This window comes from Komagataeibacter ossonobensis, from assembly GCF_057359305.1.
This window is the reverse complement of sequence record NZ_JBXAYQ010000002.1, coordinates 113227-170897: the sequence shown is the minus strand read 5'-3', so window position 1 is coordinate 170897 and position 57671 is coordinate 113227. Positions and strand designations below refer to the sequence as shown.

The 57671-nt window shown below is 64.2% G+C and carries 47 protein-coding genes (2 of these 47 only partly in view); 25 read left to right on the top strand and 22 right to left on the bottom strand.

Translation table 11 applies throughout. From position 1 onward, the window contains the following. Positions 1 to 1410: the 5' portion of a leucyl aminopeptidase gene (locus tag AC1RQ9_RS03075; protein WP_485985611.1), read on the bottom strand. The gene continues 57 nt to the left of window position 1, outside the view; only the first 1410 of its 1467 coding nucleotides appear in the window; the start codon lies at positions 1408 to 1410; its stop codon lies off the left edge, out of view. A gap of 151 nt (positions 1411 to 1561) precedes the next feature. On the opposite strand from AC1RQ9_RS03075, the gene cysQ reads away from it, so the two are divergent. The 9 genes from cysQ (at position 1562) to rsmA (ending at position 12483) form a co-directional block, all read left to right on the top strand. Continuing rightward, a complete protein-coding gene (gene cysQ / locus AC1RQ9_RS03070) occupies positions 1562 to 2347 on the top strand; it encodes a 3'(2'),5'-bisphosphate nucleotidase CysQ (protein ID WP_485985503.1) in 786 nt (261 codons plus the stop codon). A gap of 9 nt (positions 2348 to 2356) precedes the next feature. Next, the gene (locus tag AC1RQ9_RS03065; protein ID WP_485985502.1) at positions 2357 to 3331 is read left to right on the top strand and encodes an L-threonylcarbamoyladenylate synthase; all 975 of its coding nucleotides are present in this window, start codon (positions 2357 to 2359) and stop codon (positions 3329 to 3331) included. Positions 3332 to 3369: 38 nt separating this feature from the next. Next, positions 3370 to 3990 carry a hypothetical protein gene (locus AC1RQ9_RS03060; protein ID WP_485985501.1) on the top strand — a complete coding sequence of 207 codons (621 nt, stop codon included), beginning with the start codon at positions 3370 to 3372 and terminating at the stop codon, positions 3988 to 3990. After that, the gene (locus AC1RQ9_RS03055) at positions 3987 to 5444 is read left to right on the top strand and encodes an FAD-binding oxidoreductase (RefSeq protein WP_485985500.1); all 1458 of its coding nucleotides are present in this window, start codon (positions 3987 to 3989) and stop codon (positions 5442 to 5444) included. Before AC1RQ9_RS03060 ends, AC1RQ9_RS03055 begins: the two co-directional genes overlap by 4 nt. Before the next feature lie 100 nt (positions 5445 to 5544). Further along, positions 5545 to 6711 (top strand): LPS export ABC transporter permease LptF, encoded by a 1167-nt coding sequence (gene lptF / locus AC1RQ9_RS03050; RefSeq protein WP_193732454.1) that lies wholly within the window; start codon positions 5545 to 5547, stop codon positions 6709 to 6711. Further along, complete coding sequence (gene lptG / locus AC1RQ9_RS03045) at positions 6708 to 7823, top strand: LPS export ABC transporter permease LptG (protein ID WP_193732455.1); 1116 nt, start codon at positions 6708 to 6710, stop codon at positions 7821 to 7823. The genes lptF and lptG overlap by 4 nt, the downstream gene beginning before the upstream one ends. Before the next feature lie 20 nt (positions 7824 to 7843). Continuing rightward, the gene (locus tag AC1RQ9_RS03040; RefSeq protein ID WP_485985610.1) at positions 7844 to 10222 is read left to right on the top strand and encodes an LPS-assembly protein LptD; all 2379 of its coding nucleotides are present in this window, start codon (positions 7844 to 7846) and stop codon (positions 10220 to 10222) included. After that, a complete protein-coding gene (locus AC1RQ9_RS03035) occupies positions 10215 to 11624 on the top strand; it encodes a peptidylprolyl isomerase (RefSeq protein ID WP_485985499.1) in 1410 nt (469 codons plus the stop codon). Before AC1RQ9_RS03040 ends, AC1RQ9_RS03035 begins: the two co-directional genes overlap by 8 nt. A gap of 7 nt (positions 11625 to 11631) precedes the next feature. Next, entirely contained in the window at positions 11632 to 12483 is an 852-nt protein-coding gene (rsmA, locus tag AC1RQ9_RS03030; protein WP_485985498.1) for a 16S rRNA (adenine(1518)-N(6)/adenine(1519)-N(6))-dimethyltransferase RsmA, read from the top strand. Here rsmA and AC1RQ9_RS03025 read toward each other — a convergent pair. From AC1RQ9_RS03025 to AC1RQ9_RS02985, 9 genes are all read right to left on the bottom strand, one after another. Next, positions 12453 to 13703 carry a class I SAM-dependent methyltransferase gene (locus tag AC1RQ9_RS03025; protein ID WP_485985497.1) on the bottom strand — a complete coding sequence of 417 codons (1251 nt, stop codon included), beginning with the start codon at positions 13701 to 13703 and terminating at the stop codon, positions 12453 to 12455. The two genes, rsmA and AC1RQ9_RS03025, sit on opposite strands and share 31 nt — an antisense overlap. A gap of 139 nt (positions 13704 to 13842) precedes the next feature. Next, complete coding sequence (rplI, locus tag AC1RQ9_RS03020) at positions 13843 to 14433, bottom strand: 50S ribosomal protein L9 (protein ID WP_485985496.1); 591 nt, start codon at positions 14431 to 14433, stop codon at positions 13843 to 13845. A gap of 13 nt (positions 14434 to 14446) precedes the next feature. Beyond that, positions 14447 to 14722 carry a 30S ribosomal protein S18 gene (gene rpsR, locus AC1RQ9_RS03015; protein ID WP_007399693.1) on the bottom strand — a complete coding sequence of 92 codons (276 nt, stop codon included), beginning with the start codon at positions 14720 to 14722 and terminating at the stop codon, positions 14447 to 14449. A 6-nt stretch (positions 14723 to 14728) separates the two neighbouring features. Beyond that, entirely contained in the window at positions 14729 to 15214 is a 486-nt protein-coding gene (gene rpsF, locus AC1RQ9_RS03010; RefSeq protein WP_193732460.1) for a 30S ribosomal protein S6, read from the bottom strand. A gap of 153 nt (positions 15215 to 15367) precedes the next feature. After that, positions 15368 to 15910: a hypothetical protein gene (locus AC1RQ9_RS03005; protein WP_485985495.1), complete on the bottom strand. Its 543-nt coding sequence runs from the start codon at positions 15908 to 15910 to the stop codon at positions 15368 to 15370. A gap of 111 nt (positions 15911 to 16021) precedes the next feature. After that, a complete protein-coding gene (locus tag AC1RQ9_RS03000; protein ID WP_193732462.1) occupies positions 16022 to 16624 on the bottom strand; it encodes a GNAT family N-acetyltransferase in 603 nt (200 codons plus the stop codon). Beyond that, entirely contained in the window at positions 16614 to 18593 is a 1980-nt protein-coding gene (gene rpoD, locus AC1RQ9_RS02995) for an RNA polymerase sigma factor RpoD (protein ID WP_193732463.1), read from the bottom strand. Before rpoD ends, AC1RQ9_RS03000 begins: the two co-directional genes overlap by 11 nt. Positions 18594 to 18811: 218 nt before the next feature. Continuing rightward, on the bottom strand, positions 18812 to 20611 hold the full coding sequence (dnaG, locus tag AC1RQ9_RS02990) for a DNA primase (RefSeq protein ID WP_485985494.1): 1800 nt from the start codon (positions 20609 to 20611) through the stop codon (positions 18812 to 18814). A 20-nt stretch (positions 20612 to 20631) separates the two neighbouring features. After that, on the bottom strand, positions 20632 to 21090 hold the full coding sequence (locus AC1RQ9_RS02985) for a GatB/YqeY domain-containing protein (RefSeq protein WP_193732465.1): 459 nt from the start codon (positions 21088 to 21090) through the stop codon (positions 20632 to 20634). Positions 21091 to 21243: 153 nt separating this feature from the next. Between AC1RQ9_RS02985 and carA the strand changes: the two genes are divergently transcribed. The 4 genes from carA to AC1RQ9_RS02965 all read left to right on the top strand — a co-directional run bounded on the left by carA (position 21244) and on the right by AC1RQ9_RS02965 (position 27720). Continuing rightward, positions 21244 to 22641 (top strand): glutamine-hydrolyzing carbamoyl-phosphate synthase small subunit, encoded by a 1398-nt coding sequence (carA, locus tag AC1RQ9_RS02980; protein WP_485985493.1) that lies wholly within the window; start codon positions 21244 to 21246, stop codon positions 22639 to 22641. Positions 22642 to 22651: 10 nt separating this feature from the next. Next, on the top strand, positions 22652 to 25906 hold the full coding sequence (gene carB / locus AC1RQ9_RS02975; protein ID WP_485985492.1) for a carbamoyl-phosphate synthase large subunit: 3255 nt from the start codon (positions 22652 to 22654) through the stop codon (positions 25904 to 25906). 132 nt (positions 25907 to 26038) lie between these two features. Further along, on the top strand, positions 26039 to 26512 hold the full coding sequence (greA, locus tag AC1RQ9_RS02970; protein WP_019084525.1) for a transcription elongation factor GreA: 474 nt from the start codon (positions 26039 to 26041) through the stop codon (positions 26510 to 26512). Between the two features lie 11 nt (positions 26513 to 26523). Continuing rightward, a complete protein-coding gene (locus AC1RQ9_RS02965; RefSeq protein ID WP_485985491.1) occupies positions 26524 to 27720 on the top strand; it encodes a threonine ammonia-lyase in 1197 nt (398 codons plus the stop codon). Between the two features lie 157 nt (positions 27721 to 27877). On the opposite strand, the gene upp is transcribed toward AC1RQ9_RS02965, so the two are convergent. Together upp and msrB are read right to left on the bottom strand one after the other, a co-directional pair. After that, positions 27878 to 28537 carry a uracil phosphoribosyltransferase gene (upp, locus tag AC1RQ9_RS02960; RefSeq protein ID WP_485985490.1) on the bottom strand — a complete coding sequence of 220 codons (660 nt, stop codon included), beginning with the start codon at positions 28535 to 28537 and terminating at the stop codon, positions 27878 to 27880. A 23-nt stretch (positions 28538 to 28560) separates the two neighbouring features. Then, positions 28561 to 28962 (bottom strand): peptide-methionine (R)-S-oxide reductase MsrB, encoded by a 402-nt coding sequence (msrB, locus tag AC1RQ9_RS02955; RefSeq protein ID WP_485985489.1) that lies wholly within the window; start codon positions 28960 to 28962, stop codon positions 28561 to 28563. 90 nt (positions 28963 to 29052) lie between these two features. On the opposite strand from msrB, the gene gpmI reads away from it, so the two are divergent. The 4 genes from gpmI (at position 29053) to AC1RQ9_RS02935 (ending at position 34215) form a co-directional block, all read left to right on the top strand. Continuing rightward, complete coding sequence (gene gpmI, locus AC1RQ9_RS02950) at positions 29053 to 30606, top strand: 2,3-bisphosphoglycerate-independent phosphoglycerate mutase (protein ID WP_485985488.1); 1554 nt, start codon at positions 29053 to 29055, stop codon at positions 30604 to 30606. 38 nt (positions 30607 to 30644) lie between these two features. Beyond that, entirely contained in the window at positions 30645 to 31958 is a 1314-nt protein-coding gene (locus tag AC1RQ9_RS02945; protein WP_485985487.1) for a murein hydrolase activator EnvC family protein, read from the top strand. 148 nt (positions 31959 to 32106) lie between these two features. Continuing rightward, on the top strand, positions 32107 to 33699 hold the full coding sequence (locus tag AC1RQ9_RS02940) for a S41 family peptidase (RefSeq protein WP_485985486.1): 1593 nt from the start codon (positions 32107 to 32109) through the stop codon (positions 33697 to 33699). 21 nt (positions 33700 to 33720) lie between these two features. After that, a complete protein-coding gene (locus tag AC1RQ9_RS02935; RefSeq protein ID WP_485985485.1) occupies positions 33721 to 34215 on the top strand; it encodes an RNA pyrophosphohydrolase in 495 nt (164 codons plus the stop codon). On the opposite strand, the gene AC1RQ9_RS02930 is transcribed toward AC1RQ9_RS02935, so the two are convergent. The 6 genes from AC1RQ9_RS02930 to AC1RQ9_RS02905 form a co-directional block, all read right to left on the bottom strand. Continuing rightward, entirely contained in the window at positions 34197 to 34616 is a 420-nt protein-coding gene (locus AC1RQ9_RS02930) for an NUDIX hydrolase (RefSeq protein WP_485985484.1), read from the bottom strand. The two genes, AC1RQ9_RS02935 and AC1RQ9_RS02930, sit on opposite strands and share 19 nt — an antisense overlap. A 115-nt stretch (positions 34617 to 34731) precedes the next feature. After that, complete coding sequence (locus tag AC1RQ9_RS02925) at positions 34732 to 36306, bottom strand: DHA2 family efflux MFS transporter permease subunit (RefSeq protein ID WP_485985483.1); 1575 nt, start codon at positions 36304 to 36306, stop codon at positions 34732 to 34734. Further along, on the bottom strand, positions 36303 to 37430 hold the full coding sequence (locus AC1RQ9_RS02920) for an HlyD family secretion protein (protein WP_193732478.1): 1128 nt from the start codon (positions 37428 to 37430) through the stop codon (positions 36303 to 36305). The genes AC1RQ9_RS02925 and AC1RQ9_RS02920 overlap by 4 nt, the downstream gene beginning before the upstream one ends. 139 nt (positions 37431 to 37569) lie before the next feature. Further along, positions 37570 to 39354, bottom strand: a complete 1785-nt coding sequence (locus AC1RQ9_RS02915; RefSeq protein ID WP_485985482.1) for an ABC transporter ATP-binding protein — start codon at positions 39352 to 39354, stop codon at positions 37570 to 37572. Between the two features lie 59 nt (positions 39355 to 39413). Next, positions 39414 to 40640, bottom strand: coding sequence for a CCA tRNA nucleotidyltransferase (locus AC1RQ9_RS02910; RefSeq protein WP_485985481.1), 1227 nt, complete (start codon positions 40638 to 40640; stop codon positions 39414 to 39416). A gap of 2 nt (positions 40641 to 40642) precedes the next feature. Further along, positions 40643 to 41212 carry a DUF1285 domain-containing protein gene (locus tag AC1RQ9_RS02905; RefSeq protein WP_485985480.1) on the bottom strand — a complete coding sequence of 190 codons (570 nt, stop codon included), beginning with the start codon at positions 41210 to 41212 and terminating at the stop codon, positions 40643 to 40645. A 94-nt stretch (positions 41213 to 41306) separates the two neighbouring features. On the opposite strand from AC1RQ9_RS02905, the gene AC1RQ9_RS02900 reads away from it, so the two are divergent. The 5 genes from AC1RQ9_RS02900 to AC1RQ9_RS02880 all read left to right on the top strand — a co-directional run bounded on the left by AC1RQ9_RS02900 (position 41307) and on the right by AC1RQ9_RS02880 (position 48948). After that, positions 41307 to 42359 carry an AAA family ATPase gene (locus AC1RQ9_RS02900; RefSeq protein ID WP_485985479.1) on the top strand — a complete coding sequence of 351 codons (1053 nt, stop codon included), beginning with the start codon at positions 41307 to 41309 and terminating at the stop codon, positions 42357 to 42359. Positions 42360 to 42361: 2 nt separating this feature from the next. Further along, the gene (locus AC1RQ9_RS02895; protein WP_485985478.1) at positions 42362 to 43366 is read left to right on the top strand and encodes a DUF58 domain-containing protein; all 1005 of its coding nucleotides are present in this window, start codon (positions 42362 to 42364) and stop codon (positions 43364 to 43366) included. Further along, on the top strand, positions 43363 to 46092 hold the full coding sequence (locus AC1RQ9_RS02890) for a DUF4159 domain-containing protein (RefSeq protein WP_485985477.1): 2730 nt from the start codon (positions 43363 to 43365) through the stop codon (positions 46090 to 46092). Before AC1RQ9_RS02895 ends, AC1RQ9_RS02890 begins: the two co-directional genes overlap by 4 nt. After that, complete coding sequence (locus tag AC1RQ9_RS02885; RefSeq protein ID WP_485985476.1) at positions 46089 to 48233, top strand: VWA domain-containing protein; 2145 nt, start codon at positions 46089 to 46091, stop codon at positions 48231 to 48233. Before AC1RQ9_RS02890 ends, AC1RQ9_RS02885 begins: the two co-directional genes overlap by 4 nt. A 118-nt stretch (positions 48234 to 48351) precedes the next feature. Next, entirely contained in the window at positions 48352 to 48948 is a 597-nt protein-coding gene (locus tag AC1RQ9_RS02880; protein ID WP_485985475.1) for an ankyrin repeat domain-containing protein, read from the top strand. Positions 48949 to 48979: 31 nt separating this feature from the next. Here AC1RQ9_RS02880 and AC1RQ9_RS02875 read toward each other — a convergent pair whose 3' ends face one another. The 4 genes from AC1RQ9_RS02875 to AC1RQ9_RS02860 all read right to left on the bottom strand — a co-directional run bounded on the left by AC1RQ9_RS02875 (position 48980) and on the right by AC1RQ9_RS02860 (position 52529). Continuing rightward, positions 48980 to 50260 carry a DNA adenine methylase gene (locus tag AC1RQ9_RS02875; protein WP_485985474.1) on the bottom strand — a complete coding sequence of 427 codons (1281 nt, stop codon included), beginning with the start codon at positions 50258 to 50260 and terminating at the stop codon, positions 48980 to 48982. 44 nt (positions 50261 to 50304) lie between these two features. After that, complete coding sequence (locus AC1RQ9_RS02870; protein WP_026018378.1) at positions 50305 to 51408, bottom strand: site-specific DNA-methyltransferase; 1104 nt, start codon at positions 51406 to 51408, stop codon at positions 50305 to 50307. A 7-nt stretch (positions 51409 to 51415) separates the two neighbouring features. Continuing rightward, complete coding sequence (locus AC1RQ9_RS02865; protein WP_193732488.1) at positions 51416 to 52069, bottom strand: ribonuclease HII; 654 nt, start codon at positions 52067 to 52069, stop codon at positions 51416 to 51418. A gap of 157 nt (positions 52070 to 52226) precedes the next feature. Then, positions 52227 to 52529, bottom strand: coding sequence for a CsbD family protein (locus AC1RQ9_RS02860; RefSeq protein ID WP_193732489.1), 303 nt, complete (start codon positions 52527 to 52529; stop codon positions 52227 to 52229). A 178-nt stretch (positions 52530 to 52707) separates the two neighbouring features. On the opposite strand from AC1RQ9_RS02860, the gene AC1RQ9_RS02855 reads away from it, so the two are divergent. The 3 genes from AC1RQ9_RS02855 to AC1RQ9_RS02845 all read left to right on the top strand — a co-directional run. After that, positions 52708 to 54096, top strand: a complete 1389-nt coding sequence (locus tag AC1RQ9_RS02855; RefSeq protein WP_485985609.1) for an MFS transporter — start codon at positions 52708 to 52710, stop codon at positions 54094 to 54096. 176 nt (positions 54097 to 54272) lie between these two features. Further along, positions 54273 to 55493: an efflux RND transporter periplasmic adaptor subunit gene (locus AC1RQ9_RS02850; protein ID WP_485985473.1), complete on the top strand. Its 1221-nt coding sequence runs from the start codon at positions 54273 to 54275 to the stop codon at positions 55491 to 55493. Between the two features lie 66 nt (positions 55494 to 55559). Then, positions 55560 to 57671, top strand: partial view of an efflux RND transporter permease subunit gene (locus AC1RQ9_RS02845; RefSeq protein WP_485985472.1) — the 5' portion only. The gene runs 1065 nt beyond the window's last position; the window shows 2112 of its 3177 coding nt (coding positions 1-2112); the start codon lies at positions 55560 to 55562; its stop codon lies off the right edge, out of view.

Sequence of the window (57671 nt, the reverse complement as noted above, 5' to 3'; positions counted from 1 at the left end):
CGCCCCCTTGGGCGCGTGCGATGTCGGCTTGGATGTAAACGCCGTCCCCGCGATGTCCAGATGCGCCCACGGCACGTCATTCACGAAGCATTCAAGGAACTTGGCCGCCGTGATCGACCCGCCGGGACGCCCACCGATGTTCTTGAGATCGGCGATATCCGAACGCAGCAGTTCAAGGTAGGCAGCATCCATGGGCATGCGCCACAGCTTCTCGCCTGTCTTTTCACCCGTGGCCGAAAGGTGGCCCGCCAGTGCATCACTGTTGGAGAACAGGCCCGCGCGCTCGATCCCAAGGCTGACCACGATCGCCCCGGTCAGGGTGGCGAGGTTGACCATGAAGCGCGGCTTGAAGCGGTCCTGCGTGTACCACAGCACATCAGCCAGCACGAGGCGGCCTTCGGCATCGGTGTTCAGCACCTCGACCGTCTGGCCCGCCGCCGTGCGCACCACGTCACCCGGACGCTGCGCATTGCCCGACAGCATGTTTTCCACCAGCCCCACGACACCGACGGCGTTCACCTTCGCCTTGCGGCCGGCAAGGGCCGCCATGGTGCCGACCACGGCGGCGGCGCCGGCCATGTCGGTCTTCATTTCGTCCATGCCGGCGGCGGGCTTGATCGAGATGCCGCCCGAATCAAAGGTCACGCCCTTGCCGACGAAGGCCACCGGGGCATCGTCCTGCGCACCGCCATTCCAGCGCATGATGACCGTGCGCGGCGGCGCGTCACTGCCCTGCGCCACACCCAGCAGCGCGCCAAAACCCAGCTTGTGCATGGCGTCGCGGTCCAGTACCTCGACCTCCACCCCAAGGTCACGCAGGGCAAGGATGCGCTGTTCGAATTCGGGCGGCCGCAGCATGTTCGCGGGTTCGGATACAAGGTCACGGCACAGGCATACCCCGCGCGCCACCGCCGAAAGCGGCTGCCATGCCTGACTGGCGTGCGCCGGGTCGGCACAGGCCACGGTCACGTCCGTCAGCGGTCCCGCATCGCCCTTGCGCGGCTGGGTGCGGTACGAATCGAAACGGTAGCTGCCCAGCACGATACCCAGCGCCACATGGGCGGCAAGGTCCGGGGCAACCGTATCCGCCACCACCACGCCGGCCGTTCCCGCATCGGACAGGCCGCGCGCGGCCGCGACACCGGCCTGTTCGGCCACGGTGGCGTCCAGCGCATCCACCTTGCCCAGCCCCACCAGGACCACGCGGTCATAACCCGCGCCGGGGGCAAGCACGACACAGGTTTTTGCAGCATCGAAGCCGAATTTCGCGGCCTTTGCCGCGCGGGTCAGCGCGCCACCCACCGCCGCGTCCAGCGCAGCGAAAGCCCCTGCGGGCGCGCCGGGGGCGGCAAGGATGGCAAGGGTGCCGCTGGTGGGCAGGCTTGCATCGGAAAAGGCGATATCGAGCATATGGATCACGGTGCTCCGCTACGAAGGTGTTGGGCCAACAGGATAAATTCCCGCGCCAGCCTATCACGTCCCGGACCGATACACCCCGTCCGGGGCCATCGGCACCGATAAGGGCATGACGGCGCGCCGTGAGTAAGCTAATGCGAACAGCATGAATACGCCATCCATGCCAGCATATGAGGACGGATTCCTTCTGGATCTGGCCCTGCGTCTTGCCGATGAGGCCGCCGACCTGATCCGCGCCATCCGCGCACGCGGGTTCGCGACCAAGGTCAAGACCGACAGCTCCCCCGTGACCGAAGCCGACCACGCGGCGGAAAAACATATCCTTGCGGGCCTGCGCGCCCATGCCCCCGCCATTCCCGTAGTGGCGGAAGAAGAAGTCGCCGCGGGCATCATGACCGATACCGGGCATGAGTTCTGGCTGGTGGACCCGCTGGATGGCACGCGGGAATTCGCCGCCGGGCGCGACGACTTCACCGTCAATATCGGCCTTGTGCGCGATGGCCGCCCGGTGCTGGGTGCGGTGGCGCTGCCCGCCTATCACCAGCTTTATGGCGCGGGTGCCGGACGTGGGGCGTTTCGCATCGACGCAAATGGCACGCAGGCCATCCATGTCCGCAAGCCACCGGCGGAGGGGCTGACCGTGCTGGCGTCGCGCCATTACGCCGATGACCCGCGCCTGAAGGAATTCCTGGGCGGGCATACCATAGCCCATCTGGGCAATATCGGCTCGGCAGCGAAGTTCATCCGCGTGGCCGAAGGACTGGCCGACCTCTATCCCCGCCTTGGCACCACCATGGAATGGGACACCGCCGCCCCGCAGGCCGTTGTCGAGGCCGCCGGCGGGTCCATCACCACGCCGGATGGCAAGGTGCTGGGCTATGGCAAGACAGGCTTTCGCAATCCGCATTTCCTGTGTCGCGGCGCGGCCTGACGCAGGCCCATGCATACACGCCTGCTGCATAATGACCCGCAGGGGATCGCCACCGCCGCAGCGATACTGCGCGCGGGCGGCCTGGTCGCCTTCGGGACGGAAACGGTTTACGGCCTTGGGGCGGATGCGGGCAATGATATCGCCGTCGCCGCCATTTACACCGCCAAGGGACGACCGGGCATCAACCCGCTGATCAGCCATTTCGCCAGTGCGGAAGCGGCCTTTTCACAGGTGGTGGCCACACCGCTGGCCCGTCGGCTGGCCGAACGGTTCTGGCCCGGTCCCCTGACCATGGTGCTGCCGCGTGCTGCGCATTGCGGCATTTCCCCCATCGCCACCGCGGGCCTGCCCACCGCCGCCGTACGGGTCCCGGCAGGGGACACCACGCAGGCGCTGCTGGCGGCATGCGGGTTTCCGGTCGTGGCCCCTTCGGCCAACCCGTCGGGCCGGGTCAGCCCGTCCGACGCGCAGCATGTACTGGCGGGACTGGAGGGCCGTATCGACGCGGTCCTTGACTGCGGGCCATGCCGCGTGGGTGTGGAAAGCACGATCATCGACCTCGGTGGCGACACCCCTGTCCTGCTGCGCCCCGGCGGCATTACGCTGGAGGCGCTGGAGGAAGCATGCGGCATGAAGCTGGCCCAGCCCGCGCGCAGCGATGATGCCCGCCCCAGCGCCCCCGGCCAGCTTTCATCGCATTACGCGCCCGGCCTGCCGGTACGGCTGGAGGCAACGGCGGTCGAGCCTGATGAGGCCCTGCTGGCATTCGGTCCCCCGCTGCCCGGTAGCGGGCTGGTATGGAACCTGAGTGAAGCGGGTGATTTGCATGAAGCGGCAGCGCGCCTCTTCGCGGGGCTGCGGTTTCTTGATATGGAGGGTCACCGCCGGGGACTGGTCAGGATTGCGGTGCAGCATGTGCCCGGACATGGGCTGGGCCGTGCGATCCGTGACCGCCTGATCCGTGCGGCCAGCCCGCGAGTATAATAGTTTCAACCGCATGATCCGATCCCGGTGCCCCTGAAATGAGCGACACAATCGACCCCAAGGAACTGAAAATCCTTTCGGATATCCTTGCACTCGTACTGGAAGACCATGCAGGCCAGTCGGAAAACGCACTGGCTGCAATCCGCACGCGGGCGAAAAAGAATCAGGTGACGGGCGGCGCACTGAAAAACCTGTTTGCCGCCATCGCCCCCAATCCCCCCAAAAAGGCGGCGCCAAAACCGCGCGCCCCCCGCGCCACGAAGGCCAGTGCGGCGGCGGCAAAAGAGATTCAGGAGTCGCACCAGCGGATTTCCCAGCTGACGGAAAGCATTCGCCGGCTGGACACGGAAATCCGTGACCTGAAGGTGAATAATGGTGCGCTGATGGCGGAACTGAACCAGACGCGGCAGGCCCGTGCCGAAACGCAAGCCGCGCTGTCGTCCGCCGTGCAGTACCGCCCCGCCCCGCGCCGTTCGGGCCTGCTGGTGGCGGCGGCGGTGGGTGCGCTGACCGGCTTCGCCCTGACCGAAACGTGGCACCTGTTTATGTCCGGCAGCCCCGCGCAGGCCAGCGCCACCTACCCACCCGTCCATCATCATGGGCAGGCCTGGCTCATGCCGCCCGCCCATCCCCTTCTTGCAGGAAACATGCCGTCATGACCGTCTCCCCCCCCACCACACCGGCACGGCAGGACCTGATTGCCCGTTTTACCGACATGCTGGGACCGGTGGGCGTGATTACGGGTGAAACCGATACCGCATCCTACTGCACCGACTGGCGCAACCTGTATCATGGCCGCGCACTGGCGGTGCTGCGTCCCGCCAGCACGGAAGAACTGTCACGGCTTGTGCAGTTATGTAACGAACATGACGTGCCCATGGTGCCGCAGGGCGGCAATACCAGCATGGTGGGCGGCGCCACGCCTGATGGCAGCGGGCGTGAAGTCATCATCTGCCTGTCGCGCATGAACCGTATCCGCAACATCGACCCCAATGACCTGACCATGGAAATCGAGGCGGGCGTAACACTGAAGGCGGCGCAGGATGCGGCAAGGGAAGCCGGGTTCATGCTGCCGCTGTCCATCTCGTCCGAAGGGTCGGCGCAGATCGGCGGCGTGCTGGCCACGAACGCGGGCGGCAACAACACCCTGCGTTACGGCAATGCGCGTGAACTGGTGCTGGGGCTGGAAGCGGTCATGCCCGATGGCGGGGTGTTCCATGGCCTGCGCCGCCTGCGCAAGGACAATACGGGTTACGCCCTGCGCCAGCTTCTGATCGGGTCCGAAGGCACGCTGGGATTCATCACCACGGCCATCCTGCAGCTTCACCCGCAGCCGCGCGCGATCGAGGCCGCCCTGTGTGCGGTGGATGACGCCGAAGCCGCGCTGAAGCTGCTGGGGCTTTTGCGCGCGCGCGATCCCGCATTGCTGCAGGCGTTCGAGTTCATGTCCGGCATCGGCATGGACATGGTGATCGACCTGATCCCCGGCACGACCCTGCCGCTGGGGGAACGGGCCCCTGCCTATGTGCTGCTGGAACTGGCCACCCCCCGCCCCGATGCCGACCTGCGCGAATATGCCGAGGACGTGCTGGGCGATGCGCTGGAAGAAGGCATCATCACCGATGCCGTCATTGCCGAAAGCGAGGGCCAGCGCACCGGGCTTTGGAAACTGCGTGAAGAACATGCCGAAGCCCAGCGCCGCGCGGGCGCCAGCGTCAAGAATGACGTATCGGTGCCCGTGACCCACGTGCCCGAACTGATCGGGCGCGCCACCGTGGCGTGTGAGAAACTGATACCGGGCATCCGCCCCGCCCCGTTCGGCCACATGGGCGATGGCAACATCCATTTCAACCTGGTCCAGCCCGAAGGCATGGCGCCCGACGCGTTCCTGGCCCGCAGCCATGACATCATGGATACGGTGGCGGCGATCGTGAAGGAACTGGATGGTTCGTTCTCGGCCGAACACGGGGTGGGGCAGCTCAAGCCCTACATGATGCCGTCATGGCGTGGTGGCGCGGAACTGGCGGCCATGCGCCATATCAAGGCTGCCCTTGATCCGAAAAACCTCATGAACCCCGGCAAGGTCCTGCCCCCCGTCACACCGGGGACATGAGGCCGCCAGCCTGCGCACGGCGGGCCGAAGGCCGGATCCAACCCCAATGCATGAAGGGATCACCCCTTTTGCACCGGCGGGAACAGGGTTAGACAGGGGCATGCCTGCCGTCCGCCCCGTTCCTGACCGCCTTGCGCCGCGCCTGTCGATTCTGGACAGCTACATACTGCGCCAGCTTCTGCTGGCGCTGGTGGCGACGACGGGTGCGCTTGTAACGCTGATCTGGCTGACGCAGTCCCTGCACTTCGTGTCGCTGGTGGTGGGGCGCGGGCTGTCGCTGCGGGTCTTTCTGGAACTGACCAGCCTGCTGATCCCGTCCTTCATCGCGGTCATCCTGCCCATTACCACATTCGTGGTGGTGCAGTTCATCTACCAGCGCCTTGGCACCGACCGGGAACTGACGGTCATGCAGGCAGCCGGGCTGTCACCCGCCATGATGGCGCGTCCCGGACTGGCCTGCGCCGCCATTGCGACAGCGGCGTGCCTGGTGCTGAATGTCTGGATCGTGCCGGTTTCGTATCATGCCTTCCGCCAGTATGAATTCCAGATCCGCAACCGCATGGCCGCCTTCCTGGTGCAGGACGGGGTGTTCACGCAGGTATCGGACAACATGACCGTGTATATCCGCGCGCGCGACAAGGACGGCACGCTGCACGGCATCATGGTGGAAGATGACCGCACCCCCGGCGCCGAGGCCACCATACTGGCGGAAGAAGGCAATCTGGTCATCATCAATGACCAGCCGCGCGTGGTGCTGTTCAACGGGTCGCGGCAGGAAATCGACAGCCATACCGGACGGCTGAACGTACTGACCTTCACCCGCAACACGATCGACCTGTCCAGCCCGCATACCGCGCATACGCGCCTGCCCGATGCCAATGAACTGCCGATCTCGCAACTGCTGCACCCGGACATGCGGCTGTATTCACGCCGGGATGAAAGCAAGATGTTCATTGAGGCATGGCGCAGGCTGAGCACCCCTTTCTGCGCCTTTTCCTTTGCCATGATCGGGTTGGTGGGGGCGATGGGCGGCAGCTATTCCCGGCAGGCCAGCATCATGCGCCCGGTGCTGGCCATACTGGCCGTGGTCGCGGTGCAGGCGCTGACGCTGCTGGTGCAGAACCTGGCATCGCGCAATCTGCAGCTCATGCCGCTCATGTGGGTGTGTACGATCGGGCCGGGGGTGATCTGCGCGGGCATCCTGTTCTGGCCTGAACTGCGCGCCGACCGTGAAGCCCGGGCGGTCGCGGGCGGCACGCGTCCATGAAGCTTGCCTTCACGCTGTCGCTGTACATCGCCCGGCAGTTCACTTACGCCACGGTGTCGGTGATCGCCTTCCTGACCGGGCTGATCACCATGTTCGACTTCATCGACCTGCTGCGCCGGGTTTCCACCCGTCCCAACGTGCCGACCTCGCTGGTCAGCGAGATCGCCTTCCTGCACATTCCCTTCGCCTGTCTTGAAATCCTGCCCTTTGGCATCCTGCTGGGCGGGATCATATGTTTCTGGCGGCTGGCGCGGTCATCGGAACTGGTGGTGGCGCGGGCGGCGGGCATTTCGGCATGGCAGTTCCTGGCGGGGCCGGTCACGTGCGCCGTGCTGATCGGGACGCTGGCCACCACCTGCATCTCCCCCCTTTCGTCGGTCATGTACCGGCGGGCGGAAATGCTGGACCGCCAGTTCCTGCGGGACAACAATGGCAAGTCGCTTAACCTGAGCGGGGGCACGCTGTGGCTGCGACAGGGGGATAACGGGCTGGTGGACCATGGGGTGGACATCATTCACGCACGCCATGTCAGGCTGACGGGCAGCGTGCTGCATATCAGCGGCATCACCATTTTCCGGCTTGGCCCCGATGACAACCTGCTGACCCGCATCGAAGCCGACCGTGGCTATCTGGGCAAGGAGCGCTGGGTACTGGAAGGGACGCGACAGCTGCGTCCCGATGAACTGCCCATTGATATGGGCGAGATGATGCTTCATGCCGACCTGACGCTGGCGGGGGTGGAAGAAAGTTTCGCCTCCCCCGACACGTTGTCGGTCTGGGCGCTGCCAGGCTTCATCCGGCAGCTGAAACGCGCGGGCTTTTCCACCATCCGCCACCGGCTGCATTTCCAGACCCTGCTGACGCTGCCGGTGCTGTCAGGCACCATGGCACTGGTTGCGGCCGGGTTTTCCATGCGGCCCGCGCGGCGTGGCGGGGTCATACGCATGATCAGCTTCGGGGTTGCGGCCGGTTTCGCGCTGTTTGCGCTGTCCAAGATCGCCGCCCAGTTTGGTGAAACGGGCACATTGCCGCCCCTTCTTGCCGCATGGGCCCCCACCGGGGCCGGGCTTTGTCTTGCAGTCACGCTACTTCTTCATCTAGAGGACGGTTAATGGACCGTCCTGCCCCCCTCATGCGCGCGCCGTCATCGCCACGGCTTGCTGCCGTTCTGCGGCAGTTCCCGCGCGGGTTTCTGCTTTCGGCCACCATGCTGGGGGGGATGATGTGCGCGCTGGTCCCCTCGACCGCCCAGGCGGATACGCCACCCGATGGCCCCAGGCGCAGCAGGCCCATCCATGCCCCCAAAAGCCAGCCACAGGCACCCGTCACCTTTTCAGGCACGGTTTCCAATACCGACCCGATGACGTTCCAGGCCGACCATGTCGCCTATGACAGCCGCAACGGCATCGCGACATGGAGCGGGAACGTACAGCTGTGGCAGAACGACCAGATCATGCGCGCCGACAAGGTGGTGTATGACCGCAATACCGGCATAGCCTCCGCCCGTGGCAACGTGGCCATGGTGGAACCGGACGGCACGGTGCTGTTTACCGAATATGCCGAACTGAGCAACGGCATGCGTGACGGGATCATGACGCGCCTGTATGTCCGCATGCAGGACAATGCACGCATGGCCGCGAACGGCATGCGCCGCACCGGCGCCAAGGTCAACGACCTGACGCGCGTGGTCTATACGGCGTGCGAGATATGCGCCCGCCACCCCGAACGCGCGCCGTTCTGGCAGTTGCGCGCCTATGACGCCACGCATGACATGCAGCACAAGCGGCTGGAATTCCGTGACGCGTTCGTGGACTTTTTCGGGGTGCCGATTTTCTACCTGCCCGCCTTCTCCATGACCGATCCGTCGGTCCGGCGGCAGAGCGGCTTCCTGACCCCCGGCTTCACCCCGCATGACCGTTACCTGGGCACGTATGTCACCATTCCCTATTACTGGGTCATTGACCGGCAGTCGGATGTCACGCTGCAGGGCCTGTTTTCCACCCGCACCGGGCCGGAGCTTACGGCAAACTACCGTCGCTATTTCAGCAATGCGCGCCTGAACCTGACCGGTGGCATCGCGTACGATACCCATCATGACACCGATTACGTCAACACCTTCGGGCAGGAGGTGGACAGTTCGGGAAACCACGGCGTACAGGGCTATATCTTCGCCAATGGCCAGATCTCGATAAACAAGACATGGCGGGCCGGGGCGAACATACGCTGGGCCAGTTCGCCCAACTACATGCGTGACTACCGTGTCAGCGGGTACGGGCAGGATACGCTCAATTCCAACGTCTACCTGGAAGGGTTCGGCACGGGATCGTATTCACGCCTTGATGCCGAAGGCTACCAGGGCATGAACCAGGGCGTCATCCATAACCAGGACCTGCCGTGGGTACTGCCGCGCTACACCTACAGCTATTTTGGCCAGCCGGATTCGCTGGGTGGCCGGTTCAGCCTCGATACGACGGATTTCTATGTCTATCGTGAAAACGGGACATCAGACCAGCGCGGGCAGCTTTCGCTCAATTGGGACCGGCCGTTCCACAACTCGCTGGGGCAGATATGGAACCTGACCCTGCATGTTGAATCGGCCATCCACCGCGCGACCGAACTGAACCAGCAGCCCAACTACGCCCGCACCACCCGCGCACAGGTGGAGGGGCAGGTGCTGCCCACCGTCGGCCTGAAGATGAACTGGCCCTTCCTGCGCAGCTTCAACCACAATACCGGCACCCAGATCCTTGAACCCATCGTGCAGTTCCTTGCCGCGCCCAATACGGGCAACAGCACGTCGCGCAACATCCCCAACGAAGACAGCCTGTCATATGAATTCACGGATTCCACGCTGTTCTCGCTCAACCGCTATGCCGGCACGGACCGGCTGGATGGCGGCCTGCGCGCCAATGTCGGGCTGCATAACAACTGGACATGGAACGGCCACCAGATCGACGTGCTGATCGGTGAAAGTTTCCAGGAACATATCGACCACAACCGCCTGCCCTATTCCGGCCTGAACCACCACCTGTCGGATGTGGTGATGGGCACGCATATCGTACCCAACCAGTTCTTTGATTTCGACGGCAAGATGCGGCTTGACCCCTATGGTGGCAAGGTTGACTTCGCCGATGCGCTGGGCAGCGCGGGCTTCAGCCATTTCCGTGTCACGGGCGGCTATCTGTTCGAACCGGTCACGCCCTATTATTATTATGCCCAGCGTCCCTACACCTCGGCGGCGCCCGACGTCTATTACAAGCCCGTCAGTGAACTGACGGTGGGGGCGGCCTCCAATTGGGACAACTGGCACATTGCCGCCTATCTGCGCCGCAGCCTGTCACGCAAGGAAAGCGTCGCGGTGGGTGGCGATGCAGGGTACCAGAATGACTGTTTCGGGCTGGATGTCATGTATCTCAAGCAGTACACCACGATTGGTGGCCAACAGAGCAATTCAACCGTAATGTTCTCCCTTACGTTCAAAACCATCGGTACATTTGGTATCAATGGCTGACCTGATGCGCGAAAGACCGAGCTGGATGTCCTTCTTCCCCACCTCCCGTGGCGCTGTCGCCTCCCCTGCATCGCGGCGGGGCCGCATGGGCCGCACCCTTGCGGCAACCCTGCTGGCGTGCGTGGCGCTGGTGGGTCATGAACAGGCGGCCAGCGCCCGCACGGCCCGCGCCATTGCCCAGCAGGCGCAGGCGGCGGAAGACCAGGACGCCATCATCGCCACCGTGAACGGCGCGGTCCTGACCAAGCGCGATGTCGATACGCGCGGGCGGCTGTTTGCCCTGTCATCGGGGCTGGATGTCAGCGATGACGTGATGCAGCGGCTGCGCCCGCAGATCGTGCGGCAGCTGATTGATGAAAAACTGCGCATGCAGGAAATGCTCGACCGCCACATCAACGTGCCGATCCAGCAGATCGGGGACGCCATTGCCGGCATCGAACAGCGTAACGGCATGCCCCAGAACGCCCTGCGCAACAAGCTGGCGGAAGATGGCGTATCGCTGACCACGCTGATTGACCAGATCCGCGTGCAGATCGGCTGGTCGCAGGTGCTGCGTCAGGAAACGGCCGAACATGGCCGCATTACCGCATCCGAGATCGAGCAGCGCATGGCCGCGCTGAAGCGTGAGGATGGCAAGCCGGAATACATGATCAGCGAGATTTTCGTGCCGGTGGACGATCCGCGCCATACGGAAAACGAACTGAAATTCACCGAAACCATCATTCAGGAACTGCGTGAGGGCGCGCCCTTTCCCATTGTCGCCGCACAGTTCTCGCAGGGGCAGAGCGCGCTGGATGGCGGCATGATGGGCTGGACACAGGAAGACGGTCTGGATCCGCAGGTGGTGGACGTGGCGCGCAAGATGCCGGATGGCGCCATTTCCAACCCCATCCGCGTCGCGGGTGGCTATGTCATCGCCACCATTGCCGAACGGCGGACGGTCGGCCACCAGATGGCCACCATCCTGACCATCCGGCAGGTTTTCTTCCCCTTCGACACGCCACTGGACCCGGAAAACCCGACCGACCAGCAGAAAGCAACGCTGGACACCGCCACGGCGTTCACCAACGAAGCCAAGAGCTGTGACCAGATGGAAGCCGAGAACAAGAAACTGGGGGAAAAGCACCCCAGCGACCCCGGCGAACTCATGCTGAACCACCTCAACCCCCAGATGCGCGAAATCCTTGAGCCACTGGCCCCGGGCAAGACCAGCAAGCCGCTGGTTTCGGGCGAAGGCATACTGGTGCTGATGGTCTGCACCCGTGAGGAGCGCAACATCGCCATCCAGACCCCCAGCCAGATTGCCGACCACCTGATGAACGAACGCGTGGAACAGACATCGCGCCAGCTGAACCGTGACCTGCAGCGCCGCGCGATCATCGACATGCGTTCCAAGATCTGATCGGCCCATGACCATGACCGAACGCCCCCGGGGGCTGGAACCCCTGCGCGAGACCATTGCGCGGCACGGGCTGGACGCGCGCAAGGCGCTGGGACAGCACTTCCTGCTGGATCCGGCCATTACGGCGCGTATCGCGGCGCTGGCTGGGGATCTGGCGGGGCAGCACGTGGTGGAAGTCGGTCCCGGCCCCGGCGGCCTGACCCGCGCACTGCTGGATACCGATGCCGCCAGCATTGTCGCGGTGGAGGTGGACACACGGGCGGTTGCCGTCATTACGGAACTGGCCGCCCTGGCCCCCGATCGCCTGCGGATTATCGAAGCCGACGCCATGCGGTGCGACCTGACCACGCTGTGTCCCGCCCCGCGCCAGATCATCGCCAACCTGCCCTATAATGTCGGCACGCCGCTGCTGGTGGGCTGGCTGCGGCAGGCGGCGGCGTGGTCACGGCTGACATTGATGTTCCAGCAGGAAGTGGCCGAACGTATCTGCGCCGCCCCCGGTTCGGCGCATTACGGCAGGCTGGGCGTGCTGGCGCAGTGGACGTGCCGCTGCGGTGTGCAGATGCATATTCCCCCCGGCGCGTTTTCCCCGCCGCCCAAGGTCCATTCTGCCGTGGTCGGGCTGATCCCCCATGCGCAGCAGCCCGATGCCCACGTTTTCCGTGCCATGGAACAGGTTACGGCGGCAGCGTTCGGCCAGCGGCGCAAGATGCTGCGCGGCGCGCTGAAATCCATTGGTGGTGAAGCCCTGCTGGCCGAAGCGGGCATTGACGGCAGCCGCCGGGCCGAGACACTGGACATTGCGGAATTCGACCGTCTGGCCCGCCTTCATGCCCGCAGGGCCGCGACCCCGGCCTGACCATCCTGCATGGTCCCCGGCTGCGGGACGTACATGTAATCGCGCACCAGGGGTACGGCATCGATTTCACGCACCAGCTGCAACTGGAAATTCAGGTGCCCCTGCACGCGGAAGGCAAGTTCGGACACCACAAGATAGAATTCGAACATGCGGCAGAAGCGTTCATCATACAGCCGCGCGACCTGCTGCCGCCGTGCCGCGAAACGGCTGCGCCAGTGGGCGATGGTACGCGCGTAATGCAAGCGCCAGATCTCGCAATCCGTCAGCCATAACCCGGCGCGTTCCACGGCGCTGACGGCTTCACTGACCGCCGGGGAATAGCCACCGGGAAAGATGTAGCGGTCGATCCATGGATTGGTCACGCCCGGCCCTTCCCTGCGGCCGATGGAATGCAGCACCATGACCCCATCGGGGCGCAGGGCTGCGCGCATGGTGTCAAAAAACGCCGGGTAATGGGCCACGCCCACATGTTCGAACATACCGATGGAAATGATCCGGTCGTACTGCCTGCTGACGGCACGGTAATCCAGCAGTTCAAAGCGCACGCGCCCGTCCAGTCCCGCAGCACGCGCCCGCTGGCGGGCGATGTGCAACTGTTCCACCGACAGGGTAATGCCCGTGACCTGCGCGCCGTAATCGCGCGCCAGCGTCAGGGCCATGCCGCCCCAGCCACACCCCACGTCCAGAACGCGCATGCCGGGGCGTGACAGGTGCAGCTTGGCCGCCAGGTGATGTTTCTTGGCCGCCTGCGCCTGTGCCAGCGTTTCGTTGCCCGTAGGGAAATAACCGCACGAATACTGCATGTCCCCATCAAGGAAATGCCGGTACAGCCGACTGTCCAGATCATAATGATGCGCCACGTTACGCCGGGCACGCCGCAGGGTGTTATCCTGCAGCCATGTCCGCGCGATATAACGCAGGGAACCAAAGATCCGTTCCCCCGCGGGGCTGCGCCGCATGACATTGAGCATGAGCACATGCAGCAGGTCATACAACGTGCACCCCACTGGGCGCAGCGTGCCCGCCATGTAGGCTTCCCCCACCTTCAGCGCGGGATCAAGCAGCAGGGCACGCACCGTTTCCCCATCCGCGATCCACAGGCCGGCCTGCGGCCCGGGGCTACCGACATACACGCGCCTGTCCCCGCCGGGGTAATGGACATCCAGCCGCCCTAGGGTAATGAAATGTGCAAAGGCCCGGTCCAGCAATACAGATGCCATCACTCGTCCCCTTCACACATGCCTGCCCGGCGACAGGCGGATGCACCCGCCCCGGAAACGACAAAAGCCCGGAAGAGTTTCCTCTTCCGGGCTTTCGCAACCGGTCAGGCACCCCGTATGGAGTACCAGATCAGGTCAGTCAGACAGCCGGGGTTTCCTCGACGGCGGTTTCTTCCGAAACCTCGCCTTCGGTTACCGCGCCTTCTTCGGCCAGAATCTGATCGTCGTCCTGATCGACGCCGATTTCCTCACCACGCGCCTGACGTTCCGCTTCTTCTTCAGAACGGGCAACGTTGACGGTGACCTGCATGGTCACTTCCGGGTGCAGGGCGACGCTGACTTCATACAGGCCAAGCTGCTTGATCGGTTCGGGCAGGATGACCTGGTTGCGGCCGATGGTCAGGCCGGCCTTGGTCGCTGCTTCCGCGATGTCACGGGTCGTGACGGAGCCATACAGGCTGCCGCTGTCGCCAGCCTGACGGATCAGGATGACGGACAGACCGTGCATCCGCTCGGACAGGCGCTCGGCCTCCTCGCGGTTCTTGAGGTTCTGGGCCTCAAGCTGCGCACGTTCACGTTCGAAACGCTCACGGTTGTGTGCGTTGGCGCGGATCGCCTTGCCCTGGGGCAGCAGGAAGTTACGGGCATAACCCGGCTTCACCGTGACGATCTCGCCCATCTGGCCCAGCTTCTCGACGCGCTGGAGCAGGATGAGTTCTACTGCGGACATGGTTCTGCCTCCCTCAGCTTACAATGTAGGGCAGCAAGGCCAGGAAACGCGCGCGCTTGATGGCCTGGGCCAGTTCACGCTGCTTCTTGGCGGACACTGCCGTGATGCGGCTGGGAACGATCTTGCCACGTTCGGACAGGAAGCGGCTCAGCAGGCGCACGTCCTTGTAGTCGATCTTCGGCGCGTTGGGACCGGAGAACGGGCAGGACTTGCGACGACGGTAGAACGGGCGGCGCGCGCCAACCGCAACGCGGCGGGCGGCGGGATTGATCTCGGTTGATTCGGACATCAGCTCTTACTCCGCTTCGGCGCTGGCAGTGGCGTTGGCGCGCTGCTGTTCTTCACGCTCGTTACGGGCGCGGAACTCCTCGCGGTCATCGAAATTACGGCGCGTGCCGCGACCGCTTTCAAAACGGCCGGTGGGCTTGGGCCCACGGAAGCCACGCTCACGCTCGTCACCCTTGCGCGACAGGATGACCGACGGTGCTTCGTCAATCTCATCCACACGCAGGGTCAGCACGCGCAGAACGTCTTCGTTCAGGCTGAGCTGACGCTCGATTTCCTTGATGGCGGTGGAAGAACCATCCAGGCCCAGAAGCATGTAATGCCCCTTGCGGTTCTTCTTGATACGGTAAGCCAGCGTGCGCAGGCCCCAGTATTCACGCTTCTTGACGGAACCGGATTCCGCTTCAAGCTGGGCGGCGATGCCATCGGCGATGGCTTCGACCTGCTGCTGCGACACGTCATTACGTGCGATCAGCACGGTTTCATACAATGGCATTGGGACTCCCTTCGGATCACTTCAACCCCCGCATGGACGGACACGGTCCGCCATGTTGCCACCAGGGCACGGGTATAGCCGGGGGCGATGCCACGCACCCGGCAGGGAAGAGGCGGTTTGAAGCACAAACCCGGCCAATAGACAAGGAAAAAGTCAGGTCAGCGCCGTTTCAATCGGTGCCAGCCACGTAAAGACCGGCATGGGCCTGACATCCTGCTGGCGGTCATGGCGGAAACCGGTCACGGCCCTGACCAGTTCCAGCGGCACATCAAGCATGCTGCCCGGACCACGCGGGTCAGCCAGTCCCCGCTCCACCGCGGCAAAGGCCTTTTTGTGCAGGTCGGGCAGCGCGTCCGGCGCGTTCCCTTTTATATCCAGATCCAGATAGTCGCTGTTCCGCCCATCATGCTGGACGGTCCAGATTTCTTCGCCATCTGCATAGCCTGCGGCCTGGCTGACCGGGTCAACCGACGCCACGTCGCACGTGACCAGCCTGCCCTCACGGCACAGGGTCCTGCGGTCATAGCTGGAAATCAGGCCGCTATCGTTATTGGTGCGGATGACAAACCAGCCATTGGGAAGGTTCGCAATGGCGTATGGCGCTTCATCATTCGGGTCGGGTTCACCAGTATCGCGCAGGCCGAGGGCTTCCAGCAGCGCCGCGCGATCGACACCGTGGAACTTATAATACGACATATCAAAATCCATGCTCTCCACTCCTCATTGACCTGAAGGGAGAGATGGTCACGTCATATTGTTATAACAAGAACCGGGATCACGATTTCGTGCCCCGGTGCCGTCCTTCATTCAGTCCAGACGCAGGTGCTGCGGCACCTTCAGCCCCAGCGTGTCGGGAATGGTCCAGATTTCATGAATCGTCCGCACCTTGCGAAAACCGGCCCGCTGGTAATTGGGCAGCGCGCGCGGGTGGTCAGCCGAACAGGTATTAACCCGCAGCACCGCCGGATTCATCGCCCATGCCCGCGCCACCATCTGGTGCAGGAAGACCTGCCCAACCCCACGGCCGATCCATGCGGGCAACAGGCCGAAATAGGCGATATTGATATCGGGGGCATACCGGCTGTCGAGTTCACAGAACCCCGCAGGCACGTCCCCATCATACAGCACATGCACGCCAATGCCGGGACTGGACAGCAGGGCCGCAAGGTCACTGTCGGGCATGACGCGGCGCAGCCACCAGCAGTAATCAGCCCCCACGGCGTCATACAGGTCACGATACCACGCAACACCGGGGCGAAAGACCTGCCGGATACTGTAGCCATGCGGCAGGACAGGCGGAATGCCGGGGGGCGCACGATCCATGCACAAGAACGTCACGTCCACCCCGACCCGTGTTCCATCACCGCCCGGTTCATCACGGGCGGGCGGGCATGGAACCTCAGTTATCATCAAGGAAGGAACGCAGCTTACGGCTCCGGCTGGGATGCTTGAGCTTGCGCAGGGCCTTGGCCTCGATCTGGCGGATACGTTCACGCGTCACGTTGAACTGCTGGCCCACTTCTTCCAGCGTGTGATCGGTGTTCATGCCGATGCCAAAGCGCATGCGCAGCACACGTTCCTCACGCGGGGTGAGCGAGGACAGCACGCGCGTCGTGGCTTCACGCAGGTTGGTCTGGATCGCGGCATCCAGCGGGATGACGGCGGCCTTGTCCTCGATGAAGTCGCCAAGATGGCTGTCCTCCTCGTCCCCGATCGGGGTTTCGAGCGAGATCGGCTCCTTGGCGATCTTGAGCACCTTGCGCACCTTCTCCAGCGGCATGCCCAGCTTTTCGGCCAGTTCCTCCGGCGCGGGTTCGCGCCCGATCTCATGCAGCATCTGGCGTGACGTGCGGACCAGCTTGTTGATCGTCTCGATCATGTGGACCGGGATACGGATGGTCCGCGCCTGATCGGCGATGGAACGCGTGATGGCCTGACGGATCCACCACGTGGCGTAGGTCGAGAACTTGTAGCCACGGCGGTATTCGAATTTGTCCACCGCCTTCATCAGGCCGATATTGCCTTCCTGAATCAGGTCAAGGAACTGCAGGCCACGATTGGTGTATTTCTTGGCAATCGAGATCACGAGACGCAGGTTCGCCTCGATCATTTCCTTCTTGGCGCGCGCCGAATCCCGTTCACCCCGCGACACGGTGGCGTAGACACGGCGGAATTCACCCACCGGCAGGCCGGTTTCCTGTGTCAGGTCAGCCACCTGGTTACGCAGGCGGATCACCGTCTCGCCATGCTTGGCAAGGAAGTTCTTCCACGACTTGGCCGGCAGGGTGGCGACCATGTCCATCCAGCCGGGATCGAGTTCGCGGCCACGATATTTCAGCAGGAAGTCATCACGCGACACGCGGGTGCTTTCCGCCAGTCGCAGCATGCGCCCCTCCAGCCCGTTCAGGCGCTGGAAGATTTCCTTCAGGTGTTCGACCAGTACCTCGATACGCGCATTGTGCAGGTGAACCTGCTGGACCTTGCCCACCAGTTCCATGCGCAGCTGTTCGTAACGGCTTTCCTCATCGGCGGAAATTTCCTGACCCGCCGTGAATTTTTCCAGCCGTTCGGCCTGCACCCTATGCAGGGCGTCGTACAGCGCCTCGACTTCCTCGAACTGTTCAAGGATTTCGGGCTTCAGCTTTTCCTCAAGTGCGGACAGCGACAGGCCGGCCCCTTCGCCTTCACCCTCACCTTCGCCCTCGGTTTCCTCGGCTTCCTCGTTCTCGGTGCCTTCGTTTTCGCCAAAGGCTTCCTCGCCTTCCGCGGCCTCGACGGGATCATTGCCGCCAGACTGCATGGCCTCGAGGTCCACGATGTCACGCAGCAGCATTTCACCGGCCTTGAGCCGGTCATGCCACGAAATGATGGCGCGGAAGGTCAGCGGGCTTTCGCACAGACCGCCGATCATCTCGTCCCGGCCGGCCTCGATGCGCTTGGCGATCGCGATTTCGCCCTCACGCGACAGCAGTTCGACCGACCCCATTTCGCGCAGGTACATGCGCACCGGGTCATCGGTGCGGCCCAGGCTTTCGGTATCGACGTTACCGGCGGCGGGTTCCTCGCTCTCGCTTTCTTCCTCGGCCGTGTCGTCGCTCTTGGTTTCAGCGGGGGCCGGGGTTTCGGTTTCGTCGTTGTCCTCGTTCTCGACAACCTGCATGCCCATTTCCGACAGGGCCGCCATCACGTCCTCGATCTGCTCGGAGGACATCTGGTCCTGCGGCAGGACGGCATTGAGTTCGTCGAAAGTGATGTAACCGCGTTCCTTGCCGCGGGCGATCAGTTTCTTGACGGCGCCGGACCGGGTGTCCAGCAGGGTCGTATCGTTATCCTGATCCCCCGAAGCCGTGTCCGTACCCGTGGCTGTCTTTGTCGCCATGCCCGATCAATCCCTACCCAGCAAATCCGTTTACGCAAGCGCGCACACCCTGCCCGCGCACAGTGGCCGTTCCCTTTTCCGTCCGCCGGTATGTAGCGGGACAGGATACGGCCAATCATACCGTTTTCATCTGCTTTTGTCTGGTGCAGGTGGTCGATAACATGGCCGAAGTCAAGGGTTGCTCCGGTTCATTTCATGCATTCGGTCAATTTTCCGCCTTATTCATCAAGGTCGGTACCGCCCCGGCGCAGGGTATCAAGCGCCAGCAGGCGGGTGCGCAGGCTGGCCCATGCGGCCTCATCCAGATCACCCGTGCACATCCGTTCGGTATCAGCGCGAATTTCGGCGGCAAAGCGTTCAACATTCAACAAAGCGTAAAAATGCCACCACTCGTGCCGCGGGTCGGTACCGAACAGATCGTCATCCCCATGCCCGCCCTTGCGCCGCCCGCGCACCGCCCGCACGCGCAGGCATACATCATCCAGCCCCGCGGTGGACAGGCAGGCCGCTAGTTCATCAGGGGGCGGCAGTTCGCCACGAACGTCATACAGGTCCAGCAGGTCCTCACGCAGGGCGGCAAGGTCGGCGGGCAGTTCAAGGCGGCAGTAGGCGTCCTGCACTTCATCCAGCACGCCGGGCTGTTCCAGGATGATGGCGCTAAGGATGCACTGGCGCTGCAGGTCCGCATCCATGACGGCGACGGGGGATGTGGCGATTCCGGCCTTTTTCACGCTGCCGCGCGCACCGTTGCGGCGGAAGGTCTGGAAAAAACTGTCCAGCAGGGTGGAACGGTATTCGGATGCCAGCGCCTTGTCGGGAATCAGGCCCGCGACCTCCACCAGCCTGCGGCGCAGGGCTGCGCGCTGTTCCGGGCCGGGGTTGCGCACGCCCTCGCTCAGCAGGCCGAACAGCACGTCCCCCATCGGGCGCGCGCCCGTGACCAGGGCCGCCATGGCGGCGGGGCCGTCACGGCGCACCAGGCTGTCGGGGTCGTCATTTTCCGGCAGGACGCAGAACCGCAGGCTACGGTCCACGTTCAGCAGCGGCAGCGCGGTTTCCGCCGCCTTCACCGCCGCACGCTGCCCCGCCGCATCGCCATCGAAACACAGCACCGGGGCCGGGGCGACCTGCCACAGCGCTTCAAGCTGTTCGGATGTCAGCGCCGTGCCCAGCGGGGCCACGGCACCGCGAAAGCCCGCCTGGTGCAGGGCGATCACGTCCATGTAGCCTTCCACCACCAGCAGGTCGGCTTCCGGCCCCGTGCCCCGCACGGCTTCGCGTGCGCGATCAAGGCCGAACAGCACCCGACGCTTGGAAAAAATGGCGGTTTCCGGTCCGTTCAGGTATTTGGGCTGGCCATCGCCCAGTATGCGCCCGCCAAAGGACACCAGCCGCCCGCGCCGGTCACGGATGGGAAAGGTCACACGGTTGAAGAACAGTTCGCGCGATGGCGTGCCGTCCTCATCCGCGCGCATGACACCCGCGTCGCGCAGCATGGCGGGGGTTATGTCCAGCGCCGCCATTTCGGCAACCAGTCCCCCACGCCCTTCCCCCGACCAGCCAAGGCCGAAGGCGGTTATGGTTTCATCCGTCAGGCCACGGCCCTGCAGGTAGGCCAGCCCTTCGCGTCCTTCCGGCTGGTACAGCCTGCGCTGCCATGACGCCTGCACCGCGTCGAGCACCTCACCCAGCGTGCGGGCACGTTCGGCCTGTTCGCGCTGGTTGCGGTCGGGCCTTGGCATTTCCATGCCGGCGGCGGTGGCCAGTTCCTCCACCGCTTCGGGGAAGGAGCGGCCCTCGCTCTGCATCACGAAGGTGATGACATCGCCATGGGCCTGACAGCCAAAGCAGTGGTAATGGTCATCATACACATAGAATGATGGCGTCCTTTCCCCATGGAAGGGGCAGCATGCCTTCCAGTTCTTTCCCGAACGCACCAGTTTCGTCCGCCGCCCGATAATGGGGGCAATGGGCGTGCGGGCACGCAGTTCGTCAAGGAATGCGGGATCAAGCGCCATCGTGTCGTGTGTCCCTGCCCTCAGGCGGCAAGGCGCGCGCGCACCACGGCGGAGGCGCGTGCGGGATCAAGGGCCGCGCCAAACTGCTGCTTCAGCGCCGCCATGACCTTGCCCATGTCCTTCATGGATGTGGCGTCGGTGCGTTCGATGGCCTCGCGCACGGCGGCCTCGATGGTGGCGTCATCCAGATCGGGCGGCAGGTAGGCGCGGATGATCGCGATTTCGGCGTTTTCCTTTTCCGCCAGTTCGGGGCGGCCGCCCTTTTCATACATGGACGCTGATTCCGTGCGGGACTTGATCATGCCGCGCAGCATGGAAATCACGGCTTCATCGCTCACCTGGTCCTCACCCTTGGCGCGACCGGCGATATCGACATCCTTCAGCTTTGCGGTGATCATGCGGATGGTGCCGACCTTTTCACTCTGGCCTGCCTTCATGGCTGCTTTCAGGTCATCCATGAAACGTGCGCGCAAGGACATGACTGTCAACTCCTCTGCCCGGCGGGCGGGGCGGGATGCCCCGTTCGTGCCGGGAATAATTTTCCCATCATCTCATTTCGCAGGTACGTGGGAATTTTCTTCCCAATTACCAGAGACGCTGTTAGGCAATACTCCCGGAAGGGACATCATCCAATGCCGATGACGATAGAAAGTATTATCGAACGCCTCGGCGGCGCCGAACAGGCCGCCCGCCTGACAGGTGTCAGCACCGAGGCCATTCGCAAATGGCGGCAGGCCCGCGCCATTCCGCCCAAGCACTGGACAACCGTGCTGCGGGCGACCGGCCTGTCACTGTCCGACCTGCAACCCGACACAGAATCCGACCGACCGGAGCCCATGATGAGCACGTCAAACCCGATCGCACCGGCCGACAGGCCCAAAGCCGCGACAGCCGCCCTGATCCTGGCGGATGGCACCGTTATGTGGGGCCGCGGATTCGGCGCGCACAGCACGGAGCGCGCACTGGGTGAAATCTGTTTTTCCACCGGCATGACCGGGTACCAGGAAACGCTGACCGACCCGTCCTTTGCTGGACAGATCATCACCTTCACCTTCCCCCATATCGGCAATACCGGCACCACGCCGGAGGATGATGAGGCAACCCGCATCCATGCCCGCGCGCTGGTGGTCAAGGAAGACCTGACGGCGCCGGCCAACTGGCGTTCGACCGAATCGCTGGACGCGTGGCTGAAGGCGCAGGGCATTCCGGGCATCTGTGGCATCGACACCCGCGCGATTACGCGCCGCATCCGCGAAGGCGGCCCGCAGACAGCCATCGTGGCCTATCCCGCCGATGGGAAATTCGACATCCCCGCCCTGCTGGCACAGGCGCGCGCATGGCCGGGGCTGGAGGGCATGGACCTTGCAGGCGAAGTGACCTGCGCCAAGGCCTATACATGGGCCGAAGGCGTGTGGCAGTGGCCGCACGGCACCGCTCCCCTCCCCGCGCAGCGCCGCAGGGTGGTTGCGGTCGATTACGGGGCCAAGCGCAACATCCTGCGCTGCCTTGCCACGGCGGGCTGTGACGTGACCGTGGTGCCCGCGACCGCAACGGCGGAGGACATCCTCGCCCTCGATCCCGCTGGCGTGTTCCTGTCCAACGGGCCGGGCGACCCGGCGGCGACGGCGAAATATGCGGTCCCGGCCATCCGGGGCGTGCTGGAAGCAGGCAAGCCGGTGTTCGGCATCTGCCTTGGCCACCAGCTTCTGGCCCTGGCGCTGGGGGCCAAGACCTACAAGCTGGCGCGCGGCCACCGTGGCGCCAACCAGCCGGTGAAGGACCTGGCGACAGGCAAGGTGGAAATCACCAGCCAGAACCACGGTTTCGCGGTGGATGACAAATCCCTGCCCAATGACGTGCGCGCCACCCATACCAGCCTGTTTGACGGATCGAACGAAGGCATTGCCACCAGCCGTTACCCGGCATTTTCGGTGCAGTACCACCCTGAAGCCAGCCCCGGCCCGTCCGACAGCCACTACCTGTTCCGCCGTTTTGTCGACCTGATCGACACCACAACCAAGACCGCGTGAAAGCCGACCCATGCCAAAACGGACAGACATCAGCTCCATCCTGATTATCGGCGCCGGCCCGATCGTTATCGGCCAGGCGTGCGAATTCGACTATTCCGGCGCGCAGGCCTGCAAGGCCCTGAAGGAAGAGGGCTACCGCGTTATTCTGGTCAATTCCAACCCCGCCACGATCATGACCGATCCGGGGCTGGCGGATGCGACCTATATCGAGCCGATCACCCCGGAATTCGTCGAACGCATCATCGAGCGTGAAAAGCCCGACGCCGTGCTGCCCACCATGGGTGGCCAGACCGCACTGAACACGGCGATGGCGCTGGACAAGTCGGGCTTCCTGAAAAAGCACAATGTCGAACTGATCGGTGCCAATGCCGAAGTGATCGACCGTGCCGAGGACCGGCAGAAATTCCGCGAAGCGATGGACGAAATCGGGATCGAAAGCCCGCGCAGCCTGATCGCCCATACGCTGGAGGAAGCGCGCGGCGCGCTGGCCACCGTCGGGCTGCCCGCGGTCATCCGCCCGTCCTTCACCATGGGCGGTTCGGGCGGCGGCATTGCCTATAACAAGGAGGAGTTCGACCGCATCGTCTCCTCCGGGCTTGATGCCTCCCCCACCACGGAAGTCCTGATCGAGGAATCCGTGCTGGGCTGGAAGGAGTATGAGATGGAGGTCGTGCGCGACACGGCGGACAACTGCATCATCATCTGCTCCATCGAAAACATCGACCCGATGGGCGTGCATACCGGCGATTCCATTACCGTCGCCCCCGCGCTTACGCTGACCGACAAGGAATACCAGCGCCTGCGTGACATGTCGCTGGCCTGCCTGCGCAAGATTGGCGTGGAAACCGGCGGGTCAAACGTGCAGTTCGGCATCAACCCCGTTGATGGCCGCGTGGTGGTGATCGAGATGAACCCGCGCGTGTCACGCTCCTCGGCACTGGCATCGAAGGCGACGGGCTTCCCGATCGCCAAGGTCGCGGCCAAGCTTGCGGTCGGCTATACGCTGGATGAACTGACCAACGACATCACCGGCAGCACGCCGGCGTCGTTCGAGCCGACGATTGACTACGTCGTGGTCAAGATCCCGCGCTTTACGTTCGAGAAGTTCCCCGGCACGCCTGCCCTGCTGTCCACTAGCATGAAATCGGTTGGGGAGGCGATGGCCATTGGCCGCTCCTTCCCCGAAGCACTGCAGAAGGGCCTGCGTTCGATGGAAATCGGGCTGGCGGGTCTTGATCCGGTGGAAGCACCGGGGGATGGCGGCACCGATGCCTTCCGCGCCGCCCTGTCGCAGCCGCGCCCCGAGCGTATCCTGATGGCGGCACAGGCCCTACGCGCGGGGCTGAGTGTCGAGGACATCCACGATGCCTGCCGGTTCGAGCCGTGGTTCCTGCGCGAACTGGCCAAGATTGTAGCAGCCGAACACGTGGTGGTGCGTGACGGCCTGCCGGAAGATGCGGACAGCCTGCGCACGCTGAAGGCCATGGGCTTTTCCGACATCCAGCTGGCCCGCCTGTCCGGCACCAATGCGGATGAAATCGCGAAGCTGCGCGAAAGCCGGGGCGTGCTGCCGGTCTACAAGCGTATCGATACCTGTGCCGGTGAGTTCGCGTCCCCCACGCCGTATATGTATTCGTCCTATGAAGGTGGGTACGGGGTGCCGGAATGCGAAAGCAGGCCGACTGACCGTAGGAAGATCGTCATTCTTGGCGGTGGGCCGAACCGGATTGGTCAGGGGATCGAGTTCGACTACTGCTGCGTCCATGCCGCCTATGCCCTGCGTGAGGCCGGGTTCGAGACGATCATGGTCAACTGCAACCCCGAAACCGTTTCCACCGACTACGACACGTCCGACCGCCTGTATTTCGAGCCACTGACGGCGGAAGACGTGATCGCCCTGATCCGGCGCGAACAGGAAAACGGCACGGTTCTGGGCTGTATTGTCCAGTATGGCGGCCAGACGCCGCTGAAGCTGTCGCACGCGCTGGAAGCTGCCGGCATTCCCCTGCTGGGCACGCCGGCCGATGCGATCGACCGGGCCGAGGATCGTGAACGCTTCCAGGCCATGCTGCACAGGCTGGGGCTGCGCCAGCCCGCCAACGGCATCGCCCGCAGCCCGGCAGAAGCCGAGGCGGTGGCCGAGAAGATCGGCTACCCCGTGGTGGTCCGTCCGTCCTATGTGCTGGGTGGGCGCGCGATGGAAATCGTGCATGACCGCGCCAGCCTGCAGCGTTACATGCGCGTGGCGCTACAGCTTGCAGGGGCGGAAGTGGCCAACGGCCCCGTGCTGATCGATCATTACCTGAACGATGCGATCGAGGCGGATGTGGACTGCATCGCCGATGGCAACGAGGTATATGTCGCCGGTGTCATGGAGCACATCGAGGAAGCAGGCATCCATTCCGGGGACAGCGCGTGTTCGCTGCCACCCTACACCCTGTCGCCCGCCATCGTGACCGAACTGAAAAGCCAGACGGAAGCCATGGCCCGCGAACTGGGCATTGTCGGCCTGATGAACGTTCAGTACGCGATCAAGGGGCAGGAAATCTTCGTGCTGGAGGTCAACCCGCGTGCCTCGCGCACCGTGCCGTTCGTGGCCAAGGCCACGGGTGTCCCGGTCGCCAAGATCGGCGCGCGCGTCATGGCGGGTGCGAAGCTGGGTGAATTCCGCCTTGATGACCGCGCCGTCGCCCCGCATGTGGCGGTGAAGGAAGCGGTCTTCCCCTTCAACCGCTTCCCCGACGTGGACACGATCCTTGGCCCTGAAATGCGCTCCACGGGTGAAGTGATGGGCCTTGATGCCTCATTCGAACGCGCATTCGCCAAGTCACAGCTTGCCGCTGGCGTGAAGCTGCCCCTGTCGGGGGCCGTGTTCCTGTCGGTACGCGACAGTGACAAGCCTGCGGTGAAATCCATTGGCCGCCTGCTGTCGGACATGGGCTTCCGTATCGTTGCCACGCGCGGCACGGCCAAATGCCTGCGTGAGGCGGGCGTGAGCGTGGACGTGGTCAACAAGGTGCTGGAAGGCCGGCCGAACTGTGTTGACGCCATCCGCTCGGGCGATGTCCAGATGGTCATCAACACCGCACAGGGCGCGCAGGCCGTCAGCGACAGTTTCGACATCCGCCGTTCGGCGCTGACGCATGGCATTCCCCACTACACCACCATCGCGGGCGCACGCGCCGCAACGCATGCCATTTCGGCCATGCGCGAGGGGGTTCTTGAAGTCGCGCCCCTTCAATCCTATTTTAAGGGATCATTCTGAGCGTATCGTATCAAAACGGGTGGCCTGCCGGTCCGAAAACCGGCGGCCACCCGCGTTGCATTGACGCGATAGGCCCGGACACGGCAACCAACAGTCAGTTGTGGAAACTGACCTTCACCTCGGGGACAAACCTTGCAGAAATTTCCGATGACAGGCCCCGGCCTGGAACGGCTTGAAGACGAACTGCGCAAGCTCAAGAGTGAAGAACGCCCCGCGATCATTCGTGCGATCGCCGAAGCGCGGAGCCATGGCGATCTTTCGGAAAACGCGGAATACCACGCGGCCCGCGAACGCCAGTCCTTTACCGAAGGCCGTATTCAGGAACTGGAGGAAATCGTCTCCTCCGCCGAAGTCATCGACCCTGCTTCCCTGTCGGGCGACCAGGTGAAATTCGGCGCGCGCGTCAAGCTGGTGGATGAGGAAACCGACAAGGAAGCCACCTACCAGATCGTTGGCGTGTACGAAGCCGACATCAAGCAGGGGCTTCTGTCCATTTCCTCGCCGCTTGCCAAATCCCTGATCGGCAAGAGCATTGGTGACAGCGTATCCGTGCCCGCCCCCGGCGGTGACCGGACGTATGAAATCCTGGAAGTCACCTACGGCTAGGCGCACCCACCGTGATCACGCTTGAAGACATCACCGCCGCCGCACAGCGGATAAAGGGGCGCGTGCTGCACACGCCCACCATACCCTGCCAGACACTGTCGCGCACGACCGGCGCGGATATCGTGCTCAAGCTCGATAACCTACAGGCCGTGGGTTCATTCAAGGAACGCGGGGCGGCCAACAAGCTGGCCCTGCTGACCCCGCGTGAACGCGAACGCGGCGTCATTACCGTCTCGGCCGGCAACCATGCACAGGGCGTTGCCCGCCATGCCTCCCTGCTGGGTATCGACGCGGTCATTGTCATGCCGCGCTTCACCCCCGCCGCCAAGGTCACGCGCACCGCCGCGTGGGGGGCGACCGTGGTGCTGGAGGGCGACAACTTCGCCGAGGCCACCGCGCACGCCAACATGCTGTGCCAGCGCGAGGGCCGGGTATTCGTCCACCCCTATGACGATCCCGAAGTCATGGCAGGACAGGGTACCTTCGCCCTTGAACTGTTCGAGGACGCGGGGCCGCTGGATACCTTCGTCTGCCCCATCGGCGGTGGCGGCCTGCTGTCGGGCTGCGCGGTTGCGGGGCAGGCGCTGCAGCCGGATATGGATATCATTGGCGTGCAGGTGGAAAATTTCTCCTCCCTCGCCGGTTTCCCCGGTGATGAGGTGCTGCCACCGGGTGGCCCCACCATTGCCGAGGGCATCGCGGTGCTGCAGATCGGCCGCCAGCCACTGGAAGTGATCCGTGAACTGGTGTCGCGCGTTCTGGTCGTGCCCGAAAGCGCGATCGAAACCGCGATCACCATGCTGGCGGAAGGGGCCAAGCAGGTCAGCGAGGGTGCGGGGGCAACCGCCCTTGCCGCCGTGCTGACCTATCCGGAACTGTTCCGGGGCAAGCGGGTGGCGCTGCCGGTGACCGGCGGCAATATCGACAGCCGCATCCTGGCCAACACGCTGCTGCGTTCGCTGCTGCGTGACGGGCGGCTTCTGTGCCTGAAAATGGAAATACCCGACCGCCCCGGCGTTCTGGCCGACATTTCACGCAAGATCAGTGATGAAGGCGGCAATATCATCGAGGTCTCGCACCAGCGCCTGTTCACCACGCCCAGCGTACAGGCTGCCGAGCTGGAGGTCATGGTCGAAGCCCGCGATCCCGACCACGCCCGCGCGCTGGAAGCGGAGCTGGCCAAGACCTATATCGTGCGCCGCGCCTGAACCCTTGCCGTAACACGACATAAAAAACCTGCGGAGGAATACGCCCCGCAGGTTTTTTTGAATTTGATAAACAATAAAAGTTTCCGGGTGCCGCCTTTTTTCAAGAAGGCAGCGTTCTTCGAAGCTTTTGGAAAAAAGCTTCACCAAAAAACTTTCCTTATTTGGTACCGAACAGACGGTCGCCCGCATCCCCAAGGCCGGGACGGATATAGCCATGTTCGTCCAGCCCCCGGTCAATGGCGCAGGTGACGATGCGCACATCCGGATGCGCCCTGCGCAGGCAGGCGATCCCTTCAGGGGATGCCAGCAGGCAGACAAAGACCATGCGTCCGCACCCCGCCTGCTTCAGCCGGTCAATGGCGGCCACCGCGCTGTGCCCCGTCGCCAGCATGGGATCGACGACCAGACAGATGCGGTTACCGACATCATCAGGCAGCTTCAGGTAGTATTCGACCGGTTCCAGCGTTTCGGGATCACGGTACAGCCCGACATGACCAACCCGCGCCGAGGGCACAAGGTCCAGCAACCCGTCCAGAATCCCGTTCCCCGCCCGCAGGATGGAAATCAGGCACAGCTTCTTGCCCGCCAGCCGCCATGCCTGCATGCGTTCCATGGGGGTATCGATTTCCACCGGTTCCAGCGGCAGATCCCGCATGGCTTCATAACCGATCAACAGGCTGAGTTCACGCGCGAGGCGGCGGAACTCGCCCGTTGACGTATGACGTTCACGCATGAGTGTCAGCTTGTGCTGCACCAGCGGGTGGCTGACGACAACAACACCTTCATCATGCGTGGCGGCGGGCTGGGTCATATCCATTCCTTCAATCGGGTTCGTTCTGATCAGGTAGCGCCATCACGCGGGACGAAAGTCAATGCCAGTCCGTTCATGCAGTAGCGCAGGCCGGTCGGCGGTGGCCCATCAGGAAAGACATGGCCCAGATGCCCATTGCAATGGGCACAGTGCACTTCCGTGCGGGTCATGCCATGGCGGGTGTCGGTCGTGGTGCCGACAGCCCCTGGAATCGCATCGAAAAATGACGGCCACCCGCTGCCGCTTTCATATTTCGTGCCGGAGCGGAACAGCGGCGTCCCGCAGCCCGCGCAACGATATTCCCCGGCACGCTTTTCATTGTTCAGCGGGCTGGAACCGGGGCGTTCGGTCCCGTGTTCGCGCAGGATGCGCAACTGTTCGGGGGTCAGGCAGCCACACTGTGCCCCACTAGTTCTGGCGGTATCGGTCATGACGATTTCCTTCCTCCTGCACACGGGCATTTCACGCCCGCTTCTTTTAGGGCATCATGCCACCCAAAATAAAACAGGGAGACAATACCCATGAACGACCAGGCTCACGTAAACAAGGCACCCCGTCCCGTCATGCTGGCCATCCTTGATGGCTTTGGCTGGCGCGAGGACCCGGCGGACAACGCCGTGCGGTCCGCCCACACCCCGGCATTTGACCGGCTGTGGCAGGCGGGACCGCATGCCTTCCTCAAGACGTGTGGGGAGGATGTGGGCCTGCCGCAAGGGCAGATGGGCAATTCGGAGGTCGGTCACCTGAATATCGGCGCAGGCCGGGTGGTGATGCAGGAACTGCCGCGTATTTCCACCGGACTGTCCGACGGGTCGGTGGCGCGCAGCGCGGTCATGCGCGATTTCATTGACGCGCTAAAAAAAAGCGGCGGCACCTGCCACCTCATGGGCCTTGTCTCCCCCGGTGGCGTCCATGCCCATCAGGACCATGCCGTGGCCCTTGCGCGGATCGTGCGTGACGCAGGCGTGCCCGTGACCGTCCATATCTTTACCGACGGGCGTGACACCGCGCCGCAGTCCGGCCATGGCTATGTCAGCCAGATGCTGTCCACGCTACCCGATGGCGTGCGGATCGGCACCGTGTCGGGGCGTTATTACGCCATGGACCGCGACCGGCGCTGGGACCGGGTGGAAAAGGCCTATAACGCCATTGTCGCAGGCGATGGCCCCCACGCGGGCGACACGCTGGAGGTACTGGACCGCGCGTATGAAGCGGGCACCACAGATGAATTCGTCCCCCCTACCGTGATCGGGGAATATGGCGGCATGCGTGATGGTGACGGCGTGCTGAGCTTCAATTTCCGCGCCGACCGCATCCGCCAGTTGCTCGATGCGCTGCTGGAGCCGAATTTTGATGGCTTCAAACGTGCAAGGCTGGTCAACCTTGCCGCCGTGACCGGCATGACCCGCTACAGCGACCGGCTGGCGGAACTGATTACCGTGCTGTTCCCGCCGCAGGAACTGCATGACCTGCTGGGTGACGTGGTATCAGCGGCGGGTCTGAAGCAGGTCCGCATGGCCGAAACCGAAAAATATCCCCACGTCACCTATTTCCTCAATGGCGGGCGCGAAGGCGAACTGCCGGGCGAGGACCGGGTCATGGTGCCCTCGCCCAAGGTCGCGACCTATGACCTGCAACCCGAAATGTCAGCCCCGGAACTGACGGACCGCGCGGTGGAAGCCATCAACAGCGGCAAATATGACCTGATCGTGCTGAACTTCGCCAATGCCGACATGGTGGGCCATACCGGTGTGCTGTCGGCCGCGATCAGGGCGGTCGAGGCCGTGGATCAGGGGCTGGGCCGCATTGCGGATGCGATCCACCATGCCGGTGGCGCGCTGCTGGTCACGGCTGACCATGGCAATGCCGAAACCATGTTCGACCCCGAAACCAATGGCCCGCACACGGCCCATACGCTCAATGTCGTACCGGTCGTGCTGGCGGGGGTGAAGGAGGCGAAACTGCATGACGGGCGTCTGGCCGACCTTGCGCCCACGCTGCTGCAGCTTATGGGCCTGCCGCAGCCCGCGGCCATGACCGGCCATTCCCTGCTGGATGGGGCAACGCCATCCTGACACCCGGCCTGACCCTGACTGCCCGCTGGCGTGGCTGCATGGCCAGCGGAATCGTCCTTGCCTTCTGCATGGCGGTGCCGGCATGGGGGGCGCCTGTCGCCCACCATGCCGCAACCGGGACCGGTGCCCATAACGCCACCCATGCGTCCACTGCGCGCGAACAGCGCATCCGCCAGCAGCTTGAAGCCGCACGCAGCGCGCGTGAAAACCTCCTCGCGCGCCAGCAGCAGCAGGCGCATGACCTGGAAGAACGCCGCAAGGTGGAACTCGAAGCGCGCGAACAGGCCCGCCAGGACGCGCAGAAGGCCGCCAGCCTGTCCGCCGCCACGGTCGATGCCACGGCCCGCCTGCAGCATACCGAACAGCTGGCCGCCGATCTAGACAGCCGCATTACCGGCCTGCACACCGAACAGGCCGCCCTGCGCCAGCAGCTTGCGCGCGAGGTCGCGCGCCTGTCCCCGCTTCTGCCGCTGGCCGAACGCCTGTCGCTTTACCCGGCGGATACGCTTCTGGCCGTGCCCCTTCCGGCCGACCGCGCGGTCACCGGCCTGCTGGTGGTGCATGGCATGATGGGCGATATTGCCAACCAGACCCGCGCCATTCATGACCGCCGTACCCGTCTGGCCCAGCTGGATGGTGAACTGGCCCAGCAGCAGCAGCAGATGCGGCAGGTGGTCAGTGAACGTGAAAGCCAGCGCGATACGGTCAATCGCGCCGCCCACGCCGCGCTGGAGGCGCAGCAGCGGTCCAACGCCGCCGCCGCCAGTGCCACGCAGGCGGTAGAAGAGGCCGCCCGCCGCGCATCCAGCGTGCAGGACGCCATCGCCCGGATCGAGGCGACGGAAGAACAGGCGGAAAAAAATCTGGAAGAAGCCGCCCGCGCCGCCGAACGCGCCCACAACATGCAGGCCGCCGCCGCCGCCCGCAGGCAGGCGCATGAAATGGCCACCGGTGCGGGCCCCGGCATTACCCCCGCCACCAGCGCCAGCGCGGGCGCGCCGGTGGCGGGCACGGTGCTGACCGCATGGGGCCACCCGACCGAAAGCGGCCCGGCCACGGGCATTACCTATGCCCCGCCGTCACGCGCGACCGTGCGCGCGCCATGCACGGGACGTATTGATTTCGCGGGCACGTTCCGCACCTATGGGCAGATGATGATTGTTGATTGCGGCAAGCATTACCGTTTCGTGCTGGCGGGGCTGGGTGAAATCGCGGTGGCGGCAGGCCAGCAGGTCAGCCATGGCGCTGCAGTAGGACAGATGCCACAATGGAATGGCGGCGGCAGCAGGCCCACGCTGTTCGTGCAGTTGCGCCACGGAGGTGGCACCGTCAATCCGGCCCCCTATCTGTGATATGGGCACGAGACGGTTTTATCCGCATGCAGGTTCGGTATATGCTGCGCCCCCGTGACGGATGGGCAAGACCACGTTACAACGCAACGCGAAGAGTACATGCAGGCCAGCCAGATCATGATGGCAGGCATCCAGGAGACAACGACGCATGAAGTTCCGTAATGGCTTGCTGATCGGTTGCGCCTTTCTTGCAGGGATCGCGGCAGCCCCGCAGGTTGCACATTATACAGTCGGCCGGTGGGGCGATATCGCCCCCATGGCCCATGCTGCGGACACTGTCTCCAAGGATGACAATTCCCCACACGAGATCGAACAGCTTATGTTCCTGTTCGGTTACGTGCTGGAAAAGGTGAAGGCCAATTATGTCGAGCCCGTCTCGACACGTGACCTGATCACCAATTCGCTCAACGGCATGCTCAGCGGTCTTGACCCGCACAGTTCCTACATGACGGAAAAGCAGTTCTCCGACCTGCAGGTGCAGACCAAGGGATCATTTGGCGGTCTGGGGCTGGAAGTACAGGGTGAGGATGGGCATGTGCGCGTCGTCTCTCCCATTGACGACACGCCTGCCGCCCGCGCGGGCATCAAGCCCGGTGACTTCATTGTCGCGATCGATGGCAAGAACATTGACGGGCAGCCGCTGGATCAGGTCGTGACCCAGATGCGCGGCAAGCCCGATACCCGCATCACGCTGACGCTGATCCGGGAAAAGGCGCCCAAGCCCATCATTGTCACCCTGACCCGCGCCATCATCCCGCTGCAGGTCATCAAGTCCGCGCTGTATGACAATATCGGCTACATCCGAATCGCGCAGTTCAATGAAGAAACGCAGTCCGGCCTGCTGGCCGCCTACAAAAAGCTGCAGGCCCAGACCCATAACAAGATGGCGGGGCTGGTCATTGACCTGCGTTCCGATCCGGGCGGATTGCTGACACAGGCGATCGACGTGGGATCCGACTTCATCCGCAGTGGTGAAATCGTCTCCACCCGCGCCCGCCACCCGCAGGACAGCCAGCGCTGGGACGCGCACAATACCGACATTACAGGCGGCCTGCCGATTGTCGTGCTGATCAATGGCGGTTCGGCCTCGGCCAGTGAAATCGTGGCCGGCGCGCTGCAGGACCACCAACGCGCCGTGCTGCTGGGTGAAAAGACATTCGGCAAGGGATCGGTGCAGACCATCCTGCCCATCCCGGGCGAAGGCGCGATCCGCCTGACCACGGCGCGGTACTACACGCCGTCGGGCCGTTCCATCCAGGGGCTGGGCATCGTGCCCGACATCCCCGTGCGTGAAGCCCATGATGATGCGGGCTACAGCATCCACGAAGCGGATCTGGCGCATATCATCAAGAACCGGGGCGGCAATACCGCGCAGCCACCGTCGCGCACCGACCTGCCCGCAATCGCCAAGTCCATTCCCGCCCAGCCGCCCGCGAACTGGCCCACATTCGACCCGACCAAGCCCACGACCGACTTCCAGCTACAGGAAGGGCTGAGGGTCGTCCGTTCCATGGCGGGACTGCCGGTTGCGGCTGAACCACCGATCCATGATGACAGGGCGAAGGCCACTCCGGTGCCGTCCGCCTCTGTCCCGCCCAAGGCTGCGGCCCCTGCCGCACCGACAGGCACACCCGCGACGCCGGCCACGCCCGCCACCCCATCCGCCCCGGCGGAAAAGGAAGGCCCCACGGCGCCCTCCGCCCCTCCGGCGACGGCGCCTGCAACGCCTGCCCACCCCTGATCCAGCCGGGAAGCCACCGCCATGACCGACCTGCCCTACCGCCCCAATGTGGGGGCGCTGCTGTTCAACCGACAGGGCATGGTACTTGTCGCGCGCCGCACCGACATGGAGGGCGCGGGCGGTCCACCGGATCAGGGCGTATGGCAGTGCCCGCAGGGGGGCATTGATGCAGGGGAAGACCCGCAGACCGCCGTCCTGCGCGAACTGCATGAGGAAATCGGCACCAATGCCGCTGAAATCATTGGCGCCTATCCCGAATGGCTCAGCTACGACCTGCCTGCGCACCTGATTGGCAAGGCGCTGGGGGGACGTTACCGGGGGCAGACACAGCAATGGTTTGCCCTGCGCTTTATGGGGCAGGATTCCGATATCAGGCTGGATACGCACCTGCCTGCCGAATTCGATCTGTGGAAATGGGTCAGGCTGGAACAGTTGCCGCACCTGAATGTCGGCATCAAGAAAGATATCTACACAAGGCTTGCGGCGTATTTCGCCCGCTACGCCGTGGCGGCCTGAGGCATAAGTCCCGCCCGGACAAGGGCGGCCATCGTCCTGCCCCGCAACAGGGGTGCGAGGTCCAGACCCGCCATATCCCCTGTTCCGATCCAGCGCAGTTCCGCGATTTCGGCGGCAGCGTCCGGCGTGCCATGCAACTGCCCGGTCCAGATGCGCGCGTGAACGCTAAAGCCGGGTTCATTGGCCGCAACATCGGTGAAATTTCCCGTCAGTTCCGTGCCCGGCGTCAGGCCGCAACCCAGTTCCTCGCGGATTTCACGCATCAATGCCTGTTCGGGCTGCTCGCCTGCATCGGGCTTGCCACCGGGCAGCATGAAGGCGGTCGTGCCACGCTTGCGCACGACCAGCAGACGTTCGCGCACGATCACCGCCGCACAGACAACCCTGATGATACCCGGCATGTACCCAATCCCTTGCAGCCTTGAGAAAAATACAAAAGTCTCTGGTTAAGCTTTTTCAAAACACTTCGAAGAACGTCGCCTTTATTACAAAAAAGGCGACACCCAAAAACTTCTACTATTTATCCCCGCCCTTGAGCGGCGACATGAGGAAACAGAAAGGTACGACAAGCATGCAGCCAATACCAAGGATCATGAAGACCTCATTATAGGCAAGGATGGCCACCTGCCGCTGGAATTCCTTGTATAACCGCCCCATGGCCACGTTATTGACTACCCCCTGCGCATAACCGCGCGCGACCGCAACCGCACGGCTGTGGGCCAGGTATTCGTTAAATGGCTGGTGATACGGCGTCATCCAGTGGACCATCTGGTTCTGGTGCGCCTGACGCAGTTCGGTCACCAGTGCCGTGGCCCCTGAAATACTCAGTGATCCCAGAACGTTACGCGCCATGCTGAACAGGGCGGACCCGTCGGCGTTCAGTTCGCGTGGCAGGGTGGCATAGGTAATGGTCGAAATCGGCACGAACAGGAAGGCCATGGTGCCGGTCTGGCTCATGCGGAACAGGACCAGATGCCGGAAATCCAGATCGGGCACCAGTTGCGCCGACCACAGCATGGACACACCCATCAGGAAGAAGCCGAATGCGATGATATAGCGCAGCTGGATGTACTTCATCCCGATACCCACCAGCGGGATCAGCACGATCACCACCATACCACCAGGCGACAGGATCAGGCCGGACAGGGTGGCGGTATAGCCCATGATCTGCTGTGAAAACTGCGGCACGATAATGGCCGAGGAATAGAGCAGCGCGCCCACTGCCCCCATAAGCCCCGTGCCCACCGCGAAATTACGGTCCTTGAATACCCGCAGATCCACCGCCGGGTTTTTCGCCCGCAACAGCCAGATTACCGCCCCCCCGATGCCAAGGACGGCAAGGATGGCCATGATGATGATCATGTGCGAACCGAACCAGTCTTCGTCCTCACCCCGGTCAACCGCCACTTCCAGACAGCCGAAGCCAATGGTGATCAGCCCGATGCCTACGAAATCCAGCGGCGCCTTCTGCTTGCGCGCCCATGGGGGGTCCTCGACCATGATCGACACCGCGATCGTGGCCAGAATACCCACCGGCACGTTGATGAAGAACACCCAGCGCCATGAATAGTTGTCGGTAATCCACCCGCCCAGTGACGGGCCAAGCACCGGGGCGACCACGGTGGCGATGGCGGTCAGGCCGAATGCTGCCGCGCGTTTGTCGGGCGGGAAGGTATCAAGGATGATCGACTGCTGGTTGGGCTGCAACCCGCCGCCAAAGAATCCCTGCATCAGCCGGAACATGATCAGTTCGGGCAGGCTGGTGGAAATGCCGCACAGAAAGGACGACAGCGAAAACATGGAAATGCAGATCAGGAAGTAGTGCCTGCGCCCGAACAGCTTGCCCAACCAGCCCGAGATCGTCAGCACGATGCCGTTGGCCACAAGGTAGGATGTCAGCGTCCATGTCGCGTCATCATACGTGGATGACAGGTTGCCCGCGATATGCGGCAGCGCCACGTTGACGATGGTGGTATCGAGAATTTCCATGAAGGCGGCCACCGTCACAACCACGGCGATCAGCCATGGATTGTGTTTCGGTTTCCAGTTCGTGCCATCCGCCGCCCCGGTGGACGCTGCCTGCGCACTCATTCCGTGTGGACCGTCGGCTCAACCGACAGACCGATCGACAGCGGCAGGTCCTGTCGCAGCCCCTCGTCAATCAGGATCTTGACCGGTACGCGCTGCACGATCTTCACATAGTTGCCCGTGGCGTTTTCTGGCGGGAAGGCGCTGAAGGTCGCCCCCGTGCCCAGCTGCAGCGAATCAATATGCCCCTTCAGCTTCAGGAACGGATAGGCATCAATCGCAATGTCCACCTTCTGGCCCGGGCGCATGTGGGTCAACTGCGTTTCCTTGTAGTTTGCCACGACCCATATTTCGGGTTCGACAATGGACACCACGGTCTGGCCTGCCGTGACATAGGTGCCGCGTTCAATGTTACGCTGGGAAATCCAGCCATCATGCGGGGCGCGGATCTGGGTCCATTCCACGTTCAGCTCCGCCTCGCGCAGCTTGGCTTCGGCCTGCGCAAGCTGGGCCTGCTGTTCGGTCACGCGGGCTTCGGTGCTGGAAATGTTGGGAATGACCGGCAGGGCGGTTTCAAGGTTGCCCTGTGCCTCAAGCACCTGCGCCTTGGCCGCATTCAGCGCCGCGGTGGCGTAATCGATGTTCTGCTGCGATGTGGCTTCACGCGTTACGCCATGCTGGCGGCGGTAATCGGTTTCCGCCTTGAATTCCTGTGCCTGCGCTTCCGCCAGCTGTCCCTGCGCCACCATCAGGTGACCCGGAAAATTCTTTTTCGCCACTTCGGCCAGCAGGCTGTAGTTGCGGACCTGCGCGCGCGCGATATCCACCGCCGCCGCCGCCTGGTCACGCTGGGCGCGCCAGTTGCGGTCATCAATGCGGGCAATGACGTCACCCTGATGGACGAACTGGTTATCGTTAACCAGCAGTTCGGTCACGTAGCCGGATACGTGGGGTGCGACCGCCACCGCACGACCGGCGGTAAAGGCATCATCCGTTTCGACTTCATTGCGGTGCAGGAACCAGTAAAGCCCGCCCAGGACAAGCAGCACCACAAGGCCACCGATCAGGATTACCTTGCGCCGGGGGGATGCTTCCTTTGCCTTTTCCTGCTCGTGCCCAGTGTCCTGTGCCCGTGTGTCCTGTGTGGTCTGTCCGTCTTCAGCTGCCTTGCCTTCGTCCGCGGCCATCTGCTTCCCTCATCATCACTTTTATTGCAGCCCCTGATCCTGTCATCCACGCATTGACCGAACGGGTCGGTCAATCCATTGCACGAAGCTTGCAACACTTCAACCGCCATCACCGGTCCGGACGCACATTCAGCGCAGTTTACAGCGTAAAGGCCTGATTGCGTACCATGCGGGCATACAGCCCGTTTTCATCCATCAGCGCATCATGCGTGCCACATTCGACCGCACGCCCCTGCGCCATGACCACGACCAGATCAGCTGAACGGACGGTGGACAGACGGTGGGCCACAACAATGGTCGTGCGCCCGTGGCGCAGATGCGTCAGGGCGTTCTGGACAATGGCCTCGCTTTCGCTATCCAGCGCGCTTGTCGCCTCATCCAGCAACAGGACGCGCGGGTTGCGCAGCAGGGCGCGCGCCAGCGCCACGCGCTGCCGCTGCCCACCCGACAGGCGCTGCCCGCCGGGGCCGACCACCGTGTCGTAGCCCCGTGGCAGGGCCTGAATGAATTCATCCGCCGCCGCCGCCCGTGCGGCAGCGCGCACCTGCTCATCATCCGCCTGCGGGTTGCCCATGCGGATATTGTCCATCACCGACAGGTCAAACAGCAGCGTATCCTGACTGACATAGGCAATCGCGTCACGCAGTTCCGACAGGATCAGGCGACGCAGGTCCACGCCATCCAGCGTGATGCGGCCAGCCGATACGTCATGCAGGCGCGGGATCAGCGACAGCGCCGTGGACTTGCCCGCCCCCGACGGACCGACAAGGGCCACGGTCAGGCCGGGGCTTGCCACGAAATCCAGTCCCTCCAGCCCCATGCGCCCATCGGGATAGCGGAACGTCACCTGTTCAAAGCGCAGGTCGCCCCCACCGGGCGGCAGGGCGATCGCATCGGGCGCCTGCGCCACGGCCACGGGTTCATCAATCACGTCAAACACGCGCTGCAGGCCGCCAAGACCTTCCTGCAGGGCGATATTGAGCGTGCCCAGCGCACGCAGCGGCCGCGCGGCCAGCAGAAGGGCTGCGACAAATCCCGAAAAATCACCCAGCGTGGCCCCGCCCTGCGTCGCGCGCCACCCGGCAAAACCGAGGACGGCCGCAACCGCGATCCCGCCCAGCACTTCCAGCATCGGGTCCACGCGCGCGCGTCCCCGGGCAATGCGCAGCAGCCCCGCATGCAGTTCGTCCAGCACATGCCCCGCCCGGCGTTCTTCCGCGTCTTCCAGCCTGTAGACGCGGATGGTGCGTGACTGGCTGAAACTTTCAGTCAGCATGGCGCTCGTCTCGCCCACCTGTTCATGCACGCCACCGGACTCGCGGCGCAGGCGCTTGCCCAGCCTGCGCACCGGCATGGCCGCGATGGGATACAGCACGGCGGCGATCAGGCTGAGTTCCCAGTCCATGTACACCATGGAGACAATCAGCCCCACCACCGTCACGGCGTCACCCAGCGCGTTGGTCGCACGGATCATCGCCTCCCGAATCGCTACGGCATCGGTGGTGAAACGGGCGGCGATCTGGGCCGGGGCCTCGGTTTCGATACGGGAGATGTCAGCATGGACCAGATGGTGGAACATGCGCTGCTGCAGCCCACGGATGACCAGCAGCACCAGCGACTGCACCGCGATCGACTGGCCATACTGTGATATGGCCTTCGCCACCGTAATCACCACCACCAGCAGCGGCACCTGATACAGGATACGCGGGTCATGATCGGCAAACATGTCCAGCGCGCGCTGGATCACCAGAGGGTACAGCGCGCTGAATATGGCCATAAGCGCCGTCAGCACCATGACGGCCAGTATGCGCAGCTTGTGACAGGCCAGTTCATCATGCCACAGCCGTCGCATCAGGCTGCGTGACGACACCGTTTGCGTGGGTGTGTCCTGCCTGTCGGGCACGGGCGTTTGAATCGCGTTCATTAACCGGCCTATAACCGCATGGTCGCCCAAAACAAAGAGCCGCGACACACGGTTACAAATTATGTCGCGCCAGAAGGGCCGTCGTGCAATACCCTGTCCATGTGTGCCACGCAGGCCGCATGGCCTGCCGTGCAGCCATTTTCCAGCCACCACTGCCGTACCTGCGCCAGCACCCGGCCCACCATTGCGCCCGATGCGCGCCCGGTAGCCATGACATCACGCCCCGCCAGCGGGAATACCGGCTTTTCCATCGCTTCCAGCCTGGCCCGCAGGTCGTCCCACGCATCCGGACGCTGTCCCGCAAGGTCGGCCTGACGCAGCCATGCGCGCCATGACAGGTCACGCAACGCATGATCGGCCAGCATGGGTGCGAGTACGTCCACCCCCATGCTGGGCATGGGCACGGGTGCGCCACGCGTCTGTGCCAGCGCCGTAGTGTCGGCACGCGACAGCTTGAGCCGCCGCGCCACTTCGCGCACATCCCCCGACACCAGGCCCGCAAGGCGCAGCACGGCATCCGCTGGCGCCCCACAGGCCAGCAGGCGGCCAAGGCGGTCGATGTCATAACCTTCGGGCAGGACATGGGCCAGCACACCGGCATCATGCATCTGGGCCAGCGTGCGCACCACATGCGGCCCGACAAGGATACGGCGCAGTTCCGACCACACCCGTTCGACCGACAGCCGGTCAATCATGCCCGACAGGGCCGTAATGGCGGCAATCGCTTCCGGGTCAGGCACATCCCCACCATAACGGGCCTGAAAGCGGAAAAAACGCAGGATACGCAGCGCATCTTCCGTAATGCGCAGGCGGGCTTCCCCCACAAAGCGGATCCGCCCCGCGGCAAGGTCGGCCCGCCCGTTGAAATAGTCATGCAGCACGCCCGCGCTGTCGCACGACATGGCGTTTATGGTGAAATCGCGCCGGGCCGCGTCCACGCGCCAGTCATGGGTCCAGGCCACGGTCGCGTGGCGGCCATCGGTTTCCTCATCCCGGCGCAGGGTCGTGATCTCGAACGGATGGCCATCCAGCACGGCGGTAACCGTGCCATGCGACAGGCCCGTGGGCACCACGCGTATCCCCGCCTGTTTCAGCCTTGCCATCACCATATCGGGCGCAAACGGGGTGGCAAGGTCGATATCCGATACCCCCCGCCCGCACAGCAGGTCGCGCACGGCCCCGCCCACCAGCCGCGCATCGGGCAGGATGGACCATATCCGCGCAAGCTGCCCTGACACAGCCGGCATGTCCCGACGCAGGCCATCAAGCGGGTTATCGCCCGCCATGATCAGATTTCATCCGGCAGGGTCGATAGCGGGAAAAATACATGCTGGCTCCATACCCCCAGGCAGGGTACGCCACGGCAGTTCCCTTCCACCGCCAGTGCGGCCAGTTCGTAATAGACCGGGCGCGCGATCCGTGCCTCGATCGGCAGCGCGCCATCCCCGTCTCGCACATGCAGGTAGGGCACCGGCCCCGTGCCGCAGCCTTCGCACGGCACGTCCCACGCACAGCGAATCGGATGGTCCGGCCCCGCGCAGATCACCTGGTCCACATTGGTGCGGAACGACAGCACCTGCCCGCGCCCGCAGCCATGCCATTCCAGGTGGTTTGCGACAAAAGGCGCGTCCTCCACCTCGATCGTGCCCTGCTCGACCGGGGTCTGCAGGCGGTACCCACCCTGCGCATCACGCCGCAGGGTGGATGCGAACAGGCAGACCATCGGCTTGCGACGGATGGGGGAGCCACGATACAGCCATGTCCCGTCACGCCTGATCAGGAACGGCAGCGCGCCGCATGTGCCTGCCTGCCCCATGGAAAGGGAGGGCGCGGTCTCACCTGTCTCGAAATCGTCCATCAATTGCGTTAACCCGACACTATGGAAGCTGCTGGACTTGATATAGGGATCAACACCGGGTTGATGAAACCCCCGGACCTGTCAGACTGTTGGAATGATGACCATGGATGATACCCCTCCCCTCCATGCGGCGCCGCAGGCGGGCATGACATCTCCCTCCGCCCCCACGGGTGAACAGATTGCAGCCCAGGCCGAAAGCATGGGCGTGCGCCTGCGGGATGCACGCGCGGAAATCGGCCGCGTCATACTGGGACAGGACCAGGTGATCGACCTTGTGCTGACATCCATCCTGTCGGGGGGGCATGCGCTGCTGGTGGGGGCGCCGGGACTGGGCAAGACGCTACTGGTCACAACGCTGGGTCACGTGCTGGGCATGGATGCGCGGCGCGTGCAGTTCACGCCCGACCTCATGCCGTCCGACATTCTGGGCAGCGAGATACTGGATGAAGACGAAAGCGGCCGCCGCAGCTTCCGCTTCGTCGCGGGACCGGTCTTCTGCCAGTTGCTGATGGCCGATGAAATCAACCGCGCCAGCCCCCGTACCCAGTCCGCCCTGCTGCAGGCCATGCAGGAGCATGAGGTCGCGATTGCCGGGACCAACCACCTGCTGCCCCGCCCCTTTCACGTTCTGGCCACCCAGAACCCGATCGAGCAGGAAGGCACCTATCCCCTGCCCGAAGCGCAGCTTGACCGCTTCCTCATGCAGGTGACGCTGGACTTCCCCGATGCCAGCGCCGAACGCGCCATGCTGCTGGCCACGACCGGCACCACCACGGCCACGGCGCGCGCCGTCCTGGCGGCCAGTGACATGCTGGCGGCACAGGAACTGGTGCGCGCGCTGCCGGTGGGTGAACAGGTGGTTGATGCGATCGTGCGGCTTGTCCGCGCGGCCCGGCCGGAAACGACCGATGACCCGACCATACGCGAAGCCGTGGCATGGGGCCCCGGTCCACGCGCGGCGCAGGCACTGATGCTGGCCACCCGTGCGCGCGCTTTGCTGGATGGCCGCCTGTCCCCCACGATCGAGGACGTGGCCGCACTGGCCCATCCCATCCTTGCCCACCGCATGGCGTTGTCCTTTACCGCGCGGGCGGAAAACGTCCGCCTGGGCACGCTGATCGACACGCTGGTCGGACGGATCGGCTGACATTGCGCGCAGCCCTGTCCTTTCTCACGCGCCTGTCCGGGCGGACCCGACCGGGACCGGGCAGGACGTCGTTTCCATCGGGCCATGACGGGGATGATACCGGCTTCCTGCCCCGCCACCCGGTTTCGGCCACGGCGGTGGCGGATTCACTGGCCAGTCGCCTGCCGACCCTGATCGTGACGGCACGCCGGATCGCGCAGAATGCGGGTGCCGGTCCCCACCCGCGGCGCAAGGCAGGCGTGGGTGAGGAATTCTGGCAGTACCGCCCCGCCATGTCGGGCGAGGCCGCGACCCATATCGACTGGCGGCAGTCGGCGCGCGGGGACCGGGCGTTCGTGCGCGAACATGAAGCCCAGACCCCGCACACCATATGCATCTGGTGCGATAACAGCGCATCCATGCGCTGGCGCTCCGATGACAGCCTGCCGCTGAAGGCCGAACGCGCCTTCCTGCTCGCGCTCGCCTGCGCCGCCATGCTGCTGCGACAGGGGGAGGACATCCGCCTGCTGGGTGCTGCCGGCACGCCCCCGCTGCGCCTGCGCGGGCGGCAGGCGCTGGAACGCATGGCGCATGCGCTGATCGCCGCCCTGCGCACCACGGCAGACGATACCACCCTGCCACAGGCCGCCGCCATTCCCGCGCGCAGCCGGGTGCTGCTGTTTGGCGACGGGCTGTATCCCGCGACGCAACTGTCGGCCTTCCTGCGCGCGGCCACGGCGCGGCAGGCGACCTGCACGCTGATCGAAGTGATTGACCCGGCGGAAACCGCTTTTCCATATGAAGGGCATACCCGCTTTACCGGGCTGGAGGATGACACGGCCTTACTGCTCAATGGCAGCGCAACCCTGCGCCATGACTACGCCGCGATATGGACCCGCCATCAGGACCAGTTACGAACCCTGTGCCAGGCGGCGGGCAGCCCGCCGGTGCCGCACCTGACGGACCAGCCGCCGGAAAAAGCCCTGCTGGCGCTGCACGCCCTGCCGGGCATGGGGAACAGGCCATGATGCTGCTTGCGCCCTGGATGCTGCTGGGCCTGCTGGCACTGCCTGTGGTGTGGTGGCTGCTGCACGCCCTGCCGCCCGCGCCACGGGTGCAGTCTTTTCCGCCCATGGCCCTGCTGCGCGCGCTCAACGCGCCGCCGCCGGATGCGACCTCAGCCCCCCTGTGGCGACTGCTGCTGCGCTGTGCCGCCGTGGGGCTGCTGGTGCTGGGGCTGGCGCAGCCGATCTTTCCGCGCGGGCAGGCAGGACTGGCGGATGCCGACTGCCTGATCGTGGTGGATAATGGCTGGGCCGCGGCGGGCACATGGCCCCAGCGCATCCACGCGCTGGACGGGCTGCTGGATCACCTGTCACGCACCGGGCATGGGGCGCGGCTGCTGCTGACGGCGCGCAGTGACGCGCTGGACCCGGTAACCGTCCAGCCCACGCAGCAGGCGCAGGTGCTGCGCGGCATGATTGACCCGCTCCTGCCCCGCGCATGGTCAGCGGACCGGGCGGCGGCCACGCGCGCGCTGGCGCAACTGGCGCAGCAGGGCTGGCACGGGCCGGTCATCTATGTTTCGGACGGGCTGGCCACACCGGCGGATGCCGCGTTTGGCGCGGCATTATCCAAAATCGGACCGGTGCGGGAAATGTACCTGCCCGGTTCGGACATTACCCTGCTTGCGCCGCCGGACGGTGGCGAAAACGGACTGGCCACCCGCCTGCGCGCCGTGCCACGCCCACATGCACGCACATGGCAACTACGGCTTGAAACCACCACCGGGGGCACGCTGGCCCTTGTGCCCGCAACCCTGCCCGCAGGCAGCGACCATGTGGACATCACACCCGACCTGCCAGCCGAGCTGCGCAACAAGGTCGACCACCTGTCGCTGGATGGCGTAAACGGGCCGGGTGGCGTGCGCCTGCTGGATGAACGTGAACGCCAGCGCCCCGTGGGGCTGATTTCCAGCACATCATCCGACACGCCGCTTATGGGCAGCCTGTTCTACCTGCGCCGCGCGCTGCAGCCCACTGCCGAACTGCGCGAGGGCGATCTGGACACGCTGCTGGCCCGCCCGCTTTCGGTCATCATCGCACCCGACGGCACGCTTGGCAGCCCCGACAGCCGCAGGAAGGTGGAAGCATGGGTGCGCGGTGGCGGTGCCCTGATCCGTTTTGCAGGCCCCCTGCTGGTCAAGGGCAGCGACAGCCCCGCCCCCGACCCGAAGCCCGCCGATACGCTGCTGCCCGTACCCCTGATGGGGGGCGAACGGGTGCTGGGCGGCACCATGTCATGGAGCAGACCCGAACATCTTGCCCCCTTCCCTGCATCCTCCCCGTTCCATGACCTTGATATCCCGGGTGATGTCACGGTGTCGCGGCAGGTCCTGGCCCAGCCCTCCACCGATCTGGACAGCCATAGCTGGGCGCGGCTGACCGATGGCACCCCGCTGGTGACCCATGCCGCCCTTGGGGCGGGGCAGGTCGTGCTGTTCCATGTCACCAGCACGGCGGAATGGTCCAACCTGCCGCTGTCGGGGCTGTTCGTGGGCATGCTGCAGCACCTGATTGACGAGGCATCGGGGATCGAGACACCGGCCGGCGCAACCCTGCTGGCTCCGTACATGACGCTGGATGGCGATGGCGCGCTGGTAACGCCACCCGCGGGGGCACAGGCGCTGCGGGCCGATGCCTTCGGCCACACGGCCCCCACACCGGAACACCCGCCAGGACTGTATGGCCCACGCAACAGCCGCCGCGCGCTCAACCCCGGTGATGGCCCGGCCCCGCTTGTGGCGCAGGACACCATCGGCACGGCATCGGACCTGCGCGGACAGGTGCCTGATCTTGCCATCGGGCCGATGCTCATGCTCCTGGCCGCCCTGCTGCTGATCGTGGATGGCGCGATAAGCGTGCTGCAGCGCGGACGGAAATGGGCCCGCCGTACGACGGTCGCCATGCTGGCGCTGGCCTGCATGCCGCACGGCCATGCGCATGCGGCGGACATTCCCCCCGACGTGCCGCGGGCGGCGCTGGAAACCCGGCTGGCCTATATCATCACCGGGTATGCGGATGTCGATGATGTCTCGAAAGAAGGGCTTCAGGGCCTGTCTGATTACGTCAATGCCCGGACATCCGCCGTGCTGGGCCACCCTGATGGCGTGGTGCCGGAACGCGATGACCTGTCATACTACCCGCTCATCTACTGGCCGGTGACGGCGGATGCCACCACCACGCCCGCCCGCACGGCAGCGCTGAATACCTACATGCGCCATGGCGGCATCCTGATGATCGACACGCAGGGACAGGACCCCGCCACGGCAACCGACAGTGGCGGCAGCTATACCGGTTCAGCCCCCGGCACGGCGGCGGCCCTGCGGCGCATGACGGCGGGGCTGGATATCCCGCCCCTTGCACGGATGGATAACCACCATGTGCTGTCCCGCACGTTCTACCTGCTGCACGATTTTCCCGGCCGGTACGACGGCATGCCGGTATGGGTGGCGCAGGAAGGCGACAGCACCAATGACGGCGTCAGTCCCGTCATCATCGGCAGCAATGACTGGGCGCATGCATGGGCGGTGGATGACAGCGGCAACACCCCCTATGCCCCCGTGCCCGACGGGGCGGAACAGCGCGTGCTGGCCTACCGGTTCGGGGTCAATGCGGTGATCTATGCGCTGACGGGCAATTACAAGGCGGATCAGGTCCATGTGCCTGCCCTGCTGAAACGGCTGGGGGAATGATGGGCATGCCTGACCTGTCACGCCACATGATGGCATTCAGCCCGCAGGTACCGCTGTGGTGCATCTACATATTGCTGGCCGCCGTGATTGTCATGGCGGTGGCAGGCCTTGTGCGCCGGGTGCGTGGCAGCGTGTGGCGGCTACTGGCGGGCATGGGCGTGATCGCATGGCTGTGTGACCCGCAGCGCATTACCGAAACATGGCACCCGCTGCCCGAAACCGCGCTGATCGTGGTGGACCAGTCGGCATCCATGTCCGAACGCAACCGGGGCGACATGGCGCGCAACACCGCCGAACGCCTGCAGGCCGAAATGAACCGCGTGCCGGGACTGGTGCCGCGCATAGTCACACTGCGTGAGGCCCAGCATGGCGGCACGCGACTGTTTGGCGCGTTAAGGCAGGCGGCGGCGGATATCCCGCCCTCCCGCCTTGCGGGCGCCGTGCTGGTGACCGATGGCGAGGACCACGACATCCCCGCCAGCGTGCCCGACATGCTCAACCCCGATGACGGGCACGGCCACCGCACAATGCTGCCGCTGCATGTGCTGCTGACCGGCAAGGGAGAGGAAACGGACCGTCACCTGCGCGTGCTGCAGGCCCCGCCATTTGCCATAGTGGGCAAGGATGTCACCATCCGTGTCGAGATTGATGACCAGGGCGCGCGCCCGGCGCCCGACGCCACCACCACGCTTACCCTGACACAGGGGGATGGCACGACCTTTTCACGGCCCGTGCGGATCGGGCAGCCGCAGGACATCACCCTGCCCGTCACCCATCCCGGTGAGATGCTGGTCGGCCTGTCGGCCCCGGAACTGCCCGGCGAGGTCTCGACGCGCAACAACCATGATGTCGTGCGCATAAACGGCGTGCGGGACCGGCTGCGCGTGCTGCTGGTGTCAGGCACGCCCAACCAGGGCGAGCGGGTATGGCGGCGGCTGCTGAAGGCCGACCCGTCCGTCGATCTGGTCCACTTCACCATCCTGCGTCCGCCTGACCGCGATGACGGCACGCCACTGTCCGACCTTGCGCTGATCGCGTTTCCGGTGAACGAACTGTTCCAGCAGAAGATCGACCAGTTCGACCTCATCATCCTCGACGGGTTTGAAAACCGGGGCATCCTGCCCGAAGCCTACCTGCGCAATATCGTCAACCACATCCGTGCGGGCGGTGGGCTGCTGCTGATCGGGGGACCGGAATTCCTGACCCCCGGATCGCTGCAGGACACGCCACTGTCGGACATCCTGCCTGCCCATGTGGCGTCCGGCGATGGCATGACCGTGCGCCGCTTCCGGCCTGACCTTACGGAAACCGGCATGCGCCATCCCGTGACCTCCGGCCTGCCGGGGGCGCCGGACAAGGCGGGCGCGCAACCGGGCTGGGGGCCGTGGTATCGCGGACTGCGCACGGATTCCGCCAATGGCGAAGTGCTGATGACCGGCCCGGACCAGCAGCCCCTGCTGGTGCTTGACCATGCGGGCAAGGGACGCGTCGCCTTCCTGCTGTCGGATCAGGCATGGCTGTGGTCGCATGGCGAAGGCGGCGGCGGACCGCAGTCGGAACTGCTGCGCCGGATTTCACACTGGCTGATGAAGGAACCGGAACTGGAGGAAAACCAGCTGGAGGCGGGGATATCGGCAGGGCAGCTGACCATTACGCGGCGTTCGGTCACCGCCGGGCCGCCGCCGGTTGTCCATGTGATCGCCCCCGATGGCACCACGCAGGACATAACGCTGGAACCCGCAGGCAATACCGGCCTTGCCCGTGCCCGCCTGCCCGCGCGGCAGGAAGGGATATGGACGGTGCGCGACGACGCGGGTCATGAGGCCTTTGCCGCCCCGCGCATGGAAGACCCGGTTGAATTTGCCGATCTGCGGGCAACGGCGTCCCTGCTGGCGCCCATGGCGGCGGCAACCGGTGGGGGCGTGCACTGGCTGGGTGACAACCCGCAGGCCCCTTCCCTGCCACAGGTGGTCATGGAAAGCGGACGTGTAAGCGCGACAGCCGACCGGTTTGCCTTTCCCGCGCGCAATGCCCACAGCGTATCGGGACAGCAGGCCACATCCATCCTGCCTGCCTGGGCGGTGGGCCTGTTCGTGCTGGTCATGCTGCTGCTGGCATGGTGGCGGGAAAGCCGTTCCTGACAGAAAGATGATTAGGCATCGCATCAGCCGCAATTTTGCGGTAATCACCAGAACTGCCGGGAGGCATGCGGCCGTTTCGCATGCCCGGTCGAATGCTCGCTCACTCTCGGGACAGGACATGATTTCCAGATCCGGTATTTATCTTCTTGCCGCCGCCCTGTTCGCAGGAATTCCCTGCCTGTGCATGCCCCTTCACGTGGCGTACGCACAGGATGCCGACGAAGCGGAAGCCGAGGGCGAAGCCGCTGAAGCCGCAAAAAAGGCCGAAGCCCGCCGTGCGGCCAAGGCAGCCGCCCCCCCTGCCGCCCTGCCGGGCGCGGAATCGCATGAAGAAGAGCACGGTCACGCCAGTGCGGACATGAACCCGACCGATGCGCTGTTTGACGCCATCAACCGTGGCAGTCTGGGGGCCGCGAAGGAAGCCCTGAACCGCGGTGCGGACATGACGGGCCATAACGTGCTGGGGCAGACGCCGCTGGACATGGCGATTGACCTGAACCGCAACGACATCACCTTCCTGCTGCTGTCGATGCGTACCTTCTCGGATTCGGACCCGCATTTCGCATCGAACAACCTTGCGGAAGGCGAGGATGATACCCCGCCGCTGACCATGCCGCGTCATGCCTCCACGACCGCAACCGTTGACCACCGCTATGATGCATCGGGCGGGCATGCTGACCCGTCCATCGGGTTCCTCGGCTTCGGCGGCAGCTAGAAGAAGTTTTTTATTTACCAATCAGCTGTTTTCAGACATCGCCTGCTGGGTTCAGTCGGGCTTCCATCGCCATGATTTCCTGCACGATCTGATCCGCGGTGCTGACGCCACGGCTGCGCGTATCGGTCAGCAGGATGAATTCAACGGTCATCGGACGCGCCGAATAACGCTGGCGGCTGACGCGATAGCGTTTGTAGCCACGGGTAAAGACCCGCACATCGCCGCGTTCGCAATTCGCACGGACCATATCATGCAATGGAATGAAGCCATCGGTGCTGTAGCTGGTGGCGATCCAGCGTGTCTCCAGCACGGATAACAGATCACGATAGGCCGCAAGCGCCTGCCGCCGGTGGTTGTAGGGACTGCGCCGCTGCGTGCGCCAGTCCTGCCGGATCGCGGCCTTGTCGCGCCCCGTGATCTTTGGTGCAAGTTCGGGCTGGTCCCACAGCGTGACCGTATTCAGGACATGATAATTCGCGCCGTAAGGGTGCTGGTTGTAAGGCGGGTCCACATAGGCAATGGCCGCTTCCCCCACCTGTCCGGCCAGATGGGTGGCAAGGGCATGCGCATCCATCCGCACGACCATATTGTCACGCCCGTTATCGATAAAGCTTGCGGGCTGAAGGTGCAGGTCGGCTGCGATGCGGTACAGTGCCGTGCCGGTACGCCCGCCCCAGCCCCGGTGGAATCCCTTGAACAGACCACTGGTATTGCTGTTGTAACTGGCGCTGTACAACAGGGGGGCAAGCAGGCAGGCCTTCTGCCCGCCATCAAGCAGTCCGTCCGCCTCCCACTGTGCGATCCGTTCGCGGATGGCATCAATGCGCATGCCGTTCTTGCGCATGTAGAACATCCGGTCACGCGCCGTATCGTACTCCACGTCATCATCGGGGCACAGGTGACGGGTCACCCAGCCTTCCCGCGGTGGCAGGGCATTCAGTTCGGCTATGACCTGCGCATAGTCCCGGCCACCATGAAAACACGGCGGCGCGGATGTGCCGACATGGCAGCGGTTCAGCACCTCGCTATACGGTTCCCAGTCATTGGTCAGCACGCGGAAACCAAGCCATTTGGCCAGACGGGAAACGACGCCGGTGCCGGCAAACAGGTCCACAAAATCGGTCCGGGCGGGATTTTCTTCCGTGGCGGCGACGGCCTGCGCAATCAGGCCCAGCAGTTTACGCTTGTTCCCGATATAGGGAATAAGCTGGCTGTACAGGTAATCATCCGTCTGCCCGGCGGAATGGCGGGCCGCGTTCCATTCCATCGCGGGCAGGCCGTGCGGGCCGCCATGGTCCGGCCGCCGGTTCACGCCGTCATGCCCATGAATGTTGCTGTCCGCCCCCACCCCATGGTTCAGGAGGCGACGGCTGCCTGCTCCGCCCGGATTTCACCGCGCAGCACATCAAGCTGGGTCTGTTCGCCCTCTCGCTCGAAATACCAGAAGGTCCAGCCATTGCACGATGGCGCATTGGTCAGCAACGCGCCCATTTTATGGATCGACCCCCGGTGCCGCCCGCTGACCAGCGTGCCATCGGGCGATACGGTGGCGCGCACCCGCTTCTGCCGGTCGGTAAGCACCGTGCCGGCAGGCACCATGCCGCGCTCCACCAGCACACCAAAGGGCACGCGCGGGCTTTCACGCCGGGCGGGCGTGGTCTGCACGCTGTCCAGAGGTACGGGCTTTTCACGTCGGGCGCGGCCGATTGCGGCCTCGGCATAATCGGGGTGGCGCTCGATCCCGATGAAGCGGCGGCGCAGCCTGCGCGCCATGGCGGTCGTAGTGCCGGTGCCGGTAAAGGGGTCCAGCACCACATCATCCACATTGGTGGACGCCACCAGCACGCGGTGCAGCAGGCTTTCGGGCTTCTGGGTGGGATGCAGTTTCAGGCCATGTTCGTTACGCAGCCGTTCGCCGCCGGTACACAGCGGCAGGTACCAGTCCGAACGCATCTGCACATCGTCATTGAGCGCCTTCATCGCCTGGTAATTGAAGCGATAACGGCTGTCGGGTCCCCGCGCCGCCCAGATCAGCGTTTCATGCGCATTGGTAAAACGGCGCCCCCGGAAATTGGGCATGGGGTTGGACTTGCGCCAGATCACGTCATTGAGGATCCAGAACCCCAGATCCTGCAGGATCGCGCCAATGCGGAAAATGTTATGGTACGACCCGATCACCCATATCGTACCGTCCTTGCGCAGGACGCGGCGCGCTTCGGTCAGCCACGCACGGGTGAATTCGTCATAGGCCTGAAGATCGGTGAATTTGTCCCAGTCGTCATCCACCCCATCGACCACGCTGTCATCGGGGCGGCGCAATTCGCCCTTCAACTGCAGATTGTATGGTGGGTCCGCGAACACGCAGTCGATCGACCCTGCGGGCAGGGTGCGCATCATCTCGACACAGTCCCCCCGCAGCACCTGGTCCAGGGGCAATTCCATCATAACCGCACCGCTCATGAATTGTTCAGCATGATGGCTGCTCCGCGCTTTGGGGTGAAGAAGGGAGAACGGAAGCCTGCATGATGCGGCGTACCGTGCCGAACGCTGCGCGATGGTGGGGGCTTATGCCATCCGCCATCAGGGCTGCGCGATGGATCGCGGTACCGTAACCCGCATTGCGGTCCCAGCCATAGCTGGGCCAGCGCCGGGCCAGCCGTGTCATCAGCCGGTCGCGCACGACCTTGGCCACCACGGACGCCGCAGAAATGGACAGGCTGATCGCATCCCCCCCCACGACGCATTGCGCCGGACACCCGAAATCGGGTGCGGCGTTTCCATCAACCAGAACCAGTTCGGGGGATTGCGGCAGGCGACCGACAGCACGCTGCATGGCAATCCATGAAGCGCGGAGGATATTGTAATGTTCGATTTCGGCGACGGATGCGCCCCCCACCCCGATCAGGACACCGGGAGTGGCGTGCAGCACGTCATAAAGCTGCTGCCTGACCTTTGGCTTCAGCTTCTTTGAATCATCCAGCCTGTCCGCCAGCGCGCCCGGAACGTCCGACAGGAACATGACCGCGGCGGCGATGACAGGTCCGGCCAGCGGGCCACGACCAACCTCATCCACACCGGCGACGCGTCCCCCATGGGCGTTTTCAAGCGCGTAATCGGGCATCCATTCCTTCCTGATCGTATGCGAATCGGACCATGGTGGCCCGATTCGCATCGAATTTCCGTTCTGGAAGGATGGAAACCATTTTTATGCAGGGTTGCGCAAGATGCTGTGGACTCATCGAGTCCCTTAAAATGAAAAAAAAACGACTCGACCCGGTTCAGCCCTTGCGACGGGGCAGGAAAATCAGCCCCATGATGGTACCAATCACGGCAGCAATCCCCAGCGAAAACAGCGGGCGTTCGCGCACGAACGTCATTGCGCGCTCAACCTTGCCCTCGCCTTCTTCATACAGGTCGGCGAATTCCTGGCGTGCCATGCCCGAAAGCTGGTCCACCTTGCCTTCCGCCTGCATGCCCATGTTGCCCGTCAGGCCACCGGCGGCGTCCTTCAGGCGGCCAACGCCTTCATCCATGACGCCTTCGGCCTTTGTCTCGATGGTCTTTGCCTTGTCTTCCGACATCGTTCACACTCCGTTGTATCGCTTGGTTTGTAGCGTTGGCCTATAACGCCATGATGGCGCTTACGGTTCCGTACCGCCTATATCATGCATGATCATGCCCCCCTTGACGACCGCCCCCTCCACATTTCCCCCACCTTCGCCCGGCACGTCGCCCCCGTCACGTGCCCGCAAGCGGATCATGGCGCTGATTGTCGCCAGCCTCATGATGATGGAACAGATCGACGGCACCGCCCTGACAACGGCGCTGCCCGCCATGGCGGGGGATTTCCATGTCGATATTCCACAGACCAGCATCGCACTGACGGTGTACATGCTGGGCCTTGCCGCCCTGATCCCGGCATCGGGCCATGTGGCCGAACGCTTTGGCAGCCGCACCACGCTGCGCTGCGCCATCGCGCTGTTCCTGTCGGGTTCGCTGCTGTGCGGCTGGGCGCCCGATCTGCCGGTGCTGGCGCTGGCACGGCTGGTGCAGGGGGCGGGGGGCGCGATGATGGTCCCGGTCGGACGGCTGGTGATCCTGCAGAACGTGCCCAAATCGGAACTGCTATCCGCCATGGCGTGGGTCATGCTGCCTGCCACCATCGGCCCCATGGCCGGGCCTGTGCTGGGGGGCGTGCTGACATCGTGGCTGTCCTGGCGTTGGATTTTCTACATCAACATTCCGCTTGGCCTGCTGGCCATTGCCCTGACGGGGTGGTTCATTCCCCAGATCCGCGCGGCCCGGCCGCCACCGTTCGACCTGCGCGGCAACATCCTGTCCGCAACCGGGCTGGCGGGACTGATCTTCGGCATGGAAATGCTGACCCATCCGGGTTTCCCGACCGTCATATCGGCAGGGCTGCTGCTGCTTGCCCCGCTCTGCGCCGTGGCCTACCTGCGCCATGCGCGTGGGGTGCGGCATCCGGTGCTGGACCTGTCGCTGCTGCGGGTGGCGACATTCCGCATCTCGGTCATGGCGGGCGGGTTTACGCGCATTGCGACGGCGGGGATCATATTCCTCCTGCCATCCCTGTTGCAGACGCGTTTCGGCGCGAGTGCGGCACAGAGCGGGCTGATCACCTTCATCGCGCCCGTCGGCGCGCTGGCCATGCGGTTTGTCGCCCCCCGGATCTACCGTGGCCGGGGCTTCCGCGCCGTCATGTGCGCGACCTGCCTGGTGCTGCCGGTCGTCTGCCTGCTGCTGGCCGGGTTCAGGCCGGGCATGGACATGGGCTGGCTGCTGGGCCTGCTGGCGATCAACGGCATGGGGCAGACGCTGCTGTACACCGGCTATAACACCATCGCCTATGCCGACATGCCAAAGACGCGGATGGGGGCGGCCACAAGCCTGTATTCCACATGCCAGCAGGTCATGCTGACAATGGGCATATGCCTGTCCGCGGGCGTTCTGGCCGCGGGCCGCGCGGCATTGCCCACGTCGTGGCAGGGACAGGACTACACCGTGGCCTTCGTGGCATGCGCGCTGATCGCATCCATGGCGCTGCCGATCCTGCTGCGGCTGTCAGCCAATGCGGGGGCCACCGTCAGCGGACATGACGATACCATTGTCAATCAGAAACGGAATTGAATCGCCATGCGGTTTTCCCCTTCCCCGCCACAGATACAATGTTACATTCGCTAACTTCGACCTATTCGAAGCCATGTTAATACTGCGGCAAGGCGAATCAGAAACCTTGTCTTTATCATAATGGCCCGGTCCTTCAGACAGGACGCCCGTTCGACAGCAGGCAGAAAACCGACCGCATGGATACAACTCCTCCTCCGTCCCATACCCCGGAAAACAGCACGCCGCCCACGGGCCGTCCACGGCGCGGGCGGCGCGTCCTTTATCTGGCGGGCGGGGCGCTGGCTGTTGTCCTGGCGGTGGCCTTCCTGCGCCCCCATTCCACCAGCAAGAAACACGCAACCAGCGGTGACCAGCCCGTGGCGGTCACGACCGTCAGCCGTGGCGACATGCCCGTCATCCTGACGGAACTGGGCACGGTCGTGCCGATCACCAATGTCACGGTGCAGTCGCGCATCGACGGCTACCTCATGCAGGTGCTGTTCACCGAGGGGCAGCACGTGCACAAGGGCGACCTGCTGGCGCTGATCGATACCCGCCCGTACGAGGTGCTTCTGGCGCAGTACGAAGGACAGCTGGCGCAGGACATCGCCCAGCTGAACGCGGCAAAGGTGGATAACGCCCGTTACCAGCGCCTGATCCGCCAGGACAGCGTCGCGGCCATGACGGCGAAGGACCAGCAGTACAAGGTCGAACAGCTGGAAGGCACGGTCAAGTCCGACCAGGCACAGGTGGATAACGAAAAGCTGCAGATCACCTACTGCCACATCCTGGCCCCGGTGGACGGGCGCGTGGGCATCCGTGCGGTGGACATGGGCAACTACATCACCGCGGGCCAGACCAACGGGCTGGTGACCCTGACGCAGATGCAGCCGATTTCCGTCATCTTCACCCTGCCTGAAAATGATATCGGCCCAGTGGCGGACCGCCTGCGCCTGGGCACGCCCCTGCCGGTGGAAGCATGGGACAGCGCCAACCTCAACAAGATCGCGACCGGGCAGGTCAGCGTGCTGGACAGCCAGATCGATACCTCCACCGGCACGGTGCGCATGCGCGCGCTCTTCGCCAATTCGCAGGAGGAGCTGTTCCCCAACCAGTTCGTCAATGCCCGCCTGCTGGTCAGCACCGACCATAATGTGCTGCTGGTGCCCACCAACGCCCTGCAGACCGGCCCGAATGGCCAGTTCGTCTATGTGGTCAAGACCGACAGCACCGTGGAAATGCGTAACGTCAAGACCAGCCACGCCAATAACACCATGACCGTGCTGACCGACGGGGTGAAGGAAGGTGAACGGGTCGTGACCGACGGGGTGGACCACCTGCGCGATGGCGTGAAGGTCAGCATCCCGCAGCCAGCCGATACGACGACAGGCACCACCACAAGCAAGGGCAAAGGCTAGAGTGCGCGCCTCCACGCCTGCCCCCCTGCCTGACTGCCTGCCCCTGCCGCCGCCGGAGATTGCCGCGTGAACCCGTCCCGCCTGTTCATACACCGTCCGGTCGCGACCACCCTGCTCATGCTGGCCATCCTGCTGGCGGGGCTGCTGGGGTATCATTTCCTGCCTGTTTCCGCCCTGCCGGAAGTCGAATATCCAACCATCACGGTACAGACCTTCTATCCCGGCGCCAGCCCGGACGTGATGGCGACCTCCGTCACCGCCCCGCTGGAAACCCAGCTGGGTGAAATGTCGGGGCTGGAACAGATGACCTCGCGCTCGTCAGGCGGGGCGTCGGTCATCACGCTGCGCTTTGGCCTGACCATGACCATGGACATTGCCGAACAGGAAGTGCAGGCCGCGATCAACCAGGCCAATTCCCTGCTGCCGACCGACCTGCCCGCGCCACCGGTCTATGCCAAGGTCAATCCCGCCGACACGCCAGTCATGACGCTGGGCATCTCGTCCAAGACCATGCCGCTGACGGAGGTGGAGGATTATGTCGACACCCGGCTGGCTGAAAAGATCAGTCAGATTTCGGGCGTGGGGCTGGTGACGCTTTCGGGCGGCAACCGCAAGGCGCTGCGGGTGCGGGTCAACATTCCCAAGCTGACATCGTTCGGCATCGACCTTGATACGCTGCGCACCACCATCGGCAACGTGAACGTCAATTCCCCCACCGGCACGTTCGATGGCCCACAGCGCGCGACCACGCTGCGCATCGACGGACAGATTTCGGGCGTGGACCAGCTGCTCAACCAGGTCATCGCGTACCAGAACAACGGTCCCGTGCGCATCCGTGACGTGGCCAGCGTGGTCATCGGCCCCGAAAACACCGAACTGGCCGCATGGGCCAACCGCACGCCAGCCCTGGTCATGAATGTGCAGCGCCAGCCGGGTGCGAACGTGATCGGGGTGGTGGACAACATCAAATACGCCCTGCCGCGCCTGCAGCAGTCGCTGCCGCCGGGCATCACCATAACCCCCCTGACCGACCGGACCACGACCATCCGCGCATCCGTCGAGGATGTGGAGTTCGAACTGGGCCTGGCGCTGGTGCTGGTGGTGGGCGTGATCTTCGTGTTCCTGCGCAATGTGCCGGCGACCCTGATCCCCAGCCTGTCGGTGCCGCTGTCGCTGGTGGGGACGCTGGCGGTCATGTACCTGTTCGGCTTCTCGCTCGACAACCTCTCGCTCATGTCGCTCACCATCGCCACGGGGTTCGTGGTGGATGATGCCATCGTGATGATCGAGAACATCGCCCGTTACATCGAAATGGGCGACAGCCGCATGGAAGCCGCGCTGAAGGGCGCGGGCGAGATCGGGTTCACCATCATCTCGCTGACCATATCGCTGATCGCGGTGCTGATCCCGCTGCTGTTCATGGGCGATGTGGTCGGTCGCCTGTTCCATGAATTCGCCATGACACTGGCGGTCACCATCATTCTGTCCGCCGTGGTCTCACTGACCCTGGTGCCAATGATGTGCGCGCGCCTGCTGCATGAACGTGACACAAAACATGCCGAACCGGCATGGTCGGCCGCGGTCGAACGCTGGACGGTCGCGACAATCAGCGGCTATGGCCGCGCGCTGGATGTGGTGCTGCGCCACCAGCGGCTGACACTGGCGATATTTTGCGCGACCCTGGTGCTGACGGGCCTGCTGGCCGTTGTCATTCCCAAGGGCTTTTTCCCGGTGCAGGACACGGGCGTGATCCAGGGCATTTCGGTCATGGAGCAGTCCACGTCGTTCGCCGCCATGAAGCGCCACCAGCAGGAACTGGCCGACCGGATCCTGCAGGACAAGGATGTGGCCAGCCTGTCTTCCTTCGTCGGCGTGGACGGGCAGAACGTGACGCTGAACCAGGGGCGCTTCCTGATCAACCTCAAGCCGGTGGACAGCCGCGCCGACACCGCGCAGGAGGTGGCGACACGCCTGCGCGCGGAAACGGCGGATATCGCGGGGGCGGACCTGTACCTGCAGCCGGTGCAGGACCTGTCGCTGGATACATCGGTTGCCGCGACGCAGTACCAGTTCCTGCTGGAAAACCCCAGCTATGACCAGTTCACGACATGGGTGCCGAAATTCATCGCGCGCCTGCAACGCGAAAAGGCGCTGTCGGATGTCACATCCGACCTGCAG

What these genes read in the sequence shown, in the direction of transcription:
- AC1RQ9_RS03000 (WP_193732462.1), bottom strand. Translation starts at nt 16,624, where the DNA reads ATGATAACTGAGGTTCCATGCCCGCCCGCCCGTGATGAACCGGGCGGT.
- upp (WP_485985490.1), bottom strand. Translation starts at nt 28,537, where the DNA reads ATGGATATGACCCAGCCCGCCGCCACGCATGATGAAGGTGTTGTTGTC.
- AC1RQ9_RS02905 (WP_485985480.1), bottom strand. Translation starts at nt 41,212, where the DNA reads ATGGACGATTTCGAGACAGGTGAGACCGCGCCCTCCCTTTCCATGGGG.
- AC1RQ9_RS02865 (WP_193732488.1), bottom strand. Translation starts at nt 52,069, where the DNA reads ATGCCCGATTACGCGCTTGAAAACGCCCATGGGGGACGCGTCGCCGGT.
- AC1RQ9_RS03005 (WP_485985495.1), bottom strand. Translation starts at nt 15,910, where the DNA reads ATGTCGTATTATAAGTTCCACGGTGTCGATCGCGCGGCGCTGCTGGAA.
- AC1RQ9_RS02890 (WP_485985477.1), top strand. Translation starts at nt 43,363, where the DNA reads ATGATGCTGCTTGCGCCCTGGATGCTGCTGGGCCTGCTGGCACTGCCT.
- AC1RQ9_RS02935 (WP_485985485.1), top strand. Translation starts at nt 33,721, where the DNA reads ATGACCGACCTGCCCTACCGCCCCAATGTGGGGGCGCTGCTGTTCAAC.
- AC1RQ9_RS02920 (WP_193732478.1), bottom strand. Translation starts at nt 37,430, where the DNA reads ATGGCCGCGGACGAAGGCAAGGCAGCTGAAGACGGACAGACCACACAG.
- AC1RQ9_RS02885 (WP_485985476.1), top strand. Translation starts at nt 46,089, where the DNA reads ATGATGGGCATGCCTGACCTGTCACGCCACATGATGGCATTCAGCCCG.
- AC1RQ9_RS02860 (WP_193732489.1), bottom strand. Translation starts at nt 52,529, where the DNA reads ATGTCGGAAGACAAGGCAAAGACCATCGAGACAAAGGCCGAAGGCGTC.
- carB (WP_485985492.1), top strand. Translation starts at nt 22,652, where the DNA reads ATGCCAAAACGGACAGACATCAGCTCCATCCTGATTATCGGCGCCGGC.
- rpoD (WP_193732463.1), bottom strand. Translation starts at nt 18,593, where the DNA reads ATGGCGACAAAGACAGCCACGGGTACGGACACGGCTTCGGGGGATCAG.
- gpmI (WP_485985488.1), top strand. Translation starts at nt 29,053, where the DNA reads ATGAACGACCAGGCTCACGTAAACAAGGCACCCCGTCCCGTCATGCTG.
- dnaG (WP_485985494.1), bottom strand. Translation starts at nt 20,611, where the DNA reads ATGGCGCTTGATCCCGCATTCCTTGACGAACTGCGTGCCCGCACGCCC.
- AC1RQ9_RS03025 (WP_485985497.1), bottom strand. Translation starts at nt 13,703, where the DNA reads ATGGCATCTGTATTGCTGGACCGGGCCTTTGCACATTTCATTACCCTA.
- AC1RQ9_RS02925 (WP_485985483.1), bottom strand. Translation starts at nt 36,306, where the DNA reads ATGAGTGCGCAGGCAGCGTCCACCGGGGCGGCGGATGGCACGAACTGG.
- rsmA (WP_485985498.1), top strand. Translation starts at nt 11,632, where the DNA reads ATGACCATGACCGAACGCCCCCGGGGGCTGGAACCCCTGCGCGAGACC.
- AC1RQ9_RS03060 (WP_485985501.1), top strand. Translation starts at nt 3,370, where the DNA reads ATGAGCGACACAATCGACCCCAAGGAACTGAAAATCCTTTCGGATATC.
- lptG (WP_193732455.1), top strand. Translation starts at nt 6,708, where the DNA reads ATGAAGCTTGCCTTCACGCTGTCGCTGTACATCGCCCGGCAGTTCACT.
- AC1RQ9_RS02900 (WP_485985479.1), top strand. Translation starts at nt 41,307, where the DNA reads ATGATGACCATGGATGATACCCCTCCCCTCCATGCGGCGCCGCAGGCG.
- rpsF (WP_193732460.1), bottom strand. Translation starts at nt 15,214, where the DNA reads ATGCCATTGTATGAAACCGTGCTGATCGCACGTAATGACGTGTCGCAG.
- cysQ (WP_485985503.1), top strand. Translation starts at nt 1,562, where the DNA reads ATGAATACGCCATCCATGCCAGCATATGAGGACGGATTCCTTCTGGAT.
- AC1RQ9_RS03035 (WP_485985499.1), top strand. Translation starts at nt 10,215, where the DNA reads ATGGCTGACCTGATGCGCGAAAGACCGAGCTGGATGTCCTTCTTCCCC.
- AC1RQ9_RS02850 (WP_485985473.1), top strand. Translation starts at nt 54,273, where the DNA reads ATGGATACAACTCCTCCTCCGTCCCATACCCCGGAAAACAGCACGCCG.
- AC1RQ9_RS03055 (WP_485985500.1), top strand. Translation starts at nt 3,987, where the DNA reads ATGACCGTCTCCCCCCCCACCACACCGGCACGGCAGGACCTGATTGCC.
- AC1RQ9_RS02940 (WP_485985486.1), top strand. Translation starts at nt 32,107, where the DNA reads ATGAAGTTCCGTAATGGCTTGCTGATCGGTTGCGCCTTTCTTGCAGGG.
- AC1RQ9_RS03065 (WP_485985502.1), top strand. Translation starts at nt 2,357, where the DNA reads ATGCATACACGCCTGCTGCATAATGACCCGCAGGGGATCGCCACCGCC.
- AC1RQ9_RS02930 (WP_485985484.1), bottom strand. Translation starts at nt 34,616, where the DNA reads ATGCCGGGTATCATCAGGGTTGTCTGTGCGGCGGTGATCGTGCGCGAA.
- AC1RQ9_RS03040 (WP_485985610.1), top strand. Translation starts at nt 7,844, where the DNA reads ATGCGCGCGCCGTCATCGCCACGGCTTGCTGCCGTTCTGCGGCAGTTC.
- AC1RQ9_RS02870 (WP_026018378.1), bottom strand. Translation starts at nt 51,408, where the DNA reads ATGAGCGGTGCGGTTATGATGGAATTGCCCCTGGACCAGGTGCTGCGG.
- AC1RQ9_RS02880 (WP_485985475.1), top strand. Translation starts at nt 48,352, where the DNA reads ATGATTTCCAGATCCGGTATTTATCTTCTTGCCGCCGCCCTGTTCGCA.
- carA (WP_485985493.1), top strand. Translation starts at nt 21,244, where the DNA reads ATGCCGATGACGATAGAAAGTATTATCGAACGCCTCGGCGGCGCCGAA.
- AC1RQ9_RS02915 (WP_485985482.1), bottom strand. Translation starts at nt 39,354, where the DNA reads ATGAACGCGATTCAAACGCCCGTGCCCGACAGGCAGGACACACCCACG.
- msrB (WP_485985489.1), bottom strand. Translation starts at nt 28,962, where the DNA reads ATGACCGATACCGCCAGAACTAGTGGGGCACAGTGTGGCTGCCTGACC.
- rplI (WP_485985496.1), bottom strand. Translation starts at nt 14,433, where the DNA reads ATGTCCGCAGTAGAACTCATCCTGCTCCAGCGCGTCGAGAAGCTGGGC.
- rpsR (WP_007399693.1), bottom strand. Translation starts at nt 14,722, where the DNA reads ATGTCCGAATCAACCGAGATCAATCCCGCCGCCCGCCGCGTTGCGGTT.
- AC1RQ9_RS02910 (WP_485985481.1), bottom strand. Translation starts at nt 40,640, where the DNA reads ATGGCGGGCGATAACCCGCTTGATGGCCTGCGTCGGGACATGCCGGCT.
- AC1RQ9_RS02945 (WP_485985487.1), top strand. Translation starts at nt 30,645, where the DNA reads ATGGCCAGCGGAATCGTCCTTGCCTTCTGCATGGCGGTGCCGGCATGG.
- AC1RQ9_RS02855 (WP_485985609.1), top strand. Translation starts at nt 52,708, where the DNA reads ATGGCGCTGATTGTCGCCAGCCTCATGATGATGGAACAGATCGACGGC.
- AC1RQ9_RS02985 (WP_193732465.1), bottom strand. Translation starts at nt 21,090, where the DNA reads ATGTCCTTGCGCGCACGTTTCATGGATGACCTGAAAGCAGCCATGAAG.
- lptF (WP_193732454.1), top strand. Translation starts at nt 5,545, where the DNA reads ATGCCTGCCGTCCGCCCCGTTCCTGACCGCCTTGCGCCGCGCCTGTCG.